Origin of the sequence: Paenibacillus sp. FSL H8-0282, assembly GCF_037963825.1 — a bacterium.
Lineage (GTDB): Bacteria > Bacillota > Bacilli > Paenibacillales > Paenibacillaceae > Paenibacillus_AQ > Paenibacillus_AQ odorifer.
This window is the reverse complement of sequence record NZ_CP150146.1, coordinates 6,632,216-6,689,886: the sequence shown is the minus strand read 5'-3', so window position 1 is coordinate 6,689,886 and position 57,671 is coordinate 6,632,216. Positions and strand designations below refer to the sequence as shown.

The window sequence follows — 57,671 nt, the reverse complement described above, 5'->3', positions numbered from 1 at the left end:
TGGCTTTGATGCGCCAAGAGAATTCCCCTTATGAAGTAGCATTGGCTGACATCAACCAAGGCAAGAAGAAATCAGTGGCGATTTCCACCCAAAACGGTACTTCGATCCACGCTACTTCCAGAAATGTGGAACGTTCCTTGATGTTCCTCGATCTGATGCAAAATGATAAAGAACTGCACGACCTGATGATGTACGGCCTTAGCGGTGTACATTACGAAGCGGTTGGCGATGACAAATATAAAGCCCTTGAAAAGAATCCGAACTATACTGGCTTCTCTAACTGGAACTTCAACTCGCCACTTAACCGTGACAATGAAGCATTCCCGCAAGAAGCAAACGATCTGGCTAAAGGCTGGGAAGCAAATGTCTATCACTACGCGCTTGAAACCTTCGTATTCGATAACAGCAAAGTGAAAACGGAAATTGCCAACGTTGGTAACGTAATGCTCCGTTATGCGATTCCGCTCGAATACGGCGTAATCAAAGATATCGACAAAGGTCTTGAAGATCTGAACAAGCAACTGAAATCCGCGGGCATTGATAAAATCCAAACCGAACTACAAACTCAAATCGATGCTTTCTTGGCAAACAAATAAGCTACAGAATAAGGGAGACCTAACAGTCATCAAATGGCTGTTAGGTCTCCCTGTTTAATTGGGCTCATCCGCGGGTGAAGCCGCTATCGGACACAGTTGACCCTAATAGCAGCATTATCGCACTTTTGGAATACTAACGGACCTCACAGTCGCTATTAGCCTAAAACATGCCTAGAATGAAGCTCAAGATAAAGAATAGTTGCACTGGAGTCCGAAAGTCTGCTTTAAAGGCTGAAAATCAGTAAATAAAGTCACCTCGGTCCGTTAGGCAGACCAGAAACAAAAGGCAGCAACCCTTTTGCTAGGGAAATGGATACTTAGGGAGAACGGCTACTCTTTGCAGAAAGGAATAAAAAAGAAGAACCGGCATGAGCTGCCGATTCTTCTTAATATATAATTTGCGCGCAATGAAATAACGTGATATTATGAGAAGACCACTGTTAATCTGCGTATTTTAGACAGATTTATTACATCTTATTTATACATTAATAATACCACGCGGATTGGCAGTTTGTCAAATTTGTATTTTTGCTTCTTGATAACAACCTTGAAAAGGAGCGTGTTAGTAAAAATGTTAAACGAAAAAGATTGGCAGGGAGAACAGAAACGGCTAGATTCGGTCACGGAAGAATTGCAATCAAAGATTGGCGAGCTGGAACCGGAAGTGACAGGATTACGTGAACAGGTGACGGACATCCGCAAGCAGTTTTGGGAGGAAGTTACGGTCAATACGAGCACACATGAGGATTTCGAGGAGACCTTTTACAGTATAAAACAGCAAGAAGCGTTGTTGTCTGAACGGGAACGTAGCCACCGCCAACGGCTGCTGCGTTATAAAAACATGAAACGGCTGCTGCCGTCACCCTATTTTGGACGAATGGACTTTCAAGAAGATGGGTTGAACTCCAGTGAGCAAATCTATATCGGGGTGGCGTCTTTCATCGATGCAGAAGGTGTAAACTTTCTGGTATATGACTGGCGGACACCTATTGCAAGTATGTATTATGACCATTCGCCAGGCCCCGCCACTTACGATACACCGGGAGGACAAATCTCAGGAACGATGATGCTGAAGCGGCAATACCAGATCCGTCAGGGTCAGCTTCAGAACGTGTTCGATACGAGCTTAACGATCGGTGATGAATTACTTCAGCAGGTGCTTGGTAAGGGTGCGGATTCACAAATGAAGAGCATCGTGGCGACTATTCAGAAGGAACAGAACGCTATTATCCGCAACGATAGTAGCCGTATGCTCATTGTGCAGGGGGCGGCGGGCAGCGGAAAAACATCCGCAGCGCTGCAACGGGTAGCCTATTTGCTATATAAACACCGCGATAGGCTCAAAGCGGATCAGATTGTTCTTTTTTCGCCTAATCCGATGTTTAACAGTTATGTATCTACGGTGCTTCCCGAGCTTGGCGAGGAGAATATGCAGCAAACAACCTTTCAGGAGTATATTGATTATTGGCTTGGATCTACGCTTCGTCTAGAGGACCCGTTCGAGCAGATTGAATATGTACTGACGTCCAAAGCTTCTCCAGAGTATGAAGCACGGCTAACTGGAATGCAGTATAAAGCTTCAGAAGCTTTTCTGCATGCTTTGCAAAACTATGCGTTGTGGTTAGGGAAGGAAGGGATGTTGTTTCATAGTATCCGTTTTCGGGACCGCGAGTTGATTACTGCGGAGCAGATGAAATCGCAATTTTACAGCTATGATAGCTCCATCCGTTTGGCTAACCGCATCGTTTTATTGCGTGAATGGCTACTGCGTCAGTTGGCTTCGCTGGAGCGTCAGGAACAGGAGGCATTCTGGGTTCAAGATGAGCTCGATTACCTCGATACCGATCAGTATGCCGAAGCCTACAGTGAGATACTTAAGAAATATCGGCGGGAGGAAGCCGTCTTTGATTTTACGACTCAGTATCTTGAGAACTATGGGGATTTTCCTAATCAGGATCAAGGGGAAGAGAATGTTTTTGACTTTGGTCTGCAGGAAGAAGAACTGCTGCGCCGCATGATTGTGAAGGAGCACTTTAAACCGCTGAGACGCGATGTCAAACGGTTCAAGTTCATAGATACGATTGGGTTATACAATCAGTTGTTTAGTGCCGACGCCAGTTATCGGCAAATGACGAACGAGACTGAGGTGCCTGCTCAGTGGCAGGAAATCTGTAAGCAAACGAAGGAAAAGCTGAGCCGCGATGAACTGTTTTGCGAGGATGCCACTCCATTCCTGTATTTAAAAGAACTTGTCGAGGGTACTCGTATGAACACAGAAGTTCGGCATCTGTTTATCGATGAAGGCCAGGATTATTCGCCGTTTCAATACGCGTTTCTCAAACAGCTGTTTCCCCGCGCGCGCATGACTGTGCTCGGCGATTTCGGCCAAGCGATTTTCCCTCAAGCAACGAATTTGCACGAGATGGATTCACCTTTGATCCGGCTTTATGGTGAAGGTGAAACGAGCCTGATCCGTCTAATTCGAAGTTATCGTTCAACTCGTCAGATTGTGGAGTTTACGAAGGCGTTGCTGCCTAATGAGGAGATCGTACCTTTTGAAAGAGAGGGTAAGAAGCCGTTCCTAGTGAACGCTAGTAGCGATGTAGAGCGGGCGAAAAGAATTAAAGAAGATCTCGCGGCGTTGATGGCTGAAGGGCTCGACTCTATTGCTGTGATTACCAAGACTGCAGCTGAAAGCCGTGCGGCCTATGAAGAATTAAAGTCACAAGGATGCGAAGCTCTGCGGCTCATTACGAAGGAGACGCTCACTTTTGAGAAAGGCATTTTAGTAATTCCCGCTTATCTCGCAAAAGGGGTTGAATTCGACGCCGTACTGATTTATGATGCTTCCACACAGACGTATGATCGGGAAAGCGAACGCAAGCTTTTTTATACAGCCTGTACGCGTGCGATGCATCGGCTTCTGCTGTACACAACAGGTGATTGGTCACACTTTATTCAGCCGTTAGAGGGATCTTTATATGAGGTAGTGCAATGAGATTGGAGAGATAAATGAAAAGCATATTGTATAAGTATATGAGTAAATTTACATCTCTTAACGAAGTGGAACAGCAGGATATTGTTGAAGGTATTCCTATTGAGGAATACAAGAAGGGAACGGTACTCCTTAGACAAGGAGACGTTCCCTCAAAATGTTTTTTTGTGTTAAAGGGATGTGTGAGGCAGTCCTCGGTAGATGAATCGGGCAAAGAAGTCACATCTAATTTTTATACGGAAGAGCAAGCGGTTTCGATTTTTAATCGGCATCAAGAGAGTAGACCCTCAGCGTACACCTTAACCTGCCTAGAAGACAGCATATTGGTGGTTGGTGATCTTAATGCGGAACAGGATATGCTCCATAAACACGCTCAGCTGGAAACCATGATACGCAAAATGGTAGAGGAGAACTTGGGTGAGGTTCAGGATGAGTTGACTTCCTTTATTGCTTCCAATCCTGAAGAACGTTACAAAGCCTTGTTACAAAAAAGACCTCATTTACTTACCCGTGTCCCCCAACATCAATTAGCCAGTTATTTGGGGATTACGCCAGAGTCATTAAGTAGAATTAAGAAGCGGGTTCATTCCGGTGATGAATAACAAAATCGTTATACACTTTTGGGGATTTTCCCACCTCTAAGCAGTAGCCATATCCCAAAGCCTAGTTCTCCTACAATCATAGGAATAGTAAAAATAAAATTAAGTGTTGTAATGACTGCCTCATATTGTGGGAGAAACATTTTGCTTAGATGAATGATAATATAGCCTATTGAAGCAAGCAGCAGCAAGATGCTGATTACTTTAGGAATGACATCGGATTTTAAAGCCACATAGCCCACTATTAACAAATGCCCGCCAAAAACGACCAGCCCCATAGACCAAATGAATTGAAATGCATCCAGAAATAACATCATAAATGCTTGAGTTTGTTCGATTGTTAATGAGGAAAAGCCATTTGTGTTTCCCGTGAGCAGCAGCACAAATATCAAGGTTAATATAGAGATTGCCAATATAGCGGAATAGGTTAGACGGAGCCATGCGCCGAGTAATGAAAGATTTTGGTTGACGGGTTCTAGAAACACATAAAACGCCCAGGCGACCAGAATGTCAGTAATCATAATGATGATCCAGCCCAAGATTTCCCCTTTGAAAAGGTTGTTGGAAGATACAATGTTAATAAATGTGGCACTGGCATCGCCTTGCACAACAAGAGTCCCATGGACAAAGCCATATGAAAAAAATGAGGCGAGGGTCATGATGATCAGTGATATTCCAGCTGTTAAAGCGGACTTACGCTGGTTCGATAGGTCTTTTTCTGAGATAGCCATAAGATAGCCTCCTAAAGGACTTTTATTTCATTGTAATTAGGAGTACTATGGCGGGCATTGACTTAAATCAAGACTCTGAATTTAATCAAGCGAAGTAAGTATCACTGTTATTGCGTTATCAACAAAGGATCGCTCCGGGCGGGATTTCAAGAGTACAGTAAGCCCTATTAGCGATACGATTAGTGCTTGTGCCAAGGCCTTCGCATTTACACCACCCTTAAGCTCACCTGATTGTATACCGCGTTCAATAGTTTCTTGAAATATAACCGATAGATACATTTGGTGTTCTCTTGTAAGAATCTCGAACTTCTCATCATGAGGTGCCAGCTCGACCATTGTATTGATGCAAAAACATCCTCGGTTCACACTGCCTGCATACTCCTCCGCCACCACATCTTCAAAAAAACTACGAAAGGCTTTTTTTGCGGATGGATTGCTTTGAAGTTGGGCTCGGACACGGGAAGCATGGGACATCGTGTATTTACGTAGCGCAGCTTCGAATAATTCTTTTTTGTCTCCAAAAGCTGAGTATATACTGGGGCGTTGAATGCCCATTCTGGAAGTTAAATCGCTTAATGAAGTAGCCTCATATCCCTTCTCCCAAAATAGCTCCATAGCTGATTCTAATGCTTTTTCCTCGTCAAATTCGCGGGTCCGAGCCATTTTTAACACCCCTCGTTATATTTGATTTCAATAATTTATTACCGAACAGTATTTTATAATACTAGAACTAGTCGTCTATATTGTCAAATCAAAGTCGGTAGCATCAAATATTTATGTTGACACACACCATTTTGTAAGATAAATTTACTGAGCATAATAACATACTGATCAGTATGAAATATGTTTGCGATTTAAATTTAACAGAGAAAGGGTGTGTCCAAAATGCAGGGGACTAAAGAGAAGCTTTCGTCACAAGAGACGCATACGCCATCTGATTCTATTCATGCTTCCTCGATGCCTCGGTATATGACACTTTTGTTTGCCGTTGTCTGCGGGATGTCGGTTGCAAACATCTACTTTGCTCAACCGTTGCTTGATCATTTGTCGAAAGAATTTGGTATTGATTATTCAACCATTGGTATTCTTATTACTATCACGCAGATTTTTTATGCAGTGGGGCTGTTACTGCTCGTGCCACTAGGAGATTTACTGAATCAGCGCCGCCTGATTATCGGCCAGATGTTATTATCTGTGGTGGCTTTGATTATCGTGGGTACTGCCTCTTCCAGCACGGTACTATTCGTAGGTATGGCCTCAGTGGGACTACTCGCTGTTGTAACGCAGACGCTTGTTGCGTTCGCGGCGACAATGGCTGCCCCTGCCGAACGCGGGCGAGTCGTAGGCATGGTCACAAGTGGAATTGTGATTGGAATACTTCTTGCGCGATCCATTTCAGGAATACTTACAGATCTTGCAGGTTGGCGTTCCGTATACCTTTTTTCTGCTGCTTTAATGCTTTGTATGGTGTGTACATTATTTAGGGTGTTGCCAAATGTGAAACGTGAGGTAAAAACACTGTCATACGCTCAGCTGCTTAGCTCAGTGTTTATGTTGTTTGTACAAGAGAGAGTATTGCGTATCCGCGCTATTCTGGCTTTGTTGATTTTTACTGCTTTCAGTATTCTGTGGACTTCTGTGGTCTTGCCTCTTAGTGCTCCGCCGTTATCACTTTCACATACTGCAATTGGGGCATTTGGTCTGGCGGGAATTGTGGGAGCATTAGCTGCTGCACGGGCGGGAAAGCTAGCGGATCAGGGTCATGGACAGAGAACGACAGGCATAGCTTTACTTCTATTGTTGATTTCATGGTGGTTTATCAGTTTTACGGAGCAGTCGCTGTTGGCATTGGTCATTGGTATTGTTCTGCTTGATTTGGCAGTGCAGGCGGTGCATGTCACCAATCAAAGTATAATACTTACCTTGCGCATGGAGGCACGTAGTAGGCTCACCGCAGGGTATATGGTTTTTTACTCCATTGGAAGTGCTACCGGATCGATTGCTTCCACTCAAATCTATTCTCACTATGGCTGGAACGGGGTATGTTGGCTTGGAGCTTCTGTTAGTGCTGTGGCTTTTTTATTTTGGGCTTTAACCTTGCGTGCTACGAATGCCGCGTTGCAACGGCGCCTTGCTTGGAAATAATCGGGGCAAGTCCATAAGGGTGGAGGTTCCGTTTTCCGGGCATGTTATTTAAAACAGGTTTGGGAGGGGATAAGGATGTCTAGAAGGAACAGGAAATATGCAGTGCCGGGAGCCAGCCGCGGAATGCAAATTTTTAAAGCGGAAGTGATGCGGCGCGAGGGGTATGATGTAGATCCAGAGCGGCCTGATGATGTGAAATACGAAGTTGCAAAAGAACTGGGTGTCCCTTTGGAGCGCGGTCAAAATGGTCATTTGAGCACAGAATCGGTGGGCCAGATCGGCGGTAAAATTGGTGGATCGATGGTCCGCGAAATGATTCGTCTCGCACAGCAGCAATTGGTGGATCAGGAAAGGCAGTAGCATTTTTCTAATTTATGTTGCAGAGATCGCGGGAGGCGGTTTTCGTCCTATATTGTATGGAACTGAGACCGTCCTTTCGGTGTTTGCGTTATTTTATATTTGTATAGTAAAAAAATTCCTGGAATTCCCTAAAACAACCTGATTCATGGTAGAATTTTACCGATGTTCCACGGTATAGTGGAGAAGGATATATCATCATTCAAGTCTGTAGTGGGAGAGGAATTATCAGATGAATCAGAGATATCGCAAACGCAACACGGCTGCTTTTACGGGGGCATCGTATTTTGCATTGGGGGCAGGACTTTTTCTATTCTGTTTGGGAGTGTACAACGACACTTGGGAGCTAAACGTAAAAGGGTATTATTTGCTCTGTATGGTGTTAATTACGATTTCCTGTATCGTTGTGCAAAAGGTGGTCAGGGACAATACAGAGGATAAAGAATTTCGTTTGGATAACCCTAAACACAGGATGAGAAACACAGGGGCCTTCACAATTATGGCTTTTGTGGGTTTGATTATCGGGTATGCGATGTTTTTTATTGGCCTTTACAATGCTCCATTTGAATTAAATGTAAAGGGGTATTACATAGCTGTTATTCTCTTGATTTCTTATAGCGCTATTGGCGTTCAGAAAGTGACACGGGATAACGCGGAAGATAACGAGATTCTTGCCGAGCAAGAGGCGAGACGGGACATCCAAGGGTAAAGAGGAATATAGCCAGCGTTCTCGCTGAGAACAGCAGGCTGCTTCAACTTTACTTACCATCATAAATTGTAAACAGGAGCTTCGTGAATTTACGGAGCTTCTTTTTATTTTTTTGAAATAGCAGCAATAATCTTGCGGATCTGAACATTATGAGGACTATTTGTTAGAACAACATCCTTAGTTTGGATTGTTTTTTACTATACGGTTCTCTATACTCTTCATAATACTTGAAGTAGGAGTGGATAATGGATGATCCGTCTGAAGGATATAGGGAAGTTCGAGGAACTGCCGCAAATGGCCATGCATATTTACAATGGAAATATTCCGGAATTAGAGGCTGCCATTAGAGCAGGCTGGGATATTGAAGAGGGAATCGTCCTTAGCCAATATACTACGTTAACCCCGTTAGCTTTGGCGCTTATATCAGAGAGAATGGATGTCATAAAGCTGCTGGTACAGCACGGTGTAAATCTGAATGTGAAGAATAATCCGGCTTTTTTGCTCGCGGTTCGCTATTGCAAAGAAGATATCGTCCGCTATATTGCAGCACAAGGGGCCAAACTGGACAAGCTTAATCAGGTCAAGTCAGGTGCATATTCGCAGGCCTACTATGGCAACAAAAACAATATCCCGCTCATACATGAGCTAGGATTAGATATTAAGCAGCATGGTGGGGCTGTATTACGCAAAGCGGTGTCAGATCACGACCTTAAGACCGTTGCTTATTTACTGGATCATGGGGTGGACATTAATTACAACAATTCCGATATGGTCTATCCTTATCAAGCCACTCCGTTAACAGTTGCCACAAGAATGGGTAATCAAGCGATGGTACAATATTTGATTGAACGTGGCGCAGACGTTACCTTGGCGGAAAAAGATGGCGATCGCCCTTACACCATTGCTGTGAGCAATAAGAATACAGCTTTGGCTGACTTTTTGAAATCGTTAGAGCCGGCTGAATTTCATGATATCGAGAATAAGAAGTTTGAGCTGAGAAAATATAAATTGTCTGATGAATTGGTTAGCTTTCTTACTGGAAAAAATCTGCGTCTTGAGCTAACACAAAATGAATATGAAATTAGATATATCGACTTTTTCACATTAACTGATACCATTGAAATAAAAATCGGCCGGCAAAAGCTGCTCCGTCTGTCAGCCGATATAGATAATTACTCTGATCTGCTGCTTATGTGGAATCCGAAGAAAAAAGGCCTGATAGGCTGTTACGACGTGGAACATCAGACGTACGCGGATTTATGTAGTTTTGCAGATTTTCTCACGCAACCGGAGATATACCTCATTAATTTTCTTGAAGGAACATAGTTGTTAATATCTCATGATCTGTCTATTTCTTTTGCAGGAATCATTCTATTCGTCGTTGAATATATCCCGGTAACCGTATTACGTATTCAAAATACGTAGCCACAGGAGGAGAACAACATTGAAATCGATTACCGTTCAAAGCCTTACGGAAACGTTTAAGCTGGAAGTGCTTGCGGGTGCTAGCTGCATGGACCGCGAGATCACTCGCTCTAAGACACATAGACCTGGCCTGGAGTTCGTGGGTTACTTCGACTTTTTCCCCATGAAGCGAGTACAAGTGTTGGGTCGTAAAGAAATCAATTATCTGCTAAAGCTAAGCGTTGAGCAACGCAAGTTACATATTGGCAATATCGTTAAGTATCATCCCCCATGCTTTATTGTGACGACGGGTCAGCAGGAGATTCCCTATTTGACTTTATTCTGCGACCAAGAAGGTATACCACTACTTCGGACGGAAGAGACGACGTCAGAGTTCATCGCAAAGATTGATACTTATCTGGTGAAGGCGCTGGCGCCAGAACTTTCAATTCATGGAGTGTGTGTGAACGTGTCTGGCATAGGTGTCCTATTGAGAGGCAAGTCCGGGATCGGAAAAAGCGAAACCGCTCACACGCTCATTAGAAGAGGCCATCGGTTTGTGGCCGATGATGTAGTTGTGCTTAAGAAGCTGGGACCGGCGACGCTTCTCGGCACGCATAATGAAACGACCCGTGAATTCCTAGCGCTGCGCAGTATTGGTCTGATCAATGTTGTACGGCAGTACGGGCGTAGAGCTTTTCAGGAAGAGACACGAATTGTACTCGACATCGAGTTGTCACCATGGCGGGAGAATTCCTTGAATAATGAGCTCGAAATCGAACCCCAGTTCACAGAATATCTTGGCGTGCAAATTCCGCATATTGAAATTCAGCTTCAGCCTGGCCGCGACGTGGCTGGTCTGATCGAGGCGGCTGCGAACAATTGGTACCTTAAACAGCTTGGCTATAGTGCCGTTGAAGAGTTCCTGCAGAGGATCGAAAACGGGATGCAGTCGTAAAGGCAGGATAGAAAGCAGCAATTATAGTTACCATAATTAAAATGGTTTTCTGTATACGAAAAACAGACCGCAGATAAACGCTGCGGTCTGTTTTTCACAGCAAAAAGGGAAGTTGCTTTTTGATTGATAGGGCTAGGACATGCGTTATTGGCTGGGCATAGGTTAGAAATGGTATAATTTCTAATAGGTATTTTGAGTGATCGTTAATAGGAGGTATTAATGATGAGTGATGAGTTATTGGCAAAATTGGATGAATGGCATGAGGAAGATGAATTTCAAGAAATCGTGGATGCAATCACGGAAATTCCTGAAGAGGAAAGAGATTATGTTCTAACTAGTCATTTGGGCAGGGCGCTTAATAATCTCGGGCAATATGAAGAGGCTTTAGAGCAGTATTTGAGCATTGAAGATGAGGGTGAAGGTGACCCGCTATGGCATTACCGTATCGGGGTTTCTTATTATTATCTGAAAAGATATGACGAAGCTTTAAAAGCGTTTACGATTGCCGATCAGCTGGAACCTGATGATGAAGACACATTGGAGTTTCTGGGCTGGATCAAACGTAAATTGGCTAAAAAAGCTGCGAAAAAGCCTGTAAACAAACCTGCTAAGAAGCCTGTAATAGCGTTGGATACCACTAATTTCTGGGATGACAGCGAGTATGCGTTCTCAGAATATATCTCTGATCCGCCTTCAGATGCATTGATTACTTCAGTACAAGAAGAGCTGGTCTTTAAGCTGCCTGCTTCCTACGTGGATATGATGAAGTTACATAATGGGGGAATTCCTCATAACAATCGTTATCCGATTCCGGGAACAGGAGAATTTATTACGATTTCTGGTATCCTCGGAATTGGACGAGATAAGAATAAGTCGCTGTGTGGAGCTTCAGGCAGCCGGACTGTGATTGAAAATGGACGTTATCCTGAAGTTGGCGTGGTGATTTGTGATTGTCCTTCTGAGAATGAAGTGGTGATGCTGGATTACCGTGAATTCGGGAATGATGGCGAACCTGAGGTTATTCATGTAGATCGGGATAACAAATACAAAATCACACGTTTGGCTGACAATTTTGAGACCTTTATCAGCGGACTGGTGAAATAGTCTATTTCGCTGGCTAAGAATACTTATAACCAAATCAAGGCATTCCTTAAGAGGAGTGCCTATTTCTATTAGGGGATTATTAGGGAAGCGTCTTTCGGACTCAGCTGACCTTAAATGTAGCTTTTTCGCATATTTGGAATGCCAACGGACCGCATAGCAGCTATTGGCATAAAAAACACCCAATATGAACTCGATTCATAGGAATAGCGTCGCTGGAGTCCGAAACTACGCACAAAAGGCTAAAAACATGCCAATAACGTCATCTGGGTCCGAAAGCCTCAGTGGACGAGTGCGATTTGGCGATTTAGCTGAAGGTGAGGCTGATTCGATTTCGTTAGGCTTTAACTAGCCAATAATCGTCTTGAGTCAGCTAATCATCGACCCAAAACCAGAGCAGCGGTGCTCCCATTAATGGGGAACCGCTGCTCTGCTGTCTTTTTCTCGGATCATTGCTGGGTGTTAAACACCTTAGATTGCAGGATATCGAGGGCATGGTTAATCTCGGCTAATTCCTCTGGGGGAACCTCTTTAATCCGGTTCAGAAAACGTTCACCGATCCGTTCAAAAGCTTCGTTCATCATCGCTTGTCCAGCATCAGACAGCCGAATCATTTGCTTACGCCGGTCCTCGGCGACATCAAGCTTCTCACACAGGTTTTTTTCTGTTAATTTCTTCAGCTCACGGCTGGTATTCGGCATAGAGATATTCTTACAATCGCTGATTTGGCTGAGGGTAACAGGCTGGCTAACCGCAATATATTCCAGAATACTGTATTGAACGGGCGTAATGCCTTCCGGTCTAACATCTTTGGTAAAGTCAAATGTTACTTCATGGACTGCTGTCGTAAAGGTAACAATTTTCTGAAAAAACGCTTGTTTGTCCATAAGGATCACCTCTTATTGTAAACCTTAACAAAATAATTATCATAATACAATTATCATTTGACAACTAAATGAGGGTTGTGATACCATTTTGTTATCAAATGATAATTAAAGAGGTGGAGCAATGAACGTTTTAGTCATCTATACACATCCGAATCATAAAAGTTTAAGTTATGCTTTTTTCAATAAAGTCATTCAGGGAAGTAATGAGAATCAAAAGATCACGAAGATAGAGGTCCTTGATCTTTACGAAGAGCAATTTGATCCTGTGCTGGTCTTTAATGAGAATAAACGTAGAAGAGACATGCATATCGATCCCAAGCTCGAGAAGTATCGGGAGCAGATTCGTCAGGCCGATAAAATTGTGTTTGTGTATCCAATCTGGTGGGGACGTCCTCCCGCGATGTTGCTCGGTTATATTGACCAAATGTTTGCTTCTAATTTCGCTTACAGAGAAAAGGGTGGCCTCATCCCCGAAGGGCTGCTGAAAGGAAAGTCTGTGGTTTGCATTTCCAGCATGAAGGGGCCGACCCTTTATCCTTTATATTGGCTGAATAATTCCCATAAAGTGCTGATGAGAAAAGCACTATTTCAATATTGTGGCATCAAGAAAGTGAAGTTTTTCGAATTTGGGAATATGGAGAGTCCAAAAGGGAAACATGATAAGAAGTTAAATCAGGTGTACCAATATTTTAAAGCTGTGGCTAATTAATACCTCGAAAATATCTGCTCTATGATTATTCGAGATAACCCCGGAAATGGATGTCTCAAGCGATCCCATAGTTGGATGGTCCAAAACAACGGTGGGATCCTTATCTTTTTGACTAGCCAGAACGATTTTATTTTTGCTGGCTAGCTCATGATAGAGGACAGCCATTTCTTCAATATCTTTTGCGGCTAATAAGGGCAATAGTTGTGCTGCTGATGTTATAGCTTCGTTCCTCGTTCGTCCTGAAATCAAATCAAACCAAATGTTCTCCACGATATAAATACGCGCATACATTGTTGTCATACATTTCTTCCACCGGATGCTTTTTCATTTTTTTATAATACCTAGATTATTCTAAAGCATCTTGTGAGCTCAGATGAAGATGGAGAAATAGCTCTCACACCGGTGTTAGGTATGGTGTTGCTGGCTAATTTTTTTTGTTGGCTTTTGAAATAAGGGCTGTTATATTTGAAAATACTATGTAACTTAAGGTTCAGCAACTGGGTATCGACACAATGGAGAGGCGGATTTACATGCAACAAATGTTAGACAGTATGATTAGCGCAACAAATGACTTTCTTTGGTCAAAAATTTTGGTGGTTCTGCTTATTGTTTGTGGAATTTATTTCACCATTCGATCGAAGTTTGTTCAGTTTAGCATGTTTAAAGAAATGTTTAGGGTTCTTAAAGAGTCCAATGAAAGGTCAAAAGATTCCATTTCGTCGTTTCAGGCTTTCTGTATCAGTATGGCAGCAAGGGTTGGGACAGGGAATATTACAGGGATCGCAATTGCTATCGCAATAGGTGGACCAGGGGCTGTTTTTTGGATGTGGGTCATAGCTATTATTGGATCAGCGTCTGGATTTATTGAAAGTACTCTGGCACAGGTGTATAAAGTGAAGGACAAGACTGGATTTCGTGGGGGTCCCGCCTATTATATGGAGCAAGGCCTGAAAAAACGTTGGATGGGCGCGGTATTTGCGGTTTTGATCACGTTATCCTTTGGTCTTGTATTTAATGCAGTTCAATCCAATACGATTACAGTGGCCTTTGAGAATTCATTTGGCACTAATCGGGTGATTCTTGGGCTTGTAGTTGCTGCTGCTTTTGCGGCTGTTATCTTTGGTGGGGTTAAACGTATTGCTAGAATGTCCGAATATATTGTAGTGGTAATGGCAGGGATCTATATTGGGGCTGCTGTTATTATTATGTTAATTAATATTACGGAAATACCGGCGATTCTGGCGCTTATTGTGAAAAGTGCTTTTGGATTTGAACAAATCGCAGGGGGATCTTTTGGGGCAGTCATTCTGCAAGGGGTGAAACGGGGACTATTCTCCAATGAAGCGGGAATGGGTAGTGCTCCGAATGCTGCGGCAACTGCAACAACTAGTCATCCGGTGAAACAAGGGCTGATGCAAGCGCTGGGTGTACTTACAGACACGTTACTTATTTGTTCGAGTACTGCTTTTATTATCTTGTTATCCGATGCGTATAAACAGCCAGGGCTGGATGGAATTAAGCTGACACAAGCGGCATTAAGCGAACATATTGGTTCGTGGGCTTCTGGATCCCTAGCGATCATGATTTTGTTGTTTGCTTTCAGTACGTTAATCGGAAATTATTATTATGGTGAGACCAATATAGAATTTTTGAACTCCAATAAAAAAGTATTACTATTCTATAGATACAGCGTCTTGGCGATGATTATTTTTGGCTCCGTAGCTAAGGTTCAATTGGTATGGGACTTGGCTGATTTATTTATGGGCTTCATGGTCATCGTGAATTTGATCGCTATCCTTTTGTTATCTAAAGTGGCCTTTGCCGCCCTGCAGGATTATAAGCGCCAGAAGCGCGCAGGGAAGGACCCTGTCTTTTATAAAGATAGCATAGAAGGTCTGGAAAACGTGGAGTGTTGGGACAATTCTTCAGACATAAAAACATAGTAGGGTAAGTATTTGCGGGCTCAGGAAACTGAGCCCTTTTTGCTGTTATAGAGGGGGGTTAGAAAAACGAGCCTTTAGAATTTCTTCTTAGGCTCGTTTGGTGTACAGAATATTAAATTAGTCCCTCTTGATTTAGGGTTTAACCAGCAGCCCATACATCTAGCTCAATTTTTAATTCAGGTAACCCTAATCCTTTAATATAAGCAATTGTCATTGAAGGAGGTGTCATACCGAATACTTTATTCCAAATTTCATAGAAATGGTTCCAATCGATTTCTTCCGTAGCCCAAATGTTGATTTTGATTACATTATCAGGTGTTAGCCTTTGAGAAGCCAGGACTTCAACAATATTACTCATCGTATTTGTTACCTGTTGGTTAAAATCTGTAGGGATATGATTGTTTTGATCGATTCCAATTTGGCCAGAAAATACATACATCTCAGCATTTCTACTTATTTTTGTTACATGACTATAGTTACCAACCGGTTTAGCAATATTTTCTGGATTATATCTTGTAATAACATTATTATTTAAGTTCATTTTGTGAATTCTCCTTTAAATAGAAGATACATAACGATATCTAAGTTATATATCTCCGCTGTTTTTTAGTTTCTTTTAATTTTTGACAGACCTATCCTATCAATAATTAATTCTAGAAAAAAACAGCAGTAGAATACCCAATACCAAAAGATAAATATTTTAGCGATCTCTTTTTCACCGGGTATTCCTCCTTCATATTTAAAGTAAGATAAGTTTCCTCAGAATGATATCATTAATCCAAGTGATACTGCAACAATTCCACTTTCTACACAATTTTCTAAGTTTTTTTTGCTGTTATAAATGAAAATAATGAAATATTTTTTGAAAAAAAGCAAAAAAGACTTACATTAATGATTTTTATATTGTTATAATAACAAACAGACCGGTTGGTATGTTAGGGGGAGTACGTTATTGTGGATACAAAATCGCTAATGATTGAGACGGCGACACTTCTTTTTCAGCAAAAAGGATATAAAAATGTAGGCGTGAATGAAATTTTAAAAGCCTGTAATGTGACCAAAGGAGCGCTTTATCATCATTTTCCAAATGGAAAAGAAGAACTATTAATTGCTTGTTTAAAGGGCTTAAATGAAGCAATTACGATAGATATTGAGGATATTTTTAAAAAGCATCCATCGACGTTAGAAGCTATACAATCCATGATCGACAAGTTGATTCACAACTTAGAAACCGAGGGCACGATTACCGGATATACCTTTAGCAGTATTGTCAGTGAAATGGCTACGGTGAGTGAACCTGTTCGCCAGGCATGTAGCTTGCTCTATGAGAACATGGAACGAATTTACTGCGATAAGCTTGTAACTGAAGGTTATTCGCAGGAATCAGCCTCCGAGATGGCATTGTGGATGACGGCTTCGATCGAAGGCGCGATGATGTTGTGCCTAACGCAAAAATCCACAACTCCCTTAAAAACTATCGCCAAACTATTACCGACAATTTTGAAAGGAAGTACATCATGAATCAAGAAGCAAGATTACCAAGAAACGGCAAGGAGGGGGCATTATATGGTGCAATCATTTGTACACTGACGGTACTGTTTATGTCCTCAATAAATATCATTTTAGGGGTTGGAGAATTTAATGGTGAGGTTGCCTTAACGATTCTTAAGGTGTTTCCGATCATTTGGGTAATTGTCATGATTATTGAGCCTGTTGTTATTGGCCGTATTGCCGAAAAGCTGACAGCTACATTCACACAACCAACAGATAGCTTCAACGCCAAAATCCTATTCCGTATCTTGTTCACCGTACTAGGAATGTCATTTTGTATGACGTTTATTGGAGACATTATCGGAAATGGGTTGAGTTCTCAAACGTTTAATCACTTCTTAGCCAATTGGCCAAGAAATTTCCTGATTGCACTGTTCGCTGAAAGTATATTGATACAGCCGTTTGCAAGATTTGTGATGGTAAAGCTACATGCTTCTCAGGACAAAAAGAAATCCAGCGCTGTTGGCGTAACTATACATGGATTATCAGAACAAAATTCCTAACCTAAATAAGCTCTCAGGCGAAGCGATTCGTTTGAGAGCTTTTCTATTACCGTGTATAATGATGTTTTGGTTGAATAATTGAAACTCAAATCTTTGCCCGATATCTTTCGGGTAAGCCCTCCTATAAAACCATGAAAGCATAACAATGAAAGGTGATTTTCTAACATGATGATCTATAGTCGTCTTGCTATAATGATGCCCCCATTTCCCTAGCTAGGCTCATATTCTTGTAGTTGTTCGAGGATATAAGCTTGTAGGAGGGCGAAAATAAGATGAAAAAATATGCAGCACCATCGTTACTTTTAATGATTGTTCTTGTGGCTTTTCCGCAAATTAGTGAGACGATTTACACTCCATCGTTACCGGATATCGCAGTAGCACTTGGGGCCACCAATAGTTCTGTACAGTTAACGTTAAGTATATATTTTATTGGATTTGCTTTAGGAGTTTTTAGCTGGGGTTGGTTGTCTGACTTCATCGGGCGGAGATCTTCCATGCTGGCTGGACTTCTTGTATACGGTATGGGAAGCTTGATGTGTTTTTACTCAGAATCCATTCATTTGCTGTTAGTCAGCAGGTTTATACAAGCGTTTGGAGCAGCAACAGGTTCGATTATTACCCAAACCATTCTTCGTGAGAGTGTCTCCGGGAATAAACGGCATGTTATGTTTGCCCAAATCTCGGCGGTCATTGCTTTTACTCCCGCAGTAGGTCCGTTAATTGGCGGATGGGTGGATCAAGCTTTTGGTTTTCGAGCGGTTTTCTTTACATTAGTAATGATGAGTGTGTTGTTATTTATGTATGCTTTTTGGAAGCTGCCAGAAACCACTGATGTTTCCATGAGAAAAAAGGTGGCTATTCTGCCTATAGTCAAAAAAATGCTCGCATTGCCACGTGTATTGGTGTTTGGATTACTAATTGGAGGCATTAACGGAATCTTGTTCAGCTATTATGCTGAAGCTCCTTTTATATTTATTGAACACTTTCAGATTTCGCCAGGAGTCTATGGTTTTCTCGGCATTATTGTGGCTTTGGCGTCGATTGTAGGCGCAATGATCTCCAAAAGATTATTAACCCTCTATGCCCCAGAAAAAATAATCCATATCGGCTGTCTAGTAATGGCGAGCGGAGCCTTGCTATTAACAATCGCAAGCAGTCTTGACTCGCTGCCGGATATGATAGTGATCGTATGTATTCTAATAACGCTGTTTGTCCTATTAATGGGTGCAGGGATTGCTTTACCTAATTGTCTAAGTCTTGCTCTTGTTCAATTTCAGGATGTTGTAGGAACAGCAGGTGCGATATTCAGCTTGGGCTATTATTTGCTTGTTAGCTTGGCGACGTGGGGAATGAGCGCTCTTCATAATGGTTCATTACTGACGATGCCTATTTATTTCTTAGGGATTAGCGGCGGAATGTGGTTATTAGGCAAAAAATTTATTGTAGTGGAATAGAAATAACTTCTTAGTCATTGGATTAGTAGAAAGATATGGATCGGGGCATCCATAAATTAAGGGCAGTCTGGAACTTTTTGAGTTCCGGACTGCTTTTTGTTTGTTAGTCCACTTCTGGCACAATGACTTGGATATGACGAGGGAGAACACTCAGCGTAATAGGCAAAGTTGGACCTTCTTCGCCATCTACATTGGTTCTTACGGTTTCTGGAGAGCTTACACTTACATTGTGGGCTGTGAAATAGACAACATCTTTATGATCCTTGAGGGTACCCAGCAGTAAAGATATACTGGCTGTAATGGTATTGAATATACTGAGGTCCAAAATAATAAAACAATGAAGCAGACCGTCGTCAACCGCAGCATCCGGTATTAGATTCTCGAACCCGCCGACTGAGTTAGTTAATACGGCGAGAAAGAGTAAGGAGTCTCCTTGCCACATTTGTCCATCATGGTCAATGACAAGGGGGTGGGCTGTAGGGCTTGTAAGTTGTATAAGACCTTCTTTCAAGTATGCCAATGACCCTAGTTTGGTTTTATCTTCGGAGGATACAGAGGATAATGCTCCGGCAATTAAACCTACAGCAACAACGTTGCCGAACAGGCGGTCATTTAAGCGACCGATATCTACTGTTTTTAAATTTGAGGAGGCAAGGGTTTGAATGGCTATTTCGGGATTCAGTGGAATTTGTAATGCACGGGCGAAATCATTAGCCGTTCCTAAAGGAACCACACCTAACTTTGGGTGGTGTTCCTGGTCGATAAGACCATTAATGGTCTCGTGAAGTGTGCCATCCCCGCCGATGGAGATCACCAGATCATAACCTTCCTCACAAGCAGCGATGGAATAACGAGTGGCGTCTAGTTCTTTTGCTGTCTCCTTGATCGTAACGGAGTAGTCTTTATCACTTAGAACTCTTGTTGCATATCTGACATATTGGCTGGCTTCTTCTTTGCCGGAGGAGGGGTTAATAATAATCATAGCTTGCCGCATAAGGATAATCCTCTCTATTGTGATCTAGTAGGAGTTTATTCTTACCATTACCCCAAAGTAGACCGGCAGAACTCGTTCTCATAAAAAAAGATGAGCAAGATTGACCTAAGTCATCCTGCTCACCTGTTTGTTCAATTAATAGACTTTATCTCCATTAAAAATGGAGTTCTTAACGATAACGTAATCCACATTACGGATAGCCTCTAACTTATTGCCACCTGCATAAGAGATGGAGGATTGAAGATCCTGCTCCATTTCTCTTAGGGTTTCTGCTAAAGCCCCTTTATGCTCAACCGCAATTTTTTTACCTTCGACGTTCTTCTTTTCACCTTTTTGGTATTCTGAAGCGGAGCCAAAGTATTCTTTATAGAGCTTCCCAGCGATTTCAATGGTTTCACCCGGAGATTCTTCATGACCGGCAAATAGTGAACCAATCATGACCATAGAAGCGCCAAATCGTACGGATTTAGCAATATCACCGTGTGTGCGAATGCCACCATCGGCAATAATTGGCTTGCTTGCAGCCTTGGCACATAAGCGTAGTGCAGCTAACTGCCAGCCGCCTGTACCGAATCCAGTTTTGATCTTAGTGATACATACTTTCCCTGGTCCAATCCCAACTTTAGTAGCATCAGCTCCAGCGTTTTCTAATTCTCTAACGCCTTCAGGTGTTCCTACATTTCCTGCAATAACAAAACTAGCAGGCAGGTATTGTTTAATATGTTTGATCATCCGAATAACTGCTTCGGAATGGCCGTGTGCAATATCAATTGTAATGAATTCCGGAACCAGCTGTTCTTTGGATAATTGTTCGACGAAATCATACTCTTCTTCTTTAACTCCGACGCTGATGGATGCGATTAATTCACGGGAGTGCATGTCTTTGATGAAAGACGTACGTTTCTCCGGTTCAAAACGATGCATAATGTAGAAATAGCCATTTTGCGCCAAGGAGATAGCGATCTTCTCATCAATGATGGTTTGCATGTTGGCAGGTACCACCGGCAATCTAAATTTATGCCCACCGAGGGTGACTGATGTATCACACTCCGAACGGCTGTTTACGATACATTTTGCAGGAATTAATTGAATATCTTCATAATCGAATACTTCTTTCATAATTTACACCTCTAAATGCGAACATTATAGTATTTTGGTTTGTTAATTGTTCGTCCAAATTGTAATGTACCTCATTCTGCGCCGTAAGTCAAAATTCTAGTACATTATGGTGTAAATTGGACATAATTATACGGCAAATTGGTGTACAGCATTCTTTTTCCTCCACTTAAAAAAGCTTGAAGGCAATATAAGCAGCAACGATCCAAATAATGATCGCGGAGATCTTATTAATAATCCGCATGATTTTGCCACTTGAGTCGATTTGTCCTACGGTTTTTCCGGCTACAGCCAGCCCAAAGAACCAAATCCATGACACTAGGATAGTCGCGCCAGCAAATACAACTTTGTCTACGCCTGTGTAACTAAGCGAGCTAGTGCCAATAACGCCGATAGTATCCAAGATCGCATGAGGATTTAATAAAGAAACGGACAGCGCGAACAGGATTTGTTTTTTAGAGGATAGAGGGGTTGCGTCTTGCGCTGACGATGTAGGTGTACTTTTCCAGATAGACCATCCCATATACAAAAGAAATAAAAGTCCTACAGCAAATAAAGCGGTCTGCAGAACGGGGATGGCAAACACAAGGACTGAAACACCTAATACGGCTAATAAAATAAGCAGGGTATCGCATAAAGCGGCTGTAACAATAACGGGAATGGCTTTTTTAAAATGTGGCTGCGAGGCCCCTTGGTTAAATACAAAGACATTTTGTGCGCCAAGTGGAAGAATTAATCCAAAGGCCAGTGCAATGCCATGAAGTAGTGCGGCTAACATAGTTTATTATTCCTCCGATAGTGTTCATACTTTATAGAATTTGCTGTCCTATTGGTTCAATTGGTCTACTACAATTTTATGGACAAATAATATGTACTATCATACAGTCTGTGTTTTGATTTAAAAAGCTGCTTAATATAATCTTGTTGTCCCTTAGAAAAGGTAGTAAAGTAACAGAATGCATACTATATATGGAAAGAAAGGTTGATATTTTTGAAAAAAGGAATATTTACAGGGTTGGTTGCTCTCTTGTTGATGACTACAAGTACGGTGACCTCTGGCACTGTAGAAGCTGCAGCAGCAGTAACCAAATTACCGAATGCCCAATGGAGTCAGCTGAATGTTGTGGGAGAGCTGGAGAGTGTGGAAGGCAATCCTATGGAGGTTACTAAATTAAACACAGTGTATCTACACACCAAAGAAGAGCATGCTACTCAAACTAAGATATGGTTAGTGGATACGCTGAAATCATATGACACACAGACTGGAAAGCTGAAGTGGTCGGTTAATTTTGCAGACCCTGGTACATCGATGTTTCGTGAATCCAAAGAATATTTAGTGTCACCAGATGGAACGGTATACATAACTTTTACAGATAATCTTTCTCCTGACGCAACTCAAATCTACGCGGTGGGAGCTGACGGGAAACGGAAATGGAAGGTGAATTTATCTCAAGCAGAGGGATACTTGTATAGACTTGATAACGGCAATTTAGTCTTTGCATCCCGAGGACAGTTTGATGGTTCCGGTAATTATTCTGGGTCCCTAACCTTAATTAATAAAAATGGAACTAAAATAAAAAACGTAACTTACAAAGGGACGGTAGCAGGGAAAGGGAATCGTATCCTCATTCAAACAAATTACGGAAGTGGGAAAGGCTCGCGAATCCAGGCTCTTGATTCTTCGCTAAATTCAGTATTTACATACCAGTTGCCTGCGGATTCGTATACAGAAGTCGATTACAACGAGGTGCTCACCGATGGAACCGTACTAATTCGGGCTAATCTTCCCAAAACAGGGAACCGACTATTTGGTTTTGACTCTAAAGGTAAATTGCTGTGGGGTAGAGATGTCGCAGGTAATGCTGTCATATCATCCCTGGGAGAGGTATATGGGATTTATGCCAATGGGAAGCTGTCCTTATATAATGTAAAAGGATTGGTTAAGTCAGTAGCCCTACAAGATGAGACGGAATTTTTTGTTTCGTTGTATCAATTACAGGATGGTAATATTGAGCTTAGCTTTCCTGGTTCTGCAACATATATTTTAAATCCTAAAACGCTCGCAGTAGATTATACTTTCAGGCTGAAGGATGATTTTAATTTCAATTATGTGGGGAATAGCGTGGGATATGTAAAGACAGACAAAGGATTTTCAAGAATTAAGTTTTAAGTCTTGGTATTAAAGAATATGATTGATCAAGGATGCCTCCCTAAATGGGTTGGCATCTTTTTTACGTTAATGCTAAGTATACAAGGGTACCTATTCACTAATTACACCATTAGTAAAAATGTCATCTCAACTCATGACTTTTTGTAACTAGTGAGCCCTTAAGGGGTTACACTATAATAAAGATTAAGTCAGCAGAGTATATAGGGGGAAATGCCTTGTTTAATCTGGTCAAACAGTGGTTCTGGTACGATTGGCTCGTCCTCCTGTTTCGGATTTGTTTTTCTACTTCTTTTTTGGTCACCATGTGTTATCTTTCAGAGGATTTTACGATTCCTTTCTGGATCGCGTTTGTTTGGGGCGTGGTCTCTTTTTCTGTGCCTTGGTTTTGTTTGCAGCTGCATTACAAGTATTATCTGATAGCGGAGATCCTTTTTTCGGGTGGGCTTTGTTTATATTTGGCTGCTTTGTTTCCTGAATCGTACGTAACTTTTCTGCCTATCGCTTTTATGATCGCCAGCAATAGTGCACAGAAGTCCTATCGTTGGACAGCTCCGATCACGGTCATTTTGATTCCAATTATGTTATCTAGATTGTCACAACAAATGGATGCTGTATCGATGATTGTTAACATGGGTTTGGTGTATACGCTTGGGTTCGCTTTTCATTTACTGGTGGTGAATCACAAGCAGGGCAGAATTATTAAGGAGCAAAATGCTGTTTTAGAGCAGTACATCTCGCAAGTTGAACGTATGACACTTCTGGAAGAACGAGATCGTTTATCCAAAGATCTGCATGATACGGTGGGGCATTCTTATACTTCAATTATTATGGGGCTAGAGACTTTACGTTCGGAGGTGAATACTTCTGAAGGGGAGCACAAAATAGATGCCTTGTTAAAGTTAACCCGCAATGGCTTGGATGATGTTCGGCGATATTTGCACCATGTGGGCGCTTCGGAGGATTCATTGACGCTAATGCAGTCCCTGCAGAAATTAGTGGATGATTTCCAGACCTTCTCCAAGGTTAAGATTCGCTTAAGAACATTCGGAGAGCCGTATACAGTATCTAAGCAGGCCCAAATGACATTATACAGATGTTTGCAGGAGTCGATAACCAACGCTGTACGTCATGGTCAGGCCAGTGAAATTGTCATCAGCTTACATTATGAAGAGAAGCTGATTCGGCTGGATGTGCAGGATAATGGATTAGGCACTGAAGATTTAAAAGCAGGATTTGGTGTGAATGCGATGAAGGAGCGTGCCTCCAACTTGCAAGGACAAGTGTATTTCTACTCTAAGCCAGGGGAAGGGACCTTAGTGACCTGCAGTTTACCAAGGCTTGATGAGATACAGGAGGAAACGATTCGTTTATTGCTGGTAGATGATCAACCCTATATCCGGGATAGTTTGCGAATTATTCTAGAGCAGGAGCCGGATTTTGTGATCAATGGGTTAGCTGAGAATGGTGAACAAGCGATAAGCTTCTGCGAGCAGGAACAACCTCACGTGGTGCTGATGGACTTAAATATGCCGGGCATGGACGGTGCGGAAGCGACCAAGCTTATCAAGCAAAAGTGGCCAGGGGTACGAGTGTTGATCCTGACTACTTTTCAAGAAGCAGATATGGCAGTCGAAGCACTGCAAAACGGGGCAGATGGCTACTTGCTAAAGTCTACCGAGCCGCAGGAGCTGTTCGAAGGAATACGTCTTGTACATCGGGGCGTAAAGATGATTACACCCGATATTACGAATGTATTAATTGATCACTATGAGATGCATCCAGCTTCAGAGGCGCCACCGACAGAGAAGAGTAATGAATATGGACTGACTCCGCGTGAGCTGGAGATTCTAGAATGCCTCTCGAAGGGAATGCGTTATAAAACTATTGCCGCTAAACTATATCTGTCCGATGGAACGGTGAGAAATTACGCGTCCACCATCTATGCCAAGCTCGGGGTACGAAACCGTGAGGAGGCAGTCGAGAAGGCTTTTAGCATTTCGGATTAATCCTGACCGAAGTATTTGAAATTGATAAGCACCTTATTGTTTGCTTTCCCTTGTGGGAGTAGGCAGTAGGGTGTTTTTTTTGTCATATGACATTATGGCACTGGTCGATTTTACACCAAAAGCACTAGCATAGGAGTTACTTAGTTATGAACAATTTTTTATTGCAGAGAGGGAGAGAAAAACATGAATCAAATAATCCGGAAACATGTGAGAAATTTTTGTTTCTTATTAATTACTTTTGCCACAGGGCTATTTTACTTTTGTTTTTATCTGGTGGGCATTACCTTTGGAGTTTCGATGTCCTTCACCTTAGTGGGGATCCCGATCCTTTATTATGTTTTGCGTTCTACCGAGACTTTTTTACAGCATGAGCGAATTCGAACTAAAGTCTATACGGATATCTCGGTTCGCACGCTCCCAACCCGATCTCAAGAAGAAGGCAGCTTGTGGGAAAGGGTTAAGGCAGAGTTTCTGGATGAACATAACTGGAGAGCGATTTTAGGGTTGATGTTGCAGTTTGGAATCGGCATGGTCAGTCTCATTTGTGCCACTCTTTTTTACTTGACTCCTATTATTCTCTTGTTGTCACCTGTCCTGTATTTATTAGATGTGTCCTCTATATCGCTATTTGGGATTGAAAATAAAACATTCAACATCTCACTTTTCTTCATGTTGTTAGGTTCAGTGTCTCTATGGATAGGTGCTTATCTCGGAAACAGTCTGGTAAAGATGATCGGCAGGTATACGCGGCGTTTAGTGAAGGATTTTGCTAGAAGATAAACTTAAACAGGAAGAAGGAAAAATGATGGTAACCTCAGTTCCATTTATAAAATTATTCTCACAATCCCTTTGGATGATGTGGGAGAACATATTTGCTGTCATCACCAAATTTCGTAGTCAGTCCGTGCGTAGATATGGGATATGTAAGTTGGTAGTGTTGAAATATCACGGAGAAAGTTTGGTCTGCCAAGATGGGCAACGGATACTTCCGGGAGATTGGGTGGGTGAGCTTCATTTGGACAATCGCCAGATTGTGCAGCTGACACGTACGCTTGGCGCAGATCGGGCCGGAATTCGTACGGCACGCATGCTTCGCGAGGCTATGAAGGAGATCAGTCGTGATCTAGACAGCAATCCGGAACTAAGCAAAGTAAACGCGCTAACCGGGATTACACTGCTTCACCGGGGGATTATTCATGGAATAGGGTTTGAGCAGCGTCCTATCAAGTCCAAATGGCAGCGGCACTGGTTCGGGATATACCTTCGTTTTTTACTTCGCATGCTGCATCCGGAAGGGAAACATCGTGTAGAGGACAGCACAGAGAAGTTATCTCCCATGATGCTTGTGCTTAGCAAGCAGTCCTTGAAAGCGCGGTTTGCCCCGCGTAAGACAGAGGCGGCTTCCTAATGTGGGCCTTCATAATTTTAGCAGTGGATGTGATTGTTCTTTATATGATCGTTCCTTTTGCGCTTACCCGAATATTGGGATGGGGGGTTCACTCGGAGGTAGGTGCAGAGAAAGAAATTGCGTTTACGTTCGATGACGGTCCGGATCCTTGTTATACACCTGAACTTCTAGATCTATTAAAAGAGCATGGCATAAAAGCGACCTTCTTCGTATTGGGCAAAAAGGCGCAGCGATATCCAGAACTGATCGAGCGTATGCACAGAGAAGGGCACCAAATCGGCATTCATAATTATACTCATACACCCAACTGGATCCAGTTCCCCTGGACCAATAGACGGAAGCAAGTAGATCGCACAGCAGACATTGTTGAGCGAATTACAGGAGAGCGGCCTATCTTTTACCGCCCACCTTGGGGGCTTCTCAATCTAGGGGATTTCTTTTTGCTAAGAGAATCTTATCGAATCGTATTGTGGTCTGTTATGGTCGGAGATTGGAAAGCGTCACTGAGTGCAGAGCAATTAAAGGATGCCTTAATAAAAAAAATAAAACCAGGCTCAATCATTGTTCTACACGACAGCGGAGATACACCGTGGGCAGATGAAGAAGCGCCCTTGAATATGATCACTGGATTAGAAGAAGTCTTAAAAGAAATGGATAAAAAGGGTCTGAAGTGTCTGCGGATGGATGAACTGCTGAACAAGGAAGTTAGTTATAGTAGAGAAGCTAGATCCAGAGTCAAACATAGGGGTCAGATTGATCTGTAGCTATTGAAATTTCTCAATTATTTTTTATATGGCAAGGGCTATGGTAACATTTAGAGTAAAGCGGTCCGTACCTATATAAATTGTTGAGAAAAGGATGGGGTAGCATGTTGAATGCTTCTTATTGGTTAACCAATATAAGATTAGAACAAGGTTATGTTATTGAGGATGGGCAAGTAGCGGGTACGAATACGAAGGTTTGTCATCTCCGCATTGACGGGGATAAGATTTCAGAAGTTGTTGGAGCAGACATCGAGCTTCAGAGCCAGCTCCCGAAATACGACTGTAAAGAGTTGTTGATGCTGCCTTCTTTCGAAGAAGCACATATCCATTTAGATAAAACATATTTCGATGGACCTTGGAGAGCGGTAAAGCCTGCGTCCAGTGTTTTCGAACGGATTGAGGAAGAGAAGGTATTATTGCCTAAGCTGCTGCCCATGGCGAGACAACAAGCAGAGAGCATCCTGACGCTTATTCAGGGGTTTGGTGCCACACATGTGCGCAGCCATTGCAATATTGAGCCTGTCAGCGGCTTGCAACGATTAGAAGCGACTGTACAAGCATTAAATGCATTCGCGGGTAAAATTTCATCTGAAATTGTGGCGTTTCCGCAACATGGCCTGCTGCGCTCGGATTCTGTACAGCTGGTAAAACAGTCTCTCGCAGAGGGAGCAACCTTTGTAGGCGGAGTAGATCCTTATACGGTGGATGGAGATATCGAGAAGTCACTTCAGACGATGGTGGAATTAGCAGTGATGAGTAATGCCGGCATTGATATTCATTTACATGATGGAAAAGAAGCGGGAAAGAAAACACTGACGCGGTTAGCTGATCTGACGGAAGAAGCTGGCTTGCAAGGAAAGGTCACGGTCAGTCATGCGTTCTGGTTCGCAGGAGCTCAGCAGCAAGAGGCAGAAGAGGTAGCTAAACGGATGGCATCACTGGGTATGACTATTGCATCCACAGTGCCTATTGGAAGAATGATGATGCCACTTCCGATGCTGCACAGCCAAGGGGTAAAAGTGAAGCTGGCAACAGATAGCCTTACCGATCACTGGTCCCCTTTTGGAAATGGAGATCAACTGGAGAAGGCAGGGCGTTACGCGGAGTTGTACGGCTGCAATGATGAATTGGCATTATCTCAATCTCTCAGATTTATAACAGGAGGATTAACACCCCTTGATCCAAAAGGCGAGCAGGTATGGCCAAAGGTTGGCGACACTGCTAGCTTTGTGCTGCTGCATGCCAGCTGTTCGGCTGAAGCAGTAGCCCGAAGAGCGCAGCGCCAAGCCGTCTGGTACGAAGGCCGACTGGTGAGTGGTTCGATAACAAATAGAGACCTGTGAGGCAGATGATATGCTCCTCTCTACCTATCTGCAACAGTATAAATCGGCGATCCTCTCACTCCCGAAGGGTACAGTGCTAACTAAACAGGATCTGCAGGTGGATAAGCTTCTAATGGAGCGTAATGGCAAGGTGGAAATGTATTATGCCCCCCATAATGAGTACATTAATCCTTCTGCTAAGGTGATCATTATAGGGTTAACGCCCGGGTTCACACAAATGGGCATAGCGATACAAGAAGCGATCATAGGTCTGGAGGCTGGTTTGTCAGATGAAGAGGTATGTAGGACAGCGAAGGAAGCGGCGAGATTCGCAGGCTCCATGCGGAACACGTTAATTCATATGTTAGATACACTTAAACTGCATCAACACTTGAACCTAACCTCTTGTGAAGAACTATTTCAGCAGCAGCAGACGATCCTGCACACCAGCTCTTTATTACATTTTCCCGTGTTCGTGGATAAGAAAAATTATAGTGGGGCCCAGCCCAAGCTACTTTCAAATTCATTCCTCAGGGCGCAGGCATTATCTTCCTTGCGTGAGGAGCTGAACATACTGAGCCGGGCCTTAATTATTCCCTTAGGAAAAACAGTGGAAAGTATACTTCAACTCCTTGTGTCCGCAGGTGAGCTTGATAAACAACGCTGCTTATGGGGATTTCCCCACCCCTCGGGCGCCAACGGACATCGATATAAGCAGTTCGCCAGCCAGCAAGAACAAATGGTGAAGATACTGCATAATCATTCATGGAGGGGCTGATTCAAGCTTCCCATCAGATGATCTACATGAAGTCGAAAAAATAACGAATGACATGAAAAAAGACCGGTGAAGTGTAGGTCAAGCTATCGATCCGGCTTAAATGGCTTTGCTTCAATGCCACGAATTTATCGCCATCGCCGATTAGCAGATCCCGCTTTAACACGGAAACCGTTAAACTGCCAAAGAAGCCGCTCAAGCTGATCAACATGCCTGACAGTAACCCGAAGATTGGGTTGAGCGGCGTCAGGTAGGGATAGATTAGATAGGAAACTCCTGTCGTGATGACAAATGCGAAAGCGAAACCCTCCCAAGTTAAATACGGATTGGCGGTGGGAACTATTTTCCGCTTTCCTACATAAAGTGACGCCAGATAGTGGACCACATCATTGAGCTGCGTTAGCACTACTAGAAAAAGTACAAGCCCCGCTCCATACTCCGGTGTAGCAAATTGAAAGTAGGCCAAGTGGCTAAGTCCGAATACCATCAGCATAAGCCCCCATTGGGTGGAGCTGACACTACGCATAAAACCAACCGTGCCTTTATTAATCATTCTGGGCAGCGGTAGGAGCAAGAATACATAAACCGGGATGAAGACAATAAACATTCCGTACCACTCGATATAAATCCAGTAGAACTGCAACGGGATGGATAAGTAAGCCCACAGAAATAGCCTGCGGTCCGATTTTCGTGATTTCATCATAGAGAAATACTCTTTCAGTGCAAAGAAGCAGAGCACCATGAGAGACAGCAGAGAGACGACGGGATTAAATAGGGTAGCTAGGCAAAAGATAAAAAGCATTCCCCACCACGTCTTGATACGAAAGCCAATGCCCGTATAATCCTTATTTGGCTGTAGCTTCCCTATAACTACATACATCAAGTGAATAGCCGATAAGGCCGCAAAGATAAGAATTATAGTTAATAAAGAGCGGTCGATAACTGATCACCAACTTGTCCTAGAGTAGATTCCATTAATGGGTTCATATGTTATTATGAAGGAAACGCTCAAACTTGATAAGGGGAAAATTGTAAATGGCAGCAGATCCATCGGTCTTTATATTACTGACGAATACCGGGACGCTTTTTACGAAGCTCATTCAAGGCTATACAAAAGCACCCTATAATCATGCCTCGATCTCCTTTAATCGGGAGCTTTCCGAGCTGTATAGCTTTGGCAGAAAGCATCCGAGCAACCCCCTGAATGGAGGGTTTGTGAAGGAGGATATTAAGACAGGTACGTTCAGCAAATACCCTAATACAACATGTGTCCTATATGAACTTCAAGTTACAGCCCGCGAAGTGGAGAAAATGGAGCGGGTCTTGCAAGTCTTTATCCGAAGCCGTCAAAAGTATCTCTATAATATTCTCGGCGTAATTGGCATTGCCCTGAAGGAGCCTGTCGAATTCAGCAACTCTTATTTTTGTTCGCAATTTGTAGCGGAAATTCTAGAGCGGTCGGGCATTAAGTTATGGGATAAGCTGCCCGCACTCGTTACTCCGGATGATTTTCGCCAAAGTGATCGGCTGCGTTTGGTTTACCAAGGTAAATTAAGTGATTATGAACCTGAGCGCCTAGGAGGAGACGAAGGATGAATAGCAAAGAAATATTTTCTAATCGGGTGGATTCGTATGTAAAATATCGGCCGAGCTATCCTGGAGAAGCCATTGATTATTTGTACAATACTATTGGGCTCCAACCCAATTGTGATATTGCTGATATTGGTGCAGGAACTGGAATATTCTCAGCATTACTTCTGGAGCGCGGGAGTCGTGTGACTGCCGTTGAACCCAATCCGGAAATGCGTAGAGCTGCGGAAGAGAAGTTCGCAAAGGATAACCATTTCTCTGTATCGCCGGGGTCTGCTGAACATACAGAATTATCCGACCAGTCCATGAACTTTATCGTATGCGCCCAAGCGTTTCACTGGTTTGATAGGGACGCAACGCAATTGGAATTCAAGCGGATTCTAAAACCGGGTGGAAAAGTTATTCTGATATGGAATTCCCGGCTTACTTACGGTACCCCATTTCTGGAGGAATATGAGCAGCTGCTGCAGACCTTCGGGACGAACTACACTCAAGTTAATCATAAGAACATTACCCCTGAGATTCTTAGTTCCTTTTTCAAGAAAGGACAGATGCAAGTAGCGCATTTTAGCAATCAGCAGGTATTTGATTTGGAGGGCTTAAGCGGTCGTCTTCGATCGTCTTCCTACACTCCGGTCCCCGGAGATCTAAGCTATGAGAATATGATGGCTGAGCTGCGGAATATTTTCGAACGAAATAACCAGGGTGGGCAAGTATTTTTTGATTATAAGACCGAAATTTATTGGGGCGAAGTGTAAAGTAAATAAAAAGACTCAAACCTTAGAGATAACAGGGTTTGAGTCTTTTTTACTTGTAGTTATGAAAGATGTACGTAAAACGTGGTGGACTCGCCGACAAAACTTTTGGCATAAATTTTTCCCTTATGCTGTTCAATAATCGATTTGGCAATCGCCAGCCCTAGGCCATATCCCCCTTGTTTACGCGCCCGGGAAGCATTTGTACGGTAGAACCGGTCAAAGATGCTCGCTAAGTGCTCCGGCGCAATGCCCTCCCCCGTATTGGTGACCGCTAACACCATGTCATTATGTTGTTTTTTAAGGGATAAGGTGACTGAACCTTTAGGGTTCGAATATTTTACAGCATTGTCCAAGAGGATCATAATCACTTGTTTGATCTGTTCACTATTGCCTAGCACTGTCAGATCAGGCTCGATGTCATATTCAAGGAAGATATGCTTCTCAAAGATTACAGCTTCCATCGTTAAAATGATATTTTCAACCACGTCGCTCAGATTGAATTTCGAATAAATCATTCTCGATCTGGAATCGTCCATCTCGGTCAGGTACAGCAGATCATTGGTCAGGCTGGTCATTCTTTCTGTTTCCGACTTGATATAGTGCAGCCACTTGGACTGATTGTGAATGGTGTCATCACTGTTGGACAGGAGAACATCCGCATTGGTGTTAATAATAGTCAACGGCGTCTTTAACTCATGGGAAGCATCCGCAATAAATTGTTTCTGTTTCTCAAAAGCCTCTTTTACCGGCGCAATTGAACGATTAGCAAAAAAGCGGCTAGCGAAGTACAAGATAATCAGCATCACTGAGCCAACTACAGAGAAGGTATAGATTAGATTGGTGAGGATTTTTTGCTCTGCAGTGATGTCCAGAAATACAAGCATCGCCCCATCATTCGTATGCTGGATGTTGAAGATCCATTTGCTGCTATCCAAGGTGAACCTTCCGGTATCTTTACCGGCGCTTAGTGCTTCTTGCAGAGCCGTATTATAAAATTCATCGTCCATAGTAAATTTGGAATCTTTCCCCGTAATGTTGGACGCTGTATCTATTTTCAGCATAAATGAGATTGAGCGTTCTGGAGGAGGTGTTCCGTTATCCGTACGTTTATTATCCACACGTGGTAACGTGGCTCCCCCTTTGGTATTGCCTAATCGTCCTGTGTCACCACCGGGAGACTTGTAGTTTTCCATGATTCTGTGAAGATCCATCTGAATATCGTTTTGGACATCCCGGTACGTAATTACATATATGGAGATGAAGGCCACAAGCATGATCACCGAGATGGTGACTAAGTTAACAATAAGAAACCGATTTCTGAGCTTCGTGAACATCAGGTGGTCACCTCTAATACATACCCTACGTTTCTGATCGTACTAATGCGTACGGTCGAATTTAAGAAGGTCAGTTTTTTTCTCAAAAAAGAAATATACACCTCTACATTATTGTGCTCAGCATCTGAATCAAATCCCCACAGCTTCTCAATAATTTGTTCTTTGGAGGTTACAGCTTGTTTCCTCAAGATCAGAAGCTCCAATAGCTCACATTCCTTTAGATTGAGCTTGATCTCTTTGCCACCCACGGTAAGCTTCAGATTGGATGTATTCAGTTCAATATCCCCGAACTTTAAAGCATCATCCGGTATCACCTCGCCTTTACGTCTTAGTACAGCCCTTATTCTTGCCAATAAGATCTCCGAGGAAAAAGGTTTGGCGATATAATCGTCAGCTCCATAGTCCAGCCCAGTGACCATATCTGTAATTTCACCCTTTGCGGTAAGCAGGATAACGGGAGTGGGTATCCCCTTTTTCCGCAGCGTCTTGAGGACGCTGACCCCATCCATCTCAGGCAGCATGATGTCGAGCAGCAGCAAATCATAGATTCCACTCAGTGCGTAATCCAGACCCGACCTGCCGTCATGGACTGCATCCACCGAATAATTATGTTTTTTTAATATTTGAGTTAAGGCTTCAGCGAGATGAAGCTCGTCTTCTACTATTAATATTCTCATGGTTTTGCCATCCCCTACATAGAACCAGTATTTGTTATTGAGGTCATTATATCAGGATTACCTTTATTGAACCTTAATGAAGGTTGAGATAGAAGTGACTGCGAACAGCAGTTTGAAATCAAGAAATCTGCAGACAACAGCGGCCGGAAGAACAACATTCACCGCAGTTACGACTTACACCTGTGTTAAGGGAATGTAAAAGATAATCAATAATTTGTAAAACCATTTAAGATTCATTAAAGGTTTGGGATCTAAGATACATTCATAAGCACACGAGACAACGATAAACAGAAAGGATTGATCACATATGGCGATTGAGGTATTCAACCGTTATGAGAACAAATATTTGTTGGACAACGAAGCCTACTATAAATTTTATAACCAATTGCTTGAATACATGGAACTAGACGATTTCAACAAGCAACATGAGTTTTACTCCATAACCAACTTATATTATGACACGGAGCACAACACCCTGATTCGTAACAGTCTTGCGAAGCCCAAGTACAAAGAGAAGCTTCGTTTAAGAGCTTACGGTGTTCCAAATCAAGATACGAAGGTGTATCTGGAAATCAAGAAGAAGGTATTTGGTCTTGTTAATAAAAGAAGAACGTCGCTCAAATTAAACGAGGCTTATGATTTTGTCGCCACCGGCATGGAACCGGAATTCAAGGATTACATGAATAAACAGGTGATTGAAGAGATCAAATATTTTCTGACACGCTATGATTTGCAGCCCAAGGTGTATCTGTCTTATGACCGAAAAGCGTTGTTCTGTAAAAACAATCGCGATCTAAGAATTACATTCGATACAAATATTCGCAGCCGCCGGTACGATCTGAAGATGGAGCACGGTGTTCATGGCGAACCCTTGCTGGAGCCGGGGCAGTGGCTAATGGAAGTAAAAGCTGAGAACACGATTCCGGTCTGGCTGGCCAAAATGCTCTCAGAGCATCAAATGTACCGTACAAGCTTCTCCAAGTACGGCAACGAATATAAAAAAATGCTGAAGAACAGTAAAACAGAACGGGAGAGTGCCCTCTATGCTTGATTCATTATTTACCGTAGCAACTAGTACAGAGTTAACGTTTACCAACGCACTGCTAACTATTTTTATAGCTATTGCTCTTGGCGGGATCATTAGCTACACCTATATGAAGACCAATGCAAGCGGCTATTCGCAAAGCTTCACACTAACAATGGTACTGTTGCCCGTAATTGTGGCCATCATCATTTTGCTTATCGGAAGTAATGTTGCCAGAGCTTTCAGTCTTGCCGGGGCGTTCTCCATCATTCGGTTTAGAAGTGCGCCGGGCGATCCGAAGGATATCACATTTGTTCTGTTCACCATGGCTTCTGGACTTGCCTGTGGAGTGGGTTCCTTTGGATATGCAGTCTTGTTCACCCTTATCCTATGCGCCCTTATGTTTATCCTTAACCGGACTAACTTTGGCGTAAGAACAACGTCGCAAAAAACATTAAAGGTAACCATCCCGGAGAGTCTGGGATATGAGGAAGCCTTCGCTGAAGTGTTCAATAAATATAACGTTGGGTATGAGCTTAAAAAGATTAGAACGACTGAGCTTGGCAGTTTATATGAACTGGTCTACGCTGTAACGCTGGGTGAGGCTGTGAACCAGAAGGAATTTTTGGATGCGATTCGTACCCGGAACGGTAATTTAGACCTGTCTCTGACCATGACTCCAACTGCTAATGACTATTAAGACGAAAGGATGGATGAAAAATGGATAAATATATAACCGGAAGTAAAGTAGGAATCTTGCTATTGTGTGCATTACTTATGTCGGCTTGCAGCACCAATGCCACAACAACACAGTCTGAAGCGGCGGGTACAGCAGCAGCCTCGGCAACAACGATAACTCAGAACGGGGCTGTCACGGGAGTGCAACTGGCAAGCGCCAAACTATCCGATCTGGTGACGTTCGATGAAGAGGATTCTAATACAACTTGGACGGCTGACCAATCGACGGAAATTGCTTCGGCTGGAACAAGTGCGCTTGTTGACGGCACCGGGGCTGAGTCCAAGGATGGCTCAGTGACAATTACTGCAGCAGGAACTTATGTGCTGTCTGGTAAGTTGAGTGATGGACAGATTGTAGTTAATAATCAGGATGAAGGTACTGTGCACTTGGTACTGAACGGTGTGAACATCACGAACAGCGATAGTGCAGCAATTGATATTAAAGAAGCGGGGAAAGTGATCATTACCTTGGAAGACGGGACGGAGAACTCCGTATCTGATGGAGCAACTTACGTGTATGCCGATGAAACTACAGATGAACCGAGTGCGGCTATCTTCAGTAAAGCGGATTTAACGATTAATGGGACCGGGAAGCTGTCTGTTTCCGCTAACTATAATGACGGAATTACGAGCAAGGACGATCTGAAAATTATGGGTGGCACTATTGAAATTAAGGCTGCCGATGACGGGATTGTAGGTAAAGATCTTGTCGCTGTACAAGACGGAAATATCAGCATAACGGCAGAAGGCGATGGAATGAAATCAACCAACGATACTGAGACGGACAAAGGCTTCATAGCAATAGCAGCAGGAACATTTGATATTACGGCTGGTAATGATGGAATTCAAGCTGAGACTTCACTTGTAATAGATGGCGGAACATACACCTTAGTTACGGGTGGGGGCAACGAGAAGGGTGAAGTGAAAACAGGTGATCAAGGGCAAGGTATGGGCATGAGAGGTGGCCGAGGTCAGGGAACAGGGGATCAAGCACCAGGAGCCACAGGAACAACAGGAACCTCAACATCTGAAACCAAACCAGAGACGATGCCAGAAACAAAACCGGAGATACCAACAACGGAAGCATCAACAACGGCAACAACGGCAACAACTACAGAATCTGAAACACCAAGTACTAAAGGCTTGAAGGCTGGAGGAGATATTAGCTTAAATAACGGAACCTTTACCATCGATTCTGCTGATGATGCAGTGCACAGCAACAGTAACATTGCTATAGCTGATGGAGAATTCAACATCAAAACTGGCGACGATGGAATCCATGCGGATGCTTTGGTGGCGATATCTGGTGGTAAAATTGATATTACGAAGAGCTACGAAGGGATTGAAGGAGCAAACATCGAGATTTCCGGTGGCGAAGCTCATGTGGTTGCTTCTGATGATGGAGTGAATGTAGCAGGAGGTAACGATGAGGCGACTGTAGGCGGCGGTCCTCAGGAGCAGGATCAATTCAGCGATTCTGCTAGCAATATGCTAACGATTAGTGGAGGAACACTAACGGTCGATGCTTCAGGTGACGGGCTGGATTCGAACGGCTCCATCACAATGTCGGGTGGCACGGTTATTGTCAATGGACCTACCAATAGCGGTAACGGTGCACTTGATTTCGACGGTAGCTTTGAACAGAGTGGAGGAACTTTGGTGGCTGCGGGAAGTTCGGGCATGGCACAAGCACCGTCTGACACCTCTAGCCAACATGCAGTCAGCATGACCTTCCCTCAGACCCAGGAGGCTGGAACATTGGTTCATCTAGAGGACAGCGAAGGCAACTCGATCCTGACCTTTGCTCCTTCGAAGAGCTATCAAACGGTGGTGATTAGTTCACCGGATCTGAAGGACGGCGGTTCTTACACCCTCTACTCGGGAGGTACCTCGACCGGTAGTGAAGCGAACGGACTGTATACGGATGGTGAATACACAGGAGGAACAAAAGTAGTAGCGTTCGAAATTACAAGCAGCGTAACTTGGCTAAATGAATCCGGAGTAACAACCGCAAACACTAATCAAGGTCCAGGTGGCGGTGGTGGTGGAAACAGAAGACCTTAGGTTATAAATTGCATTCAAAAGCCACTCCAGCATTTTGGAGTGGCTTTTTTTAGTTTGAGATAAATTAGTCGCCGTTAACAGGGATGGAATTCTGTTTAATCGGTTGATTTGAAGTGTTGATGATCACATTATGTGAATTAAAAGACAGAATTTCAATCAGCTGCTCTGCCATATGGTTAGCTGTATATTTAAATCCGCCTTTTACCCACTCTATGATTAATCCAAATAGAGCATAGGCGGTGTAACTGGAAAACAATTCGATATTTACATTGGTATTAGTGTTATTAACTGCGACTAAGTCCCGCTTGGTGAGCTCCTTTAAGAGGTCGCAAATTCTATTTTGGAACCCTGGCAGAACATTGGAATTTATAATGATGGTATAAAAATTAGAGTAAGAGACCACATGTTCAAAAATCTTGATGCTCGAGGTGGTCAGCTCACTAACTATAAATTTATCGGTATGAAGATAGGGTTCTTTATAAGCCTTAATTAAATCCTCCAACACATCATCAATTAGCTCATTTAGAAGTTCTTCTTTGGTTTGGTAATGTTTATAGAAGGTTCCGCGGTTTAAATCGGCAAGGGTAACGATATCGGTTATCGTAATGGTGCGGAAATTCTTTTTTTCCATGAGTAATATCAATGCGTTTTTAAGCTCTTTACGCGATTTGCTAGTTCTCCGATTATTTTTAAGCAACAGAAGACCACCTAACTGTCTATTTTCTAATCCTATTTGAACAGAATCCCACGTTATATATATTTATGAACATTTGGTGTCTCATTTGTATATTGATAGTTAAATTTTAGAGGATTAAACTTGAGTAGTATAAATTTTAAGCGTTAAAGAGATTTTATATATTGATATTTACATTATAGATAAACGTAAAGGAGACTTCCAACATGAAACTTCAAGACAGAGTTGCAGTGGTTACTGGGGCGGCATCGGGTATGGGGAAATCTATCGCAGAGTTGTACGCTAAAGAAGGGGCAAAAGTGATTGTAGCCGATCTGAACCTAGAAGGTGCTGAACAAGTAGCCGCAGGGATCAATAGTAACGGTGGAGTAGCTAAGGCACTGAAAGTAAATGTTGCCCTGGTTGGAGATATTGATAGCATGATTGATACCGCTGTAAAAGAATATGGCACGCTAGATATTTTAGTGAATAACGCAGGGATTATGGATGGCTTTGAGCCAGTTGGTGATATTACAGATGAACGATGGGATCTTATCTTTGATATCAATACCAAAAGTGTAATGCGGTCCACTCGTAAAGCACTGCCTATTTTTCTGGAAAAAGGAAAAGGGGTTATCGTTAATACCGCTTCTACAGGTGGCGTAAGTGGTGCCCATGCGGGAGCAACTTATACTGCCTCTAAACATGCTGTAGTAGGCTTGACGAAAAACACAGCTTTTATGTATGCCAACAAAGGGATTCGTTGTAATGCTATCGCACCAGGAGCTACTGCCACAAACATCAGTGCTTCAATGAAAAATATAAATGAATTCGGCGTGAGCCGTACGCAATTAACACAGGCTGTGATCCCTCGTGTAGGTACACCTGAAGAAATCGCACAAGTTGCGTTATTCCTGGCTTCGGATGATTCCAGTTTTGTAAACGGAGCTATCATCGCTGCTGATGCGGGTTGGACTTCTGCATTCTAAATGTTGGTTGTCTACCTCTGCCTCAACAGTTTATCCACGGAGTCTTACGGACCCAGATGATGTTATTCGCAAATTTTCAACCTTTTGAGAAGGAATTCGGACTCCAGAGACGCTATTTCATATAAATCGGCCCATATTTTGTGTTTTCGCGCCAATAGCTGCAGTGGAGTCCGATAGCAATTCAAATGTGGAATAATGGCGCATTTAAGGTCTGCTCGGTCCGCTAACCAATTTTTTCGGACAAAATGTGATCGGATTAAACGCAGAGGTACCCCAGCACGCTACCATTTTGCCAAATGATGACCCAAACGGGAGGCTACATAAAACTCCGCTAGAGATTAATCTAGCGGAGTTTTTTCTACGCTTGATATTTCCAGGGGAACCCTGCAAAATAGAGAGAATGCTAACTATAGAGGAGTTATATGAAATGAACGATGTTATGGTGCGGAATCATGTAAAAGTCATTGGAGCAGGAGAAAAAACTATCCTTTTTGCGCATGGATTTGGGTGTGATCAAAGCATGTGGCAGTTTATCACGCCATCATTTGAGAAAAAGTATCGAATCGTTCTATTTGATTATGTAGGCTCAGGCCATTCAGATTTAAGCGCATATACATCGGATAAATATCATACTCTCCATGGTTATGTACAGGATGTACTAGATGTTATCGAAACATTTGAACTCAAGGATCTTATTTTTATAGGCCATTCTATTAGCTCTATGATCGGTTTGCTTGCTTCAATCGAGCGGCCGGATTATTTTAATAAAATGATTATGATCGGACCTTCCCCACGTTATTTAAATGAGGGAGATGCTTATTTCGGGGGCTTCGAAAAAAGTGATATTACTGAGCTTCTGGATATGATGGAGATGAATTTCGCGGGCTGGGCTAGCTTTATGGCTCCACTTGCGATGAATAATCCTGACCCAATGTTGACTAAACAGCTGGAACGAAGCTTTATTTCGGCCGACCCTATTATCGCTAGAGAATTTGCGGAAGTTACATTTTTTTCGGATCATCGAGAAGATCTGCCTAAAGCGACAGTGCCTACCCTCATATTGCAATGCTCGGATGATAGTATCGTTCCTATAGAAGTAGGAGAATATTTACATAGACACATGAATAATAGTACGTTCCGGTTAATGGAGGCCAAGGGCCATTATCCACATATTAGCCATCCGCAGGAGACCATTACTTTGATTAATGAGTATCTTGGGTGAGATGGAGAAGATTATGGTGTTGAAAGGATATTTAGACAATGGATGACCGGTTAAAATATGCGCCATGCGGATATGTTTCCATTACCCATGAAGGAATGATCCTCGATGTGAATCAAACCTTTTTGGAGGGGATGGGATATCAACAGGTTGATTTGGTGAATAAACATTTTGAATCTATCATGTCTACGGCCAACAAGCTTATTTTTCATTCATACTTCTATCCTTTTATCAATCTGAATGGACATGTAGAAGAGCTATTTATCAATTTGAAGGACAGCAAGGGGCAAGCCGTGCCTTACTTGTTAAATGGCAGACGCCTTGAGTGTGAAGGTGTAGAGGTCATTGATTGTATTCTCGTACAGATGGGCAAACGTATTGATTATGAGCTAGAGTTACGATCTGCGAAGAAGCAAATAGAAGAGGCGTATTGGGAAAAAGATCAGGCGCTGGCAAAGCTCAAACAAATCCACCTGGAAATCGAGCAAAAGCAAGCTGAATTACTGGAGATGAATGCCGTTTTAGTAGAGCTATCTACTACAGACAAGCTTACTGGATTAAAGAATAGAAGGTTCCTGCAAGAAAAGCTGGAAGAACAGATTGCAGCGTATCAACGTGATCAGGCGCCTTTTTCATTATGTATTCTAGATATTGATCACTTTAAAAATGTGAATGATAGCTACGGTCATCAGATGGGTGATTATGTCCTGGAGAAATTGGCGAGTGTCCTGAAGTCCCAATCTCGTAAAGAAGATATCGTAGCTAGGTATGGTGGTGAGGAGTTTATCCTTCTGCTGCCTAATACAGATTCATCGGATGCCACGGCAATAGCGGACAATTTGCGGCAATTCATAGCCAGCTCCACTTGGGAGATTGGCAGCATTACGGTAAGCATTGGCATAGCTACCTTTGAAGCAACCGATACAGACATCACTCTTCTGGAAAAAGCTGATCAAGCGCTTTACGTTTCTAAAGAACAGGGGAGAAATCGCGTTACGCATATTATGGATTTGAGTGAAAAGCTTCTTTAATTGGAGGCTTTTTTTGTTATTTATAAACGATACATCCTCTTTGCTATAATTGCTCTAAAATGTCTGTTCCCTTCAAGCTGTAAAAGGGAATTCGGAATTTCATGAATGGATCTCCTTTGTAAATCGTATTGGCATCAAGCCTATGTGACAACGTTACGATAGAATATAACAGGATGATGATTTATTATCAGTATGTTGGCATACAAAACTATGGAATGTGGATCATGCCTACATTATCTATTCGGGGATTATGGCGATCTGGAAGTGATCCATCCCTCCAATATAAGAGTGCTGTCTGCGGTGGCTATGAATGATACTGTATTATTTGAGATTAAACATGAGCCTTTTAAGCAGATGTTTGCCGATTACCCGTTGATTAAGAAGCAATTGATGCTGCTGCAAATGGACCGTTTATTTTTATCGAATTGGTTATTATATGAAATGAAATTTCATGATGCGAGAGCGCGTGATATGATCGGAACGTTAAGGGAGACGGCTACCCTTGTGCTTAAAGATCTGCAAGAGCAAAAGATTATTGAGATTCAACATCAGCAGATCACCGTGTTAGACCCGACGTATTTACTGGAGTATACGGATTTCGATTGAGAAGAGCCGTTCCGGGATCTTTTTCAGAGAATCGATTATTAAAGGGGTTATGAATGTGGCTTGTAATCATTGTGTAGTAAGAGAGCTAAATTTTGAAATCAAGGCTCATGGTGAGCTTAATCTTAGGGTTTTACCTGAGGTTATTCATCACTTGAGTAGAAGTAATACGATACATAAGGTGGAAGAAAATGTGATTACAATTAAGGAGGCTGGGGTGCGGGATTTTCTGGATTTCTGTAATGACCATATGGAGTCGGAGCAGGTTGAATTCCGTATAGATGACCAAACATGGAGACCTCTATCCGAATTACCCACTGTACTTGATATGGAGTGGATTGATGAGGTTATCACTAAGGGTCTTGTTACTTGCTACTTCCAACCGATTGTGAACGTAAGGGAAGAGATTTTTGCATACGAGCTCCTATCCAGATTTAAAAAAGAAGACGGATCTCTTATCTATCCTAATGAGATTTTTGCGGCGGCACGGAATCGTGGGCGTTTATATGCTTTAGACCGGTTATGTAGAATGACGGCTGTAAAATATGCTGCACCCTTAAATAAAAAAACGTTTATTAATTTTATCCCAACGTCGATCTACGCTCCAGAGTTCTGCTTAAGATCAACCGTTGAACTGGCCAATCAATTAGGCGTCGATCCTTCTCTTTTTGTCTTTGAAGTTGTTGAGACGGAGAAAGTGGATGATCTCGCTCATTTGAAAGCTATTTTGACATATTACAAGGATCGGGGATTTGAATACGCTTTAGATGATGTTGGTGAGGGCTTCAGCACGATCGAGATGTTATTGGAGCTTAAACCCCATTACATGAAGCTGGATATGAAATATGTTCAGGGTGTGTCCAGCGATCTGAACAAACAGAAAATAGCAAAGCAATTTTTAGAAAAAGCTTTAGAAATCCAATCCGTTCCTTTAGCAGAAGGTGTGGAGTTTAGAGAGGACTTTGAATGGCTTAAGCAGAGTGGTTATCAGTTGTTTCAGGGCTATTTATTTGGAAAGCCTGATCCTATTCCCAAACAGTAATCCTAATGAGTATATATCCGTCCAGAGGATGAGATGAATTTCAGGTCAGAGTCTGAGTACAGCCAACCCCCGGGGTTGTATAATTTAGGTAATTTGAAAAGGGGGACGGGATGGATATGAAATGGCATCAATTTGTAACGCGCTGGGCGGATTCTAGGGGCTTTGATGGACGAGAGATTGATTATCAATGGCCTTCTCCCTCATTTCCGGTCATCAGTATTCGCAGTAATCTAGGGCGATACTCAGGTCAAGCGTATGGCCGTGGAGGTAAACCCCGTGTGAAGACAGCCGTTGGATTAATCGCTATTGGAGATGTAGCTGTTGGCTTGATTTCCATAGGTGCGATAAGCGTGGGCGTATTATCCTTAGGAGCAATATCACTGGGAATGTGGTTAGCGATCGGAGCAATAGCACTTAGCTGGCTTGGCTTCGCAGTGGGAGCGATTGCGATTGCAGGCGTGGCTGTAGGAGCGATCGCAATCGCGGAAAAAGCGTTGGGGGCCATCGCCATAGGGGATACGGCGTTTGGTGCGATAGCGATAGGCAGGATCGCTGGGGGTGCCATAGCTATCGGACAATGGGCATATGGTGTAATCGCAGTTGGCGAACATGGTTTCGGATTAATTCCCGTCACGGGCGATGTGTGGAATTGGTTCCGGCGTTTGTTTGGATCGGGGAGTTAAGTAGACCTACAGTCCTAAAGGATGCCCTTCTCTTCCGGGATGGTCGATAAATAATATCTATCACATAAGAAAAACTAATTGCAATTACCTATATTCATTTCATACCAATTAATCATGCGATCCGATCTAGGCTTATGTTACTCTTTGAATGTATTCGAAACTTCATAGGCAAACCTATGGAAATGTAGGGACGCAAAGCTAAAGGGACTAAGGTTATCATAACTATTGTCAGCCAGCTGCCAAAGAGTGCGTAACGCTTTTTGTTAAAATATAAGAAAGTATAAGTTATAAAACTATACTTAATATCTTATATTTCTCGCTTAAACGCTTACCGTCCTTATAAGGACGCCGAAGGCGTTTATGCTTGTTAAGGTTTAATAAAAATTAAGTCTTAATTTTTAGGCGACTTTATACGCAATCAAGCTACTCTTTTGGGGTAGTTTTTTTTGTGCCCATTTTTGGGCACTGGAGAGATTCATATGACATCTGGGGGTAAGAAGAGATGAAGAAAATGATTGCGATCGCTACATCGGCGGCCATGTTGGCCAGTTTTTCGAGTGAGGCAGGTTATGCTTTAGCAAGTGAGGCAAGCAAGGTAAATGTAACAAAAACAGTGGCGCAAAGTAAGGTTAACTTATTAAGCAACGCCTCGGTTATTCCGTTTGAGCTGTACGGCAAGGATGCTCTAAATGCCTATAATGAGGTTTTTAGAATGAATCCAGCAAATATTAAATCCATCACAAATAACGGTGGCAACTACTCAGGCTCGCCTATAGCTAAGGCTATGGATGGGGATATGAGCACGCATTGGGAGACTGGCAAACCGAATAGTTCAACGTTTACGAATGAGGTTGTGTTTGTTTTCAATGAGTCCACTGAATTAAATAGAATGGTATACGCGGCTAGGCAATCCGGTGCTAAAGGTAAAGGTTTTGCTCAAGAATTTGAGATCTATGGTTCCACTACCGATGGGGGTGATTTTACGCTCGTGTCTTCTGGAGAATATACAGGCTCAACCGGTGATGTAGTGGAGATTCAGTTTGCACCTACGGCTTTTAAGAGACTTAAATTTGTCTTCAAAAAAGCGAATCAAGATTGGGCGAGTGCGGCTGAGTTTTCTTTTTATAAAGAGGATAGTGTCTCTGCTAAAATGAAAAATTTATTTACAGATGATACCTTGAGCCAAGTTAGTGCTGCCTTTAATACGACAGAGAAATTAACAGCTTTAGAGAATGAAGTGCAGGCACATCCACTGTATGCGCAGTTTAAAGAAGAGATAGAGAATGCAAAGATCCTTTTGGAGAACCATCAGGTAGAGGCAACGGCAGCCAAGGTTTCGAAGCTAAAAGGGTATGGAACAGCCTATGAAAATGCCTATAGCCAAGCTTATAGAATGCCGAATGCAAACGTATCAAAAGTAACGGTGAACGGTGGAAGCTACCCAGGTACGAAGCCTGAATATATGCTGGATGACCAGCCCACTACGCATTGGGAAACGAACAAAAACAATGATGCAAGCTTCACGAATGAAGTCGTGTTTGAACTAGCGCAAGCGGAAGTGCTGGACAGAGTGGCTTTTTTGGCTAGAGATAACCGCAAAGGATTCCCAGAGGCTTTTGAAATCTATGCATCAGAGACGAGTAAAGGAGAGACCTTCCAACTTGTATCTAGCGGAACCGCGATTAGTACCAATGACTTTCTGGAATTTAAATTCGAACCGACGAAGTTTAAAAGATTAAAATTTAAGTTCACAAAAGCTAATATCAACAGACCTTTTGCGGCTGAATTTAGATTTTATACAGAAGATAAAGTAAGCGAAGCTGTAAATGGTATTTTCACAGATGGAACGATGAGTGCGGTTGTGCCTGCTTATAATAACGTTGCAAAAATCAATGCACTAGAGGAAGCGGCAAAAGTACATCCGCTCTATCCAATCCTGAAAGATTCTTTGGATTTAGCTAAGAAGCTAGTGAATGGTGAAGTTCAAACCGAAGGCACCATCATTGAGGCGGAACAACGTGGAGATATGAAAAAGCATGCGCAGGAAAACCTGAGAATTGGTTTTGGTACGAACAACCAGCCTACAGGTCTCGTTGCAATGCCTGGAGATACGATCAACGTTTATGTGGATGCAGCTTCTAACGATAAGCTACCTTCTTTAGTCTTTTCTCAACAAGAGGCCGCTTGGAATGTTTGGGCTAGAGGTGTGCAATTGCGTCCAGGTAAGAACATTATAACCGTTCCTGAATTTGCTATGAATAGTTATTATGCACATGAAGTGACTAAGGGCGGCACCGTTTATATCGTAAATCCCTATACAGCAGAGGAACAAGGGAAAGCGCCATTGATCCGCTTCGAAGGTTTAGAAAAGATTCCTTTTATGACCAAGACCACGGATCCAGAACAATTCAAAACCTTCTTAATCACATACAAACAAAGACTAGACGAAGATAAAGCGGCTCATCCAAATGTTCAAGATCGTAAACTCATAGATGTGGTAGAACTGGCCAGCGATCATGTTATTTTCACAGGAACGGCGACGGAGGCGTACAACAAATATATTACGCAAGGAAATAACCCGCTGGACACCGTAACTGGGTATGACACCTGGATGAAGAGTATTTTTGCCTTCTATGGCCTGGATGGCAGTAGCGAGATTCATGATGCCAAGCTAATTCGTGAGAATATTCGCTTGATGCAGCCTTATGGTGCGATGTATGCAGCGGGAGATCATACAGGGATCCAACTTGGAACAGTAGGAACCATGTTAGGTGATTTTAACAAAGCTTATCCGGGCTGGGGACTGAATCACGAAATCGGGCATCGCTTGGCTATGGGTGAACGGGAATATGGCGAAGTAACTAATAATATGGTGTCTATGTTTATGTCTGTCGCGGCGAATTCGATAGATAATCGTATACCGTATGAATCAGATATCTATAAATATGTCCTCGAAGAAAACAAAGTGGTTATGAATCAGCAGGGCTTATTTGCACAACTCGGAGCCTATTGGCAGCTGGAGCTGGCACATCCGGGATACTGGACAGAGCTGACCAAGCTATATCGGGAGCGGAAGGTCACCCTTACCAACGGTGACAATTCCAAGCAGCAGTATTTGGTGGAGTTCTCTTCCGAAGTGCTGAGTTTAGACTTAAGCAGCTATTTTGCCAGACATGGCTTCACTGTGAATCCAGAGACAAAAGAGAAGCTAGCTAAATACCCAGCACCGAAAAAGCTGTGGTATTTAAATAACTCAGTGGTTCATTATGAGGGAATAGGAATAGCGGATAAGAATGTTGCGATTAAGGTTAATATCACACCTAACACCACGGCTAGAACGAACACGTTAAGTTTCAGTATAGATAAAGAGCTTAAGCAAGACTTTTTAGGATATGAAGTGTATAGAAATGATGTGTTAGTTGGTTTTACAGGAACTGAGCAATTTGTGGATCAGAATGTAGATGCGAGTATCAACTATACGTACAAGATCGTCGGTTATGATAAAAAGCTGAACCCACTGAAGCCCGTACAGGTTAAAGCCTTTAAGCCAGCCTTGTCTGTTGAAGATCAGCTCACTTTAAAGCTTAATCAAACCTTTGATCCGATGAGCTATGTAAAAGCGGCTAACTATCTAGGAAACGATATTACTGCAGATGTCTCTCTGAAAGCCAATAACGTTGATGTAACGCAAAAAGGCAACTACGAAATTGTATATGAAGTGAAAAGCGAAGGGGTTACGGAAACGAAAACCACACAGGTTACGGTAACGAGCGACTACGCCTATATTTCCGATCTCAATGCCAAGTCAGTCGTTGTAGGCTGGGGTGAATTAAAGAAAGATAAAGCCGTTTCCGGGGGAATCATAATCCTTGTTCGCCAAGGATTGGCTGCGACGTACGCGAAAGGGATTGGTGTTCATGCCAACTCTGAGGTAGTTTACGATATTGAAGGTAAGGGTTACGACTTCTTTGAAAGCTACATTGGGATCGATCAAGCCATGAAAGGGAAACCTTCCTCGGCTACTTTTGCAGTGTATGTGGATGGAGAACAGAAATTTGAGAGTGATGTTTTCCGGGCAGGAACAGAACATCAATTTGTGAAAATCCCTGTGACTGGTGCAAGAGAGGTGAAGCTGGTTACAACAGATGCTAAGGATGGCAATGCTTCAGACCATACGGTATGGGCGGATGCGAAGTTCTCAAATAATTCAAGCAAACCTACCATTACAGTACCGGAAGAGACAACCTTCGTTAAGCTGAACAGCGAATTTGATGTGTTGAGCGATGTAACAGCTTTTGATACGGAAGATGGTAACTTAATTGGAGCCGTTGAAGTGCATTCAAATGGATTCACATCAAGCAAAACAGGGACTTACAACGTCGAGTTTTCAGTTACAGACTCAGATGGGAACTCCGCTGTGCAGGCCAGAAAGATTGTTGTATACAGCGCTAGTAAATACCTGAGTGATATAGATTGGCAATCGGCAAAAACGGATTATAATGTGGTTCGAAAAGATAAGGCTAGCTCTAACAATCCGATTAAGCTGCTGGTAAATGGCGAGGTCAAAGAGTTCGCTAAGGGCTTAGGAACCCATGCCAGCTCTGAAATCGTGTATAATCTGGCGGGTGCAAACTATGAATATTTTGAAACGTATGTAGGGGTTGATAGAAATATCCCTGAGCAAAGCAACTCCAGTGTAATTTTCAAAATCTTTGCCGATGGGGCAGAGGTTTATAACAGCGGACTGATGAAATTTGGTACAGAGGCCAAGCTTGCGCGGTTACCTGTTAAGGATGTAAGTGAATTGAAGCTGGTGTTAGATAATGCAGGTAACGGAAATGCTTCAGATCACGGTGATTTTGCTGATGCGAAGTTTATGATCTTGAACAATATACCAGAGCTTACCATACCTAAATCTGTCTCAACCAAAGTGGGCCAAGCGATTGATATCAGTGAAAGCTATTCGGCAATGGATTCGGAAGACGGTGACTTGACGGCTCAAGTGAAGGTCACAGGCCAAGCGCAAGTTAAATTCAACCGGGCTGGAAAGTATCCAATCACTTACACAGTAACAGATAGTGATGGAAATACGACCACGAAGATTAGAACTATAGCCGTAGTAGACATGACGGACTTTACGTATCTGACGGATTACGACTGGAATTCTACTCAGAACAGCTATACTGCACCTTTGAAGGATAAATCTATTAGTGCAAATACGCTGAGATTAACAGATGAGAACAATCAGGTAGTGTCCTATGAAAGAGGAATTGGAGCGCACTCTAACTCGACGATTGTATACAATCTAAGCGACAAAAACGCGGACTATTTCACTTCCTATGTAGGTGTAGATAGACAAATGTACGGTTCTGTTGGTTCGGTGAGCTTTGAGGTGTTTGTCGATGGAGAGAAGAAATTCGATAGTGGGGTCATGGGTTCGAGAGATCCGCAGAAATTCATCGAATTGGATATTAATGAAGCAAAAGAACTGAAATTAGTCGTCACAGACGGGGGAAATGGCAACGGATCTGACCATGCTACATGGGGTGGAGCCAAACTACATTTCGCGAATGGAGATCACTTATTCACTAGAGATCTCGAACAGGCGATTGCAGCGGCTAAAGCAATTTCTCTAGAAGGCTTCACACCTGAGAGCATCGCGGCATTTACGTCCAGCCTCTCGATAGCAGAGACAGTGTTGGCTAACTCTTCTGTTACGCAAAGTGAAGTAGACGAAGCTGTAGCAGCGTTGCAACAAGCAACCGAAGGTTTGGTCCAAATAGATCTTACGCAACTGATTACTGTGGCGGACCCGTATTTAAGTGCTTCGATCAAGACTACATTGGGCGTAACTGGAGAATTAACATTAGGTGATATATATAACCTTACAACGTTAACTAGCGAAACCAGAAGAGCCAGATCCTTGGAAGGTTTGCAGTACGCGAAGAACCTAGAGACACTTGATATTACTGGAAATGAAATTACAGATTTCTCCCCATTACAAGGATTAACTAAACTAACGAGCTTATTGGCCGACCCACAAATGGTAGAGGTAGGAGAATTTAAGGGACCTGTAGTTGAAGTGGCCAATCTGGTGAAAGGGCTCGATGGCAGCAAAGTGATCCCTAATTCGGCTGGGGTAAGAAACACTAGAACATCTAATGAAATTGCGTTTGATATGAAGGAATGGGCTGCTAATCCGGATGTGTTCACTATTGACCTATCAAACGAGGAGAAAGGAACTTACATGCTGGGGTTAACTTACCAAGTCGCAGGTAATCTCGTGCAAATCATTTCTTTTATTGATAATAATTAAATTCCCAAGAAAGCAGGCGGATTGTGGTCTCTATAACCATGGTTCGCCAGTTTTTAAATGAGGGGGTTTTTATGTAAAAATATCCATTTTGTCATATGACAAAAGAAATGACAACGCTCACTATAAGCGGTGTAGTCTTTTAACTATACTTAATCAGAAATGCGCCAAATTTAAATGAATACTCCAATTGAAGCTTTTTATACAAAGAAGTAAATAATGTATGCGGTTTAGAGGGAGGTGTTTCTGTGAAAATCATCATTGTAGATGATCATCCTTTAGTTAGAAGAGGGCTGGCATCTGTCATTGCAATGCAATCGGATATGCAATTTGCCGGTGAAGCTACGAATGGTCCGGAAGCACTTGATGTGATTGAAGAGACAAAGCCAGACATTGTCCTCATTGATCTTAAACTTGCTGATGAATCAGGACTGGATGTCATTAAGATAGCACGTACCCGCGGCATTGTTAGTAAATTCATACTGTTGACTTCCTCTGCGAGCAGAGAGGATTTTTTGAGGGCTGAAGAAGTATTGGTAGACGGATATGTTCTGAAAGAGGCACTGCCGGAGGAATTACTGTTTGCTATCCAGTTGGTGTACAAAGGGAGAAAATACTATGATCCTGGTCTAATGGAAGAAAAGATGCGAATGAGCGCCAGCAGTCCAACAGATGAATTGACACCAAAAGAGAAGGAAGTCCTGATTCAGCTTGGACAAGGTGCTTGCAATAGAGTGATTGCCACACGTCTTTTTATCAGTGAATTTACGGTGAAGAAGCATGTCAGTCAGATTTTAGCGAAGCTGCAGGTTACTGACCGGACACAGGCGGCATTGTGCGCAAACGCGATAGGATTAACGAAATATGAAATGTCTTATGAGTAGAACGGCAAGATCAGATGTTATAATGGCTTTAACTACTTTGCGAGATTGAGTATTCTGTCTAATTGTAATTAGGGAGTGCTGTTGATGTTTGAATTGCCAGGATACCAAACCTTAGATCTGATAGATAATACCGCAGATATCAGGTTATACAGACTCCTACGTCAAGAGGACGGCCTGAGGGTTATCGCTAAGACAACAATAGGAGAATACCCGGGAGCTGCCATGGTCGATGCTTTTCGTCATGAGTATGACATGCTTAAGCGACTTTGCGGTCGTGGTGCAATAGAGCCGTACAGTTTGGAAATTATGGCGGACCGACCAGTCCTACTCTTAAAAGATATAGAGGGGAGTACCCTTGGGCAGATCCTGCGTATGCCTGTTAATTCACTGGGTCTTCCAGCGCTGCTTCGAATCGCTACAGCTATTGCTGATTGTCTTATGCAAATTCATCGTGAAAAAATAACACTAAATGAACTAACCCCCGCTCATCTAATCGTAAATCCCATTACTTTTGAAGTGAAATTTATTGATATAAGAATGTGTTCTACCGAAAACACCACGAGTCCTTTGTCGCCGTTAAGCGGTCGGCCCGATGTTCTGCTTCCTTATATAGCTCCAGAACAAACGGGACGAACCGGAGTCAAACCGGATTACCGTTCTGACTTTTATTCGCTGGGGATCATCTTATATGAATGCCTCTCGGGCAGCCGTCCCTTTGAGCTGCATGATGTTGTTGATATTGTATATCGTCATCTTGCAGATACACCTGAGCCTCTGCACCGCAGGTTCCCCACTATCCCTCTATCGGTCTCTGATATTGTTGGTAAATGCATGGAGAAAATGCCTGAAGCGAGGTATGCCAGCGCGTTTGGCATTAAATCGGATCTTGAGGAATGTCTATCCCGTCTAGAAGAATCCGGACATATTGAGCCTTTTCCACTAGGAAGCTGGGATATCCCAGAGCGCTGGATGGTATCAGGACGCTTCTATGGAAGACATCTTGAGCAACAAAGCTTAAGAGAAGCACTGCAACGAGCATCACAAGGTGCCGTAGAGACGGTTTGGATTAGCGGGGAGAGTGGTATCGGCAAAACAACCTTTCTGAAGGAGACCCTTACAAATACAGTCTCTTTGGATGGTTTCTTCGCCAGAGGCAAATTCGAATCCCGACATACCTCACTCCCTTATGGCATCTGGCATCAAGTCATAGAAGAGTTGGTTAGTCAGCTGCTGATGGAAACAAAGTTGCAGGTGGAGGTTTGGAGGCTGCGTATTCTACAAGCAGTGGACAATTACGGTCAGTTGCTGATCGATTTTGTTCCTAAGCTTGAACTCTTGATTGGCCCTCAACCCTCCGTGCCTCCACTGCCACCGCTGGAAGCTCAGCATCGCTTTCAATTAATCATGAGCCGATTTATTCAACTCTTTCCTCATGAGGATCATCCTTTGATCTTGGTATTGGATAATTTGCAATGGGCTGATGATACGTCGCTGCAATATCTCACTTCGCTTATAGAGGATACAGCAACGACTCATCTGCTAATCGTGCTTTCCTATCGCAATCGGGAGATTACAAGGCTGCACCCGCTCAGTAGGCTGGAAAAACATCTGATTGACCGCAACGTAGCGATGAGCAGAATTTCTTTACAAGCACTTGAACTCACCGATTTAAAACAACTGCTACTTGATGTTATGCGTTACGAGGCAGCTGACTTGGACGAGCTGGCGCGCGTGCTGCTTCATAAGACAGATGGAAACCCGTTATTTATTAAGCAATTCCTTCAAGATTTGATAGATGATCAGCGAGTGGAATTTGATGAGAATATTCGAAGCTGGAAATGGGATCTCCAGCGTATTACTGAATTGAATGTACCCGATAACGTAGCTTCATACCTTTCAAGTAAATTGCAGCAATTTCCTGAACAGACGGTATATGCACTTAGCAGAGCCGCATTTATAGGCAGCCTATTTGATTTACGTACACTTGCTGATATTACGGAGACACCGATAGAGACATTGAACGATGCGTTGGCGGTTGCTGTACATGGGCGCTTGTTGCAGCCCGTTAACGGGGAGGAATATCCGCATTATAAGTTCCAGCACAACCGCATTCATCAGGCAGCATATACTTTTATTTCCGAAGAGGAGCGTTCCGAGCTGCATTGGAGGATTGGTCTGTTATTGCTAGGCCGAGGCCCGCTTAGTGAAGGAACGACTCTATTCGAAGCTGTCCATCATTTGAATCAGGCACTTACATGGTTAGACCGCCCTGAAGAGAGGCTTCAACTAGTAGAGCTGAACTTACAGGCAGGGATAAAAGCGAAGCAAACAACCGCACATGAGACAGCCTTGCAATATATGCTTCAGGCAACGTCATTATTAGAGGAGCAGAGCTGGGAGGCGCATTATGGGCTGACCTTCCGGGTATTTCGTGAGAGGGCGGAGCTCGAATATTTATGTTCCCATTTTGATACGGCTAATGAATTATTCCATCTGTTAATTGATAAAGCTACGACAAATATGGATAAGGCTTACGTCTACGTAATGAAGGTGCAGTTGGAAGCAAGTAATGATAACCATGAAGAGGTGATCTCCTTAGGCCAGCATACCTTATCGTTACTGAAAGTGAAGCATCAATTTGATCCTAGTTATGCTCAATTGACGCTTCAATGGTTACGATTGCGGCATAGACTCAAGAAGGTCTCACTCGAATCGCTTACTCTTTTACCTCCAATGACTGATGAAGCACGTAGAATCGCAATGTCTACTTTAGATCATTCAAGCAATGCTTGCTTTTACGTCAATCGAGAAGGGTGGCTTGCTTCTTCCTTCACCATGATTGAATTAACGCTTGATTATGGGATGACTCCGGAGGCTTCCATTGGATTCATAGGTTATGCAATGTTTCAATATTATTACTTCCGTAATGATGAAGAGACATTCAAATGGGCCATGCTGGCGTTCAGCTTATCCGAACCCTATCCGAAACAGCACATGACAACCTTAGCCGCGTTCGCCATGTGCTACGATAGCTGGCGGCATTATGATCCTGCTATGCTCCATACGTTTACCGAGAAAGCTGGTAAAGTAGGACTGGAGTCAGGTGACTTATGGAAGGGCAACCAGAATGTGCTGATCAACTGTGCTTCCCTTTTGCAATTTGGCCATCCTCTAGGCGATATCTATGAGCGATTAATTACTCATTCCGGTGATTTGCTGCGCCATAACAACAGTCTTCATTGTAAGCAGGCTATTGTAGCAGCGGCCATTCTTGTTCGCTTGACAGGTTATCGCTCTATAGATGATCCCTTTCCCATTGCGGAGATTAGCGAGCCTGCTTTTGCACAGTCGGTTCATGGGGACACCTTTGATTTTATACAAGAAATGGTCTGGATCTATCAATATTTGACGGGCTATGTATTTGGGGAATACCGAGAAGCCAGTGAGGCATTAGCCAAATCAGCCGCCATTATAAAATCACGCGAAGATGGCCTAGACAGTCCCATGCAGATCATGTATGAATGTTTAGTCTGGGCTCAGTTGTATGAGGAATATAACGCTGAAGAGCAACGTACATATCGGGCAAAAATGCGTAAATGCTTGAAGAAAATGAAAAAGCTTGCCAGGCGTTGTCCGGGGAATTATCAGCATAAATATCTGTTAATGAAGGCTGAGTTAACTCGTCTATCGCGAGATCTCCGCCAAGCTGAAGCATTGTATGAGCAATCCATTGAGAACGCTCGGATCCACGGTCATATTCACGATTTAGCGATGGCAGCGGAATGTTATGGCAAATACGGGCTTCGTCATGGCAAAATGCATCTGGCAAGAATCTATATGACTGAGGCCTATGAGGCTTATCTGCAATGGGGCGCAAAGGCTAAAGCGGCTGACCTGGAGCAGCAGCACCGCCATTTGCTGCATATTAAACGAGAGCCCGGGCTCGATCGTGTGGATTCCCTTTCTGTGGTAATGTCTGCCCAAGCATTATCCGGCGAGATGGAGATGAGCCGATTATTGGCCACGCTGATGCGAATCATGCTCCACAATGCTGGGGCAGAATATGGGGCTGTTATTTTTGATCATGACGGCAAATGGATGGTGGAAGCTTATGGGACCTCAGAAGCCCAGCATATCGAATCTGTTCCACTTGGGGAAGAATCGGGGTTGGTCCCGGCAGCGATTATAGCTTACGCGGCAAGAACACAAGAACAGGTTGTATTACATGATGCACTCAGTGAAGGAATATTTACACGTAATACTTACGTTAGGAATAATAGACTGAAATCGGTTCTATGTCTCCCCATCATGAATCAGAATAAATTGGTTTGCCTGCTCTATTTAGAGAATAATCTATCGCCGGGTGTATTTACTCCAAGCAGACTCGATGTGCTCAAGCTGCTTGGTTCACAATGCGCAATCTCAATCGCTAATGCCAAGCTGTATTCGGGAATCCAATATCTCAAAAAAAATCTGGAGGATCAGGTGGTAGAAAGAACTCGTAGCCTGGAGCGTTCGATGCGTGAAACATCTGCGGCGTTGGCCGAAGCTACTGTTTTTGAGGAACGCAATCGTATTGCCCAAGAGATTCATGATATTGTCGGGCATACCCTTACATCGACGATTCTGCAGATTGAAGCTGGCAAGCGGCTGCTTCAGAAGAAGGAGATAGACAGCGGCTTTCAGCGTCTGGCTGAGGCCCAGGATCTTGTGCGGCATAGCTTGAATGAAATCCGCGGCTCTGTCCATATGCTGAAAGAGGACAGGTATTCTGATCTAACCGTGATGCTGAAGCAGTTGATTCGAGATACAGAACGCAATGCAGGCGTTGTTGTTCATGCAGTTATTTACGATCTGCCGGAAGCCATGTCAACAGCCTATAAAAAGGCAATCTATCATGCTTTGCAGGAGGGCTTAACTAATGGGATCAGACATGGGAAGAGTGTGGAGTTCCATTTTAGTCTGGAGTCTGTTGGAGCAAACTTGCAGTTTAGACTCAAGGATTGTGGGCTAGGGATGGGTCCAATCGTGATGGGATTTGGACTTAGGACGATGAAGGAACGGGTTGAGCAGCTGGGAGGCAGCTTATCCATCGATTCAGAAATGGATGAAGGCTGTTTACTGGAAATTGATCTGCCCATGCGAAGGGTTGTGGATAGAACATGAGTAAAATAAAAATTGTAATTGCCGATGATCAATTGTTGACGCGGGAAGGACTTCGCACCATTTTGGATCTGGAAGATGATATGGAAGTGGTTGGTGCTGCCAAGAATGGAGAAGAAGCTTGCGAGATGGTTGAGGCACTCCAGCCTGATCTGGTGCTGCTTGATATTCAAATGCCAGTTATGGATGGCCTTAGCGCCTTGAAACGAATAAAGCAGATTCGCCCGAACATCTTCATTCTGATTCTGACTACTTTTATAGAGACTGATTATATTGTAGAGGGGATGGCCTACGGAGCAAGCGGTTATATGCTGAAGGACATGGACGCAGATAAAATGATCGCTTCGATTCATGATACGTTATCCGGGCAATTTATTCTGCCAGCTCTGGTAGCAGCCAAACTGGCATCGAGGATGAACAGGTTAACAGAGGACTATGAACACTGGCAAAGATCGGGTCTGGATCGTATCAGTCTGACAGAACGGGAAGAGGAGCTGGCACAGCTCATTATCCGGGGACTGAATAACCGTGAAATCGCCGATACATTACATATTGCCGAAGGTACGGCGCGTAATTATATTAGCAATCTTTACAGCAAATTAGAAGTGGTTGATCGGGCCCAAGCGATTGTGCGACTGCAAGCTATTTTGTAATAGTTGTTGCTGTTAACGAATTACTGTCGGGGCCAAATATTCAAACAGCGGGAGATTCCTCAGTATTCCAAATGTAACGGTCAGAATCAACATTATAGCCATAATTGCCTGGCTAAGAGGCCGGATTTGCTTCTTATTATTAATCCAATACAACATATACAGAGGTGCTAAAATAAACAGCAACGGGTTAAATCTAAACGCTTGAATAAGGTCGAACTTCAGCAAGGAAAGAATAACTCTTGTGACTCCACATCCGGGGCAATACAATCCAGTCCATTCATGAAATGGACAAGGGATACTAATATTGGTTAAGGGTATCCATGCTTTGAGATAAACTACGCCGACGAGACTTAAGGACACACCCCAAAATAGTTTAGGATGTGTCCTTTTATAAATCGTAAACTTATACCAGTTTATTAACATCGGATTGTACCAAGGCATACGTGACAATACCCAGACCAAAGAGTGTCAGGATCACATAAAGCACTGAATTATCTGACGGGTATTGGCCGCGCTGTCTTTGAGCTTCAGCAATATGTTTACCTACCTGATAGGCCCAAATGAAGCTCCAGATCCCGCACGTAACCAACGTTAGAAGGAAATGTTTTCCTCCTGTAAATGTATAGTCTCCACTCAGTTCGCCTACCTCATTGGTTAGAACAATAAACCAATATATTGTATAGAGCCCACATGTAATTAATGACAAAATAATGGCGAATGCAACACTTCTGCGACTTATCATTACTCACTCTCCTATGTATTTACATAAAAATTCGACATTTCCATCTTATTGAATTAGGGAAAAATATACAAGACAATATTTGAGAATTACTGTCCGCTGTCGAAATCTAGACAAACTTACTGCTGATATCTAGTGGAAACCTTACCAAATATGAAATATACTTTTGAGGCTATGCACTGGAACCAACTAGATTTACATTAACGAATGGAGGACACTTTGATGTCTACTTTGCCAAATTGCCCGAAATGTAATTCAGAATACACTTATGAAGATGGTAGTTTGCTCGTCTGCCCG

52 protein-coding genes, 1 pseudogene and 1 riboswitch (2 of these 54 running past the window's edge) are annotated in these 57,671 nt (G+C 43.0%); of the genes and pseudogenes, 39 read left to right on the top strand and 14 right to left on the bottom strand.

Annotated elements, in window-relative coordinates; translation table 11 throughout:
- From NST94_RS29090 to NST94_RS29080, 3 genes are all read left to right on the top strand, one after another.
- On the top strand, positions 1-596 hold the 3' portion of the coding sequence (locus NST94_RS29090) for an ABC transporter substrate-binding protein (protein WP_076124223.1). It extends 991 nt beyond the left edge of the window; 596 of the gene's 1,587 nt are visible here — the last part of the coding sequence; its start codon lies off the left edge, out of view; the stop codon is at positions 594-596.
- A 571-nt stretch (positions 597-1,167) separates the two neighbouring features.
- The gene (helD, locus tag NST94_RS29085; RefSeq protein WP_339281522.1) at positions 1,168-3,594 is read left to right on the top strand and encodes an RNA polymerase recycling motor HelD; all 2,427 of its coding nucleotides are present in this window, start codon (positions 1,168-1,170) and stop codon (positions 3,592-3,594) included.
- Positions 3,595-3,608: 14 nt separating this feature from the next.
- Entirely contained in the window at positions 3,609-4,193 is a 585-nt protein-coding gene (locus NST94_RS29080) for a Crp/Fnr family transcriptional regulator (protein WP_076301525.1), read from the top strand.
- 8 nt (positions 4,194-4,201) lie between these two features.
- On the opposite strand, the gene NST94_RS29075 is transcribed toward NST94_RS29080, so the two are convergent.
- Together NST94_RS29075 and NST94_RS29070 are read right to left on the bottom strand one after the other, a co-directional pair.
- Complete coding sequence (locus NST94_RS29075) at positions 4,202-4,921, bottom strand: DUF4386 domain-containing protein (protein ID WP_076301524.1); 720 nt, start codon at positions 4,919-4,921, stop codon at positions 4,202-4,204.
- Positions 4,922-5,002: 81 nt separating this feature from the next.
- Positions 5,003-5,584: a TetR/AcrR family transcriptional regulator gene (locus NST94_RS29070; RefSeq protein ID WP_076124215.1), complete on the bottom strand. Its 582-nt coding sequence runs from the start codon at positions 5,582-5,584 to the stop codon at positions 5,003-5,005.
- Between the two features lie 294 nt (positions 5,585-5,878).
- On the opposite strand from NST94_RS29070, the gene NST94_RS29065 reads away from it, so the two are divergent.
- The 7 genes and pseudogenes from NST94_RS29065 (at position 5,879) to NST94_RS29035 (ending at position 11,598) form a co-directional block, all read left to right on the top strand.
- Positions 5,879-7,066: an MFS transporter gene (locus NST94_RS29065; protein ID WP_339282166.1), complete on the top strand. Its 1,188-nt coding sequence runs from the start codon at positions 5,879-5,881 to the stop codon at positions 7,064-7,066.
- A gap of 75 nt (positions 7,067-7,141) precedes the next feature.
- Positions 7,142-7,426: an alpha/beta-type small acid-soluble spore protein gene (locus NST94_RS29060; RefSeq protein WP_076179251.1), complete on the top strand. Its 285-nt coding sequence runs from the start codon at positions 7,142-7,144 to the stop codon at positions 7,424-7,426.
- Between the two features lie 229 nt (positions 7,427-7,655).
- A pseudogene (locus NST94_RS29055) lies at positions 7,656-7,868 on the top strand (YiaA/YiaB family inner membrane protein); the annotation flags it as partial.
- Positions 7,869-7,895: 27 nt separating this feature from the next.
- Positions 7,896-8,132 (top strand): YiaA/YiaB family inner membrane protein, encoded by a 237-nt coding sequence (locus NST94_RS29050; RefSeq protein ID WP_305953524.1) that lies wholly within the window; start codon positions 7,896-7,898, stop codon positions 8,130-8,132.
- Between the two features lie 249 nt (positions 8,133-8,381).
- Positions 8,382-9,458, top strand: coding sequence for an ankyrin repeat domain-containing protein (locus NST94_RS29045; RefSeq protein ID WP_076303525.1), 1,077 nt, complete (start codon positions 8,382-8,384; stop codon positions 9,456-9,458).
- Positions 9,459-9,576: 118 nt separating this feature from the next.
- Positions 9,577-10,494 carry an HPr(Ser) kinase/phosphatase gene (hprK, locus tag NST94_RS29040; RefSeq protein WP_076124211.1) on the top strand — a complete coding sequence of 306 codons (918 nt, stop codon included), beginning with the start codon at positions 9,577-9,579 and terminating at the stop codon, positions 10,492-10,494.
- A 222-nt stretch (positions 10,495-10,716) separates the two neighbouring features.
- Positions 10,717-11,598, top strand: a complete 882-nt coding sequence (locus NST94_RS29035; protein ID WP_076124209.1) for an SMI1/KNR4 family protein — start codon at positions 10,717-10,719, stop codon at positions 11,596-11,598.
- A gap of 446 nt (positions 11,599-12,044) precedes the next feature.
- Here the strand turns inward: NST94_RS29035 and NST94_RS29030 are convergent, their stop codons facing one another.
- Entirely contained in the window at positions 12,045-12,482 is a 438-nt protein-coding gene (locus tag NST94_RS29030) for a MarR family transcriptional regulator (protein ID WP_076124207.1), read from the bottom strand.
- 121 nt (positions 12,483-12,603) lie between these two features.
- Between NST94_RS29030 and NST94_RS29025 the strand changes: the two genes are divergently transcribed.
- A complete protein-coding gene (locus NST94_RS29025) occupies positions 12,604-13,191 on the top strand; it encodes an NAD(P)H-dependent oxidoreductase (RefSeq protein WP_036682318.1) in 588 nt (195 codons plus the stop codon).
- Here the strand turns inward: NST94_RS29025 and NST94_RS29020 are convergent.
- Positions 13,150-13,491 (bottom strand): hypothetical protein, encoded by a 342-nt coding sequence (locus tag NST94_RS29020; RefSeq protein WP_339281521.1) that lies wholly within the window; start codon positions 13,489-13,491, stop codon positions 13,150-13,152. The genes NST94_RS29025 and NST94_RS29020 overlap by 42 nt on opposite strands.
- A gap of 230 nt (positions 13,492-13,721) precedes the next feature.
- Here NST94_RS29020 and NST94_RS29015 point away from each other — a divergent pair, with 230 nt between their 5' ends.
- Complete coding sequence (locus NST94_RS29015) at positions 13,722-15,134, top strand: alanine/glycine:cation symporter family protein (protein WP_339281520.1); 1,413 nt, start codon at positions 13,722-13,724, stop codon at positions 15,132-15,134.
- A gap of 139 nt (positions 15,135-15,273) precedes the next feature.
- Here the strand turns inward: NST94_RS29015 and NST94_RS29010 are convergent, their stop codons facing one another.
- The gene (locus NST94_RS29010; protein WP_248548904.1) at positions 15,274-15,675 is read right to left on the bottom strand and encodes a RidA family protein; all 402 of its coding nucleotides are present in this window, start codon (positions 15,673-15,675) and stop codon (positions 15,274-15,276) included.
- Positions 15,676-16,088: 413 nt separating this feature from the next.
- Between NST94_RS29010 and NST94_RS29005 the strand changes: the two genes are divergently transcribed.
- From NST94_RS29005 to NST94_RS28995, 3 genes are all read left to right on the top strand, one after another.
- Positions 16,089-16,655: a TetR/AcrR family transcriptional regulator gene (locus tag NST94_RS29005; RefSeq protein ID WP_076301519.1), complete on the top strand. Its 567-nt coding sequence runs from the start codon at positions 16,089-16,091 to the stop codon at positions 16,653-16,655.
- The gene (locus tag NST94_RS29000; RefSeq protein WP_036682312.1) at positions 16,652-17,188 is read left to right on the top strand and encodes a DUF2798 domain-containing protein; all 537 of its coding nucleotides are present in this window, start codon (positions 16,652-16,654) and stop codon (positions 17,186-17,188) included. The genes NST94_RS29005 and NST94_RS29000 overlap by 4 nt, the downstream gene beginning before the upstream one ends.
- A 272-nt stretch (positions 17,189-17,460) precedes the next feature.
- Entirely contained in the window at positions 17,461-18,642 is a 1,182-nt protein-coding gene (locus tag NST94_RS28995; RefSeq protein WP_076124195.1) for a multidrug effflux MFS transporter, read from the top strand.
- A gap of 103 nt (positions 18,643-18,745) precedes the next feature.
- Here NST94_RS28995 and NST94_RS28990 read toward each other — a convergent pair whose 3' ends face one another.
- The 3 genes from NST94_RS28990 to NST94_RS28980 form a co-directional block, all read right to left on the bottom strand.
- Positions 18,746-19,636 (bottom strand): diacylglycerol kinase family protein, encoded by an 891-nt coding sequence (locus NST94_RS28990; RefSeq protein ID WP_339245487.1) that lies wholly within the window; start codon positions 19,634-19,636, stop codon positions 18,746-18,748.
- Positions 19,637-19,771: 135 nt separating this feature from the next.
- Positions 19,772-20,755, bottom strand: coding sequence for a GMP reductase (gene guaC / locus NST94_RS28985; protein WP_036682307.1), 984 nt, complete (start codon positions 20,753-20,755; stop codon positions 19,772-19,774).
- 166 nt (positions 20,756-20,921) lie between these two features.
- Positions 20,922-21,530 (bottom strand): LysE/ArgO family amino acid transporter, encoded by a 609-nt coding sequence (locus NST94_RS28980; protein ID WP_076124191.1) that lies wholly within the window; start codon positions 21,528-21,530, stop codon positions 20,922-20,924.
- A 213-nt stretch (positions 21,531-21,743) separates the two neighbouring features.
- On the opposite strand from NST94_RS28980, the gene NST94_RS28975 reads away from it, so the two are divergent.
- The 7 genes from NST94_RS28975 (at position 21,744) to NST94_RS28945 (ending at position 29,200) form a co-directional block, all read left to right on the top strand.
- Complete coding sequence (locus tag NST94_RS28975) at positions 21,744-22,922, top strand: hypothetical protein (protein WP_143762349.1); 1,179 nt, start codon at positions 21,744-21,746, stop codon at positions 22,920-22,922.
- A gap of 215 nt (positions 22,923-23,137) precedes the next feature.
- The gene (locus NST94_RS28970) at positions 23,138-24,928 is read left to right on the top strand and encodes a hybrid sensor histidine kinase/response regulator transcription factor (protein ID WP_339281519.1); all 1,791 of its coding nucleotides are present in this window, start codon (positions 23,138-23,140) and stop codon (positions 24,926-24,928) included.
- A 183-nt stretch (positions 24,929-25,111) separates the two neighbouring features.
- Positions 25,112-25,708, top strand: a complete 597-nt coding sequence (locus tag NST94_RS28965; protein ID WP_339281518.1) for a sensor domain-containing protein — start codon at positions 25,112-25,114, stop codon at positions 25,706-25,708.
- A 22-nt stretch (positions 25,709-25,730) separates the two neighbouring features.
- Positions 25,731-26,336 (top strand): polysaccharide deacetylase, encoded by a 606-nt coding sequence (locus NST94_RS28960; protein ID WP_254847726.1) that lies wholly within the window; start codon positions 25,731-25,733, stop codon positions 26,334-26,336.
- The gene (locus NST94_RS28955) at positions 26,336-27,100 is read left to right on the top strand and encodes a polysaccharide deacetylase family protein (protein WP_339281517.1); all 765 of its coding nucleotides are present in this window, start codon (positions 26,336-26,338) and stop codon (positions 27,098-27,100) included. The genes NST94_RS28960 and NST94_RS28955 overlap by 1 nt, the downstream gene beginning before the upstream one ends.
- A gap of 104 nt (positions 27,101-27,204) precedes the next feature.
- Positions 27,205-28,443, top strand: coding sequence for an amidohydrolase (locus NST94_RS28950; RefSeq protein ID WP_076191571.1), 1,239 nt, complete (start codon positions 27,205-27,207; stop codon positions 28,441-28,443).
- A 73-nt stretch (positions 28,444-28,516) separates the two neighbouring features.
- The gene (locus tag NST94_RS28945) at positions 28,517-29,200 is read left to right on the top strand and encodes a uracil-DNA glycosylase family protein (protein WP_248548908.1); all 684 of its coding nucleotides are present in this window, start codon (positions 28,517-28,519) and stop codon (positions 29,198-29,200) included.
- Positions 29,201-29,222: 22 nt separating this feature from the next.
- On the opposite strand, the gene NST94_RS28940 is transcribed toward NST94_RS28945, so the two are convergent.
- Positions 29,223-30,137, bottom strand: a complete 915-nt coding sequence (locus tag NST94_RS28940) for a phosphatidate cytidylyltransferase (RefSeq protein ID WP_076132799.1) — start codon at positions 30,135-30,137, stop codon at positions 29,223-29,225.
- Between the two features lie 95 nt (positions 30,138-30,232).
- Between NST94_RS28940 and NST94_RS28935 the strand changes: the two genes are divergently transcribed.
- Positions 30,233-30,793, top strand: a complete 561-nt coding sequence (locus NST94_RS28935) for a hypothetical protein (protein ID WP_076124175.1) — start codon at positions 30,233-30,235, stop codon at positions 30,791-30,793.
- Entirely contained in the window at positions 30,790-31,545 is a 756-nt protein-coding gene (locus tag NST94_RS28930) for a class I SAM-dependent methyltransferase (RefSeq protein ID WP_076301512.1), read from the top strand. The genes NST94_RS28935 and NST94_RS28930 overlap by 4 nt, the downstream gene beginning before the upstream one ends.
- Before the next feature lie 59 nt (positions 31,546-31,604).
- On the opposite strand, the gene NST94_RS28925 is transcribed toward NST94_RS28930, so the two are convergent.
- Both NST94_RS28925 and NST94_RS28920 read right to left on the bottom strand, forming a co-directional pair.
- Entirely contained in the window at positions 31,605-32,879 is a 1,275-nt protein-coding gene (locus NST94_RS28925) for a HAMP domain-containing sensor histidine kinase (RefSeq protein WP_339281516.1), read from the bottom strand.
- On the bottom strand, positions 32,879-33,556 hold the full coding sequence (locus tag NST94_RS28920) for a response regulator transcription factor (RefSeq protein WP_076099753.1): 678 nt from the start codon (positions 33,554-33,556) through the stop codon (positions 32,879-32,881). Before NST94_RS28920 ends, NST94_RS28925 begins: the two co-directional genes overlap by 1 nt.
- A gap of 76 nt (positions 33,557-33,632) precedes the next feature.
- Between NST94_RS28920 and NST94_RS28915 the strand changes: the two genes are divergently transcribed.
- The 4 genes from NST94_RS28915 to NST94_RS28900 all read left to right on the top strand — a co-directional run bounded on the left by NST94_RS28915 (position 33,633) and on the right by NST94_RS28900 (position 37,382).
- Positions 33,633-33,755: a hypothetical protein gene (locus NST94_RS28915; RefSeq protein ID WP_256716462.1), complete on the top strand. Its 123-nt coding sequence runs from the start codon at positions 33,633-33,635 to the stop codon at positions 33,753-33,755.
- Between the two features lie 108 nt (positions 33,756-33,863).
- Positions 33,864-34,607: a polyphosphate polymerase domain-containing protein gene (locus tag NST94_RS28910; RefSeq protein ID WP_076105108.1), complete on the top strand. Its 744-nt coding sequence runs from the start codon at positions 33,864-33,866 to the stop codon at positions 34,605-34,607.
- Positions 34,600-35,280 carry a DUF4956 domain-containing protein gene (locus NST94_RS28905; RefSeq protein WP_076132792.1) on the top strand — a complete coding sequence of 227 codons (681 nt, stop codon included), beginning with the start codon at positions 34,600-34,602 and terminating at the stop codon, positions 35,278-35,280. The genes NST94_RS28910 and NST94_RS28905 overlap by 8 nt, the downstream gene beginning before the upstream one ends.
- A 20-nt stretch (positions 35,281-35,300) precedes the next feature.
- Entirely contained in the window at positions 35,301-37,382 is a 2,082-nt protein-coding gene (locus tag NST94_RS28900; protein ID WP_339281515.1) for a carbohydrate-binding domain-containing protein, read from the top strand.
- Between the two features lie 64 nt (positions 37,383-37,446).
- On the opposite strand, the gene NST94_RS28895 is transcribed toward NST94_RS28900, so the two are convergent.
- Positions 37,447-38,013, bottom strand: a complete 567-nt coding sequence (locus tag NST94_RS28895) for a TetR/AcrR family transcriptional regulator (RefSeq protein ID WP_063829811.1) — start codon at positions 38,011-38,013, stop codon at positions 37,447-37,449.
- Positions 38,014-38,282: 269 nt separating this feature from the next.
- Between NST94_RS28895 and NST94_RS28890 the strand changes: the two genes are divergently transcribed.
- The 10 genes from NST94_RS28890 (at position 38,283) to NST94_RS28845 (ending at position 56,635) form a co-directional block, all read left to right on the top strand.
- Positions 38,283-39,044 carry an SDR family oxidoreductase gene (locus tag NST94_RS28890; RefSeq protein WP_076124164.1) on the top strand — a complete coding sequence of 254 codons (762 nt, stop codon included), beginning with the start codon at positions 38,283-38,285 and terminating at the stop codon, positions 39,042-39,044.
- A gap of 427 nt (positions 39,045-39,471) precedes the next feature.
- Entirely contained in the window at positions 39,472-40,266 is a 795-nt protein-coding gene (locus tag NST94_RS28885; protein WP_076181841.1) for an alpha/beta hydrolase, read from the top strand.
- A gap of 38 nt (positions 40,267-40,304) precedes the next feature.
- Positions 40,305-41,294 (top strand): sensor domain-containing diguanylate cyclase, encoded by a 990-nt coding sequence (locus NST94_RS28880; protein WP_339281514.1) that lies wholly within the window; start codon positions 40,305-40,307, stop codon positions 41,292-41,294.
- A 192-nt stretch (positions 41,295-41,486) separates the two neighbouring features.
- Positions 41,487-41,900: a helix-turn-helix domain-containing protein gene (locus tag NST94_RS28875; protein WP_339281513.1), complete on the top strand. Its 414-nt coding sequence runs from the start codon at positions 41,487-41,489 to the stop codon at positions 41,898-41,900.
- A gap of 190 nt (positions 41,901-42,090) precedes the next feature.
- Positions 42,091-42,939 (top strand): EAL domain-containing protein, encoded by an 849-nt coding sequence (locus NST94_RS28870; RefSeq protein ID WP_305953541.1) that lies wholly within the window; start codon positions 42,091-42,093, stop codon positions 42,937-42,939.
- Between the two features lie 116 nt (positions 42,940-43,055).
- A complete protein-coding gene (locus NST94_RS28865; protein WP_076276340.1) occupies positions 43,056-43,622 on the top strand; it encodes a hypothetical protein in 567 nt (188 codons plus the stop codon).
- Positions 43,623-43,779: 157 nt separating this feature from the next.
- A riboswitch (cyclic di-GMP riboswitch) is annotated at positions 43,780-43,866 on the top strand.
- A 258-nt stretch (positions 43,867-44,124) separates the two neighbouring features.
- Positions 44,125-49,938, top strand: a complete 5,814-nt coding sequence (locus NST94_RS28860) for an NPCBM/NEW2 domain-containing protein (RefSeq protein WP_339281512.1) — start codon at positions 44,125-44,127, stop codon at positions 49,936-49,938.
- A gap of 245 nt (positions 49,939-50,183) precedes the next feature.
- Positions 50,184-50,819: a response regulator transcription factor gene (locus NST94_RS28855; RefSeq protein WP_076124152.1), complete on the top strand. Its 636-nt coding sequence runs from the start codon at positions 50,184-50,186 to the stop codon at positions 50,817-50,819.
- Positions 50,820-50,903: 84 nt separating this feature from the next.
- Positions 50,904-55,985 carry an AAA family ATPase gene (locus NST94_RS28850; protein ID WP_076282183.1) on the top strand — a complete coding sequence of 1,694 codons (5,082 nt, stop codon included), beginning with the start codon at positions 50,904-50,906 and terminating at the stop codon, positions 55,983-55,985.
- Positions 55,982-56,635: a response regulator transcription factor gene (locus NST94_RS28845; RefSeq protein WP_076282182.1), complete on the top strand. Its 654-nt coding sequence runs from the start codon at positions 55,982-55,984 to the stop codon at positions 56,633-56,635. Before NST94_RS28850 ends, NST94_RS28845 begins: the two co-directional genes overlap by 4 nt.
- A gap of 12 nt (positions 56,636-56,647) precedes the next feature.
- Here NST94_RS28845 and NST94_RS28840 read toward each other — a convergent pair whose 3' ends face one another.
- Together NST94_RS28840 and NST94_RS28835 are read right to left on the bottom strand one after the other, a co-directional pair.
- Entirely contained in the window at positions 56,648-57,058 is a 411-nt protein-coding gene (locus tag NST94_RS28840; RefSeq protein WP_280753242.1) for a DUF2752 domain-containing protein, read from the bottom strand.
- A complete protein-coding gene (locus NST94_RS28835; protein WP_051491231.1) occupies positions 57,039-57,377 on the bottom strand; it encodes a DUF4234 domain-containing protein in 339 nt (112 codons plus the stop codon). The genes NST94_RS28840 and NST94_RS28835 overlap by 20 nt, the downstream gene beginning before the upstream one ends.
- Positions 57,378-57,596: 219 nt before the next feature.
- Between NST94_RS28835 and NST94_RS28830 the strand changes: the two genes are divergently transcribed.
- A protein-coding gene (locus NST94_RS28830; RefSeq protein WP_036682263.1) for a zinc ribbon domain-containing protein YjdM crosses the window boundary here: on the top strand, positions 57,597-57,671 show its 5' portion. The gene runs 267 nt beyond the window's last position; the window shows 75 of its 342 coding nt (coding positions 1-75); its start codon is at positions 57,597-57,599; its stop codon lies off the right edge, out of view.

What these genes read in the sequence shown, in the direction of transcription:
- helD (WP_339281522.1), top strand. Translation starts at nt 1,168, where the DNA reads ATGTTAAACGAAAAAGATTGGCAGGGAGAACAGAAACGGCTAGATTCG.
- NST94_RS29080 (WP_076301525.1), top strand. Translation starts at nt 3,609, where the DNA reads ATGAAAAGCATATTGTATAAGTATATGAGTAAATTTACATCTCTTAAC.
- NST94_RS29075 (WP_076301524.1), bottom strand. Translation starts at nt 4,921, where the DNA reads ATGGCTATCTCAGAAAAAGACCTATCGAACCAGCGTAAGTCCGCTTTA.
- NST94_RS29070 (WP_076124215.1), bottom strand. Translation starts at nt 5,584, where the DNA reads ATGGCTCGGACCCGCGAATTTGACGAGGAAAAAGCATTAGAATCAGCT.
- NST94_RS29065 (WP_339282166.1), top strand. Translation starts at nt 5,879, where the DNA reads ATGCCTCGGTATATGACACTTTTGTTTGCCGTTGTCTGCGGGATGTCG.
- NST94_RS29060 (WP_076179251.1), top strand. Translation starts at nt 7,142, where the DNA reads ATGTCTAGAAGGAACAGGAAATATGCAGTGCCGGGAGCCAGCCGCGGA.
- NST94_RS29050 (WP_305953524.1), top strand. Translation starts at nt 7,896, where the DNA reads ATGAGAAACACAGGGGCCTTCACAATTATGGCTTTTGTGGGTTTGATT.
- NST94_RS29045 (WP_076303525.1), top strand. Translation starts at nt 8,382, where the DNA reads ATGATCCGTCTGAAGGATATAGGGAAGTTCGAGGAACTGCCGCAAATG.
- NST94_RS29035 (WP_076124209.1), top strand. Translation starts at nt 10,717, where the DNA reads ATGAGTGATGAGTTATTGGCAAAATTGGATGAATGGCATGAGGAAGAT.
- NST94_RS29030 (WP_076124207.1), bottom strand. Translation starts at nt 12,482, where the DNA reads ATGGACAAACAAGCGTTTTTTCAGAAAATTGTTACCTTTACGACAGCA.
- NST94_RS29025 (WP_036682318.1), top strand. Translation starts at nt 12,604, where the DNA reads ATGAACGTTTTAGTCATCTATACACATCCGAATCATAAAAGTTTAAGT.
- NST94_RS29020 (WP_339281521.1), bottom strand. Translation starts at nt 13,491, where the DNA reads ATGACAACAATGTATGCGCGTATTTATATCGTGGAGAACATTTGGTTT.
- NST94_RS29015 (WP_339281520.1), top strand. Translation starts at nt 13,722, where the DNA reads ATGCAACAAATGTTAGACAGTATGATTAGCGCAACAAATGACTTTCTT.
- NST94_RS29010 (WP_248548904.1), bottom strand. Translation starts at nt 15,675, where the DNA reads ATGAACTTAAATAATAATGTTATTACAAGATATAATCCAGAAAATATT.
- NST94_RS29000 (WP_036682312.1), top strand. Translation starts at nt 16,652, where the DNA reads ATGAATCAAGAAGCAAGATTACCAAGAAACGGCAAGGAGGGGGCATTA.
- NST94_RS28995 (WP_076124195.1), top strand. Translation starts at nt 17,461, where the DNA reads ATGAAAAAATATGCAGCACCATCGTTACTTTTAATGATTGTTCTTGTG.
- NST94_RS28990 (WP_339245487.1), bottom strand. Translation starts at nt 19,636, where the DNA reads ATGCGGCAAGCTATGATTATTATTAACCCCTCCTCCGGCAAAGAAGAA.
- guaC (WP_036682307.1), bottom strand. Translation starts at nt 20,755, where the DNA reads ATGAAAGAAGTATTCGATTATGAAGATATTCAATTAATTCCTGCAAAA.
- NST94_RS28980 (WP_076124191.1), bottom strand. Translation starts at nt 21,530, where the DNA reads ATGTTAGCCGCACTACTTCATGGCATTGCACTGGCCTTTGGATTAATT.
- NST94_RS28965 (WP_339281518.1), top strand. Translation starts at nt 25,112, where the DNA reads ATGAATCAAATAATCCGGAAACATGTGAGAAATTTTTGTTTCTTATTA.
- NST94_RS28960 (WP_254847726.1), top strand. Translation starts at nt 25,731, where the DNA reads ATGATGGTAACCTCAGTTCCATTTATAAAATTATTCTCACAATCCCTT.
- NST94_RS28955 (WP_339281517.1), top strand. Translation starts at nt 26,336, where the DNA reads ATGTGGGCCTTCATAATTTTAGCAGTGGATGTGATTGTTCTTTATATG.
- NST94_RS28950 (WP_076191571.1), top strand. Translation starts at nt 27,205, where the DNA reads ATGTTGAATGCTTCTTATTGGTTAACCAATATAAGATTAGAACAAGGT.
- NST94_RS28935 (WP_076124175.1), top strand. Translation starts at nt 30,233, where the DNA reads ATGGCAGCAGATCCATCGGTCTTTATATTACTGACGAATACCGGGACG.
- NST94_RS28930 (WP_076301512.1), top strand. Translation starts at nt 30,790, where the DNA reads ATGAATAGCAAAGAAATATTTTCTAATCGGGTGGATTCGTATGTAAAA.
- NST94_RS28925 (WP_339281516.1), bottom strand. Translation starts at nt 32,879, where the DNA reads ATGTTCACGAAGCTCAGAAATCGGTTTCTTATTGTTAACTTAGTCACC.
- NST94_RS28920 (WP_076099753.1), bottom strand. Translation starts at nt 33,556, where the DNA reads ATGAGAATATTAATAGTAGAAGACGAGCTTCATCTCGCTGAAGCCTTA.
- NST94_RS28915 (WP_256716462.1), top strand. Translation starts at nt 33,633, where the DNA reads ATGAAGGTTGAGATAGAAGTGACTGCGAACAGCAGTTTGAAATCAAGA.
- NST94_RS28910 (WP_076105108.1), top strand. Translation starts at nt 33,864, where the DNA reads ATGGCGATTGAGGTATTCAACCGTTATGAGAACAAATATTTGTTGGAC.
- NST94_RS28905 (WP_076132792.1), top strand. Translation starts at nt 34,600, where the DNA reads ATGCTTGATTCATTATTTACCGTAGCAACTAGTACAGAGTTAACGTTT.
- NST94_RS28900 (WP_339281515.1), top strand. Translation starts at nt 35,301, where the DNA reads ATGGATAAATATATAACCGGAAGTAAAGTAGGAATCTTGCTATTGTGT.
- NST94_RS28895 (WP_063829811.1), bottom strand. Translation starts at nt 38,013, where the DNA reads ATGGAAAAAAAGAATTTCCGCACCATTACGATAACCGATATCGTTACC.
- NST94_RS28890 (WP_076124164.1), top strand. Translation starts at nt 38,283, where the DNA reads ATGAAACTTCAAGACAGAGTTGCAGTGGTTACTGGGGCGGCATCGGGT.
- NST94_RS28885 (WP_076181841.1), top strand. Translation starts at nt 39,472, where the DNA reads ATGAACGATGTTATGGTGCGGAATCATGTAAAAGTCATTGGAGCAGGA.
- NST94_RS28880 (WP_339281514.1), top strand. Translation starts at nt 40,305, where the DNA reads ATGGATGACCGGTTAAAATATGCGCCATGCGGATATGTTTCCATTACC.
- NST94_RS28875 (WP_339281513.1), top strand. Translation starts at nt 41,487, where the DNA reads ATGTTGGCATACAAAACTATGGAATGTGGATCATGCCTACATTATCTA.
- NST94_RS28865 (WP_076276340.1), top strand. Translation starts at nt 43,056, where the DNA reads ATGAAATGGCATCAATTTGTAACGCGCTGGGCGGATTCTAGGGGCTTT.
- NST94_RS28860 (WP_339281512.1), top strand. Translation starts at nt 44,125, where the DNA reads ATGAAGAAAATGATTGCGATCGCTACATCGGCGGCCATGTTGGCCAGT.
- NST94_RS28850 (WP_076282183.1), top strand. Translation starts at nt 50,904, where the DNA reads ATGTTTGAATTGCCAGGATACCAAACCTTAGATCTGATAGATAATACC.
- NST94_RS28845 (WP_076282182.1), top strand. Translation starts at nt 55,982, where the DNA reads ATGAGTAAAATAAAAATTGTAATTGCCGATGATCAATTGTTGACGCGG.
- NST94_RS28840 (WP_280753242.1), bottom strand. Translation starts at nt 57,058, where the DNA reads ATGTTAATAAACTGGTATAAGTTTACGATTTATAAAAGGACACATCCT.
- NST94_RS28835 (WP_051491231.1), bottom strand. Translation starts at nt 57,377, where the DNA reads ATGATAAGTCGCAGAAGTGTTGCATTCGCCATTATTTTGTCATTAATT.